We start from the raw sequence: 54806 nt of genomic DNA on the forward strand, positions 1-54806 counted from the left end.
GTTCGCGTCGTATCGACCAAACCGCCCGCATATCTCTTCAGATATCCATCAATTTCAAAGAGCCAGAGGCCAAAAAGAACCGGAAGCGCTTACTCGAAGCGCGCCCCGCTCTCGAACCTCAATGTTTCTTGCCTTCATTTCCAGCGCTGCTGGCCTTTCCGGCGCCGCTGCGGTTCGTTGTGTGCCCCGCTTCGGTGAGGAGGGTTCTACGCATACGACCGGGGGGCCGCAAGAGCTTTTTTCGTGAAACCGTCACTTTTTTCCCGGAGGCCTTATTTCCTTGAGCAAAATTGCGGCAGAAAATGAAAATGGGGGCTCGTGAGCCCCCGTCATCCCCTCTCGATCTGCCGATTTGCGCCGCAAAACCGCGAGTCGCCCCCGCCAGATACCCGATTCAGGCCTCGAGTCAGGCCGAGTCACCCCCGCAAGATCCGCCCCCGCGCTTTCCAGACCGCCGGAATCAGCGCGAGAACATAGAGCACGCACAGAATCACCATCAGAAGCCAGATGCGGGTGAACACCATGCCCACCGCGATGACGGTGCCGATCAGGACGATCCCCACGGCCCGCCGGGGAATCCGCATCGCCTTGGGCGAGAAGGTCTTGATCCGCGAGATCATCAGCAGCCCGACAAGGCCCAGCCAGATCGCGACCGCGGCCGGCGCCTGGCGCGCATCCCCGAGACCGGCGAAGGTGATGAACATCGGCAGCAGCGCGAGCCCCGCCCCCGCGGGCGCAGGCACTCCGGTGAAGTGGCGCATCGAGTCGGGCTCGGCACGCATCACGTTGAACCGCGCGAGACGCAGACAGGCGGCACCGGCGAATACCAGAACGAAGACCCAACCGAAGGCATGGGTCTCCCCGAGCGCGAAGCGATAGAGAAGAAGGCCGGGGGCGACGCCGAAGCAAAGGAAGTCCGACAGGCTGTCGAGCTCGGCCCCGAAATCGGACGTGGCCTCGAGGCGGCGCGCGAGCAGGCCGTCCATCCCGTCGATCAGCCCCGAGAGCAGGATCAGCACGACCGCCGTCTCGAACCGGTCATCCATCGCGAAACGGATCGCGGTGAGCCCGATCCCCATCCCCGCCATGGTGACGAGATTCGGCAGGAGCTGCAAAAACGGCATCCGGTCTTTTTCATGCGGCTCCATCTGCGCCCTCCCTCTCTTAGCGAACGCCGCCCTGACGGGCAGGTTCCGTTCCCGCGAGATCGGCGATCACCGTCTCGCCGGCCACCATGGTCTGGCCGATGCAGACCAGCGGCTCCACCCCCTCGGGCAGGTAGATGTCGAGCCGCGAGCCGAAGCGAATGAGGCCGAAGCGCTCCCCCGTCATCAGGCTCTGCCCTTCCTTCGACCAGCACAGGATGCGCCGCGCCACGAGGCCCGCGATCTGCACGACGCCATATTGGCGTCCGTCGGGAAGGGTCACCGCCAGGCCGTTGCGCTCATTGTCGGAGCTGGCCTTGTCGAGCGAGGCGTTGAGGAACTTGCCCGGCCGATAGGCGATCTTCGCGATGCGGCCCGCCGCGGGCAAGCGGTTCACATGGCAGTTGAAGACCGACATGAAGACCGAGACCCGCACCATCGGCTGGTCCCCAAGCCCCAGCTCGGAGGGCGGCACGGCCGGCTCGAGCAGCGACACGATACCATCGGCCGGCGAGACCATCAGCCCCTCGCGGGTGGGCGTTACCCGCTCGGGATCGCGGAAGAAGTAGTAGCACCAGACCGTCAGACCCAGCCCGAGCCATCCGAGCGGCTCCCAGATCAGGAACAAGACGAAGGCGATCCCCGCGAAGATCGCGACGAATTTGCGCCCTTCCGGGTGCATCGGCTTGACGAAGGTGGAGAGCATGGAAACGGACATCGGAGCCTCGAAGATTGCTTGTCCTCGTGCTTAACGCATGGGAGGGACAATGCAAATCCCGACCATCCGGCCTGCCCTCACGTTGCGCCCGAGTGGCGCCGCCCCCTCGACGCTGACGCGTCTTCCCCCGGGATATTTCGGGCAGGCCCGAGGAGCGGCACCTTTGCGCCTTCGGGCCTGTGCAAATATCCCCGGGGGAGCGGCGCAGCCGCGGGGGCGGAGCCCCCAATGCAAAACGCGGCCCCCGAGGGAGCCGCGTTTCGTGAATTCGTATCGCGAAAGGGATCAGCGTTTCGAGAACTGGAAGCTCCGGCGTGCTTTCGCCTTACCGTATTTCTTCCGCTCGACGACGCGCGAGTCACGGGTCAGGAAGCCCGCAGCCTTGAGCGCCGAACGCAGCGAGGGATCGTAAAGCTGGAGCGCTTTCGAGATGCCGTGCTTCACAGCACCGGCCTGGCCCGAAAGGCCGCCGCCCGCCACGGTGGCGTAGACGTCGAACTGACCTTCCACATTGGCCACGCCGAAGGGCTGGTTCACGATCAGCTGGAGCACGGGACGCGCGAAATACTTGTCCATCTCCTTGCCGTTCACTTCCACCTTGCCGGTGCCGGGCTTGACCCAGACGCGGGCGACAGCGTCTTTACGCTTGCCGGTCGCGTAGGCACGGCCCTGCGCATCGCGCACGGGCTCGCGGGGCGCGGCGGTTTCGGTCTCGGTCGCGGCAACGGCGCTCGAGCCGGACACGACCGATTTCAGATCGTCGAGAGTCTTGATATCGTCGGCCATGATCAGCTCCGGGTGTTCTTCTTGTTCATCGACTTGACGTCGAGAACTTCAGGCTGTTGCGCTTCGTGCGGATGCTCGGCGCCGGCATAGACGCGCAGGTTCGACATCTGTGCACGGCCAAGGCGGTTGCGCGCGATCATGCGCTCGACGGCCTTGATCACCACGCGCTCGGGATGCGCGCCCTCGAGGATCTGGCGCGCGGTGCGCGACTTGATCCCGCCGGGGTGGTTGGTGTGCCAGAAGTAGGTCTTGTCGTCACGCTTCTTGCCGGTCATCTGCACCTTGTCGGCGTTGATGACGATGACGTTGTCGCCCATGTCCATATGGGGCGTGAAGGTGGCCTTGTGCTTGCCACGCAGACGCATCGCGACGATCGAGGCGAGACGGCCCAGCACGACGCCCTCGGCGTCGATGATGACCCATTTCTTTTCGATCTCCGCGGGTTTCGCGGTGTAGGTTTTCATTGTCTTTCGGCCCTTTTGGAGGGTTGCGGAATTCGATGCGGGCTTTTCGTCGATTCCGGATGCGTTTTCAAGTGGCGACTTCGTAATTTTTCCTTGTTAAATCAATGTCTTGAAAAATAGGTATTAAAATACCCCAGATCTTCCGGGCGCAGCGGGCGGTTTCGGCGCAACCCAACGGGTGCGATCCTTCTGACACTCCGAAATTACAGCCCTCCCCTCGCCCCGGATCGCAGGGGGGCATCACTTGGGCGGAATCGAATAGGTCATACTTGCGCGTGCGACAGGGCGCTCGTCCCCGTCCGAGAAGATCAGTGCCTCGCCCACCGCCAGCACCCGCCCGAGCTTGAGCAGACGGATCTTCGCGATCAGGTCCGCCCCCGACGCGGGCTTGCGCATGAAGTCGATCGAGGCGTTCGTCGTGACCGCCAGTGCCACCTTCCCGATCCGCGCGAGGATCGCCATGTAGATCCCGACATCGGCCAGCGCGAACATGTTGGGCCCCGAGACGGTGCCGCCGGGGCGCAGATGCCGCTCGGCCACCTTGAGCCGCACGATCAGTTCGTCGTCGTTGAGGCTGTCGATCGCGAACTCGCCCTTCACCTGCGGAAATGTCTCGTCGAGAAATGCCGCAAGCTCCCCCGTCTCCATCACAAGCGCCATGCGCCCTCCCCTTTTCTCTCTCCCGGACCCGGCCTAGAGTTTCTCCAAAGAGGAGGAGTTTCAATGACCGATCTTGTGATCCGCGAGGACCGGGGCGCGGTGGCGCATCTGACGATGAATTCCCCAGGCTCGCTCAATGCGCTCTCGGATGCGATGCTGGCCGCGCTCAAGGCGCGGTTTTCCGAACTGGCCGAGGATACCGCGATCAAGGTCATCGTGCTCAAGGGCGCGGGCAAGGCCTTCTGCGCCGGCCATGACCTGAAGGAGATGCAACGCGGCCGCGAGGCCCCCGACAACGGGCGCGCCTATTTTGCGGATCTCTTCTTCCGCTGCGCCGAGGTGATGCAGATGATCCCCGCCCTGCCCCAGCCGGTGATCGCCGAGGCCCATGGCATCGCCACCGCCGCGGGCTGCCAGCTCGTCGCCTCCTGCGACCTGGCAGTGGCCGCCGAAGATACCCGGTTCGGCGTGAACGGCGTCAATATCGGGCTGTTCTGCTCGACACCGATGGTGGCATTGTCGCGCAACGTGCCGCGAAAGGTGGCCTTCGAGATGCTGACCACGGGCGAGTTCATCAGCGCGGCTCGCGCCGTCGAAGTGGGGCTCGTGAACCGGGTCGCCCCCCATGAGGAACTTGCCGCCGAGACCGAAGCGCTCGCCACCACGATCGAGGGCAAGCTCGGCGCGGCGGTGAAGATCGGCAAGCGCGCCTTCTACGATCAGGCGAACATGGATCTGGCGGCGGCCTATGAACACACCGCGGCGGTGATGGTCGAGAACATGCTCTGGCGCGACACCGCCGAAGGCGTTCAGGCCTTCATCGAAAAACGGAAACCGGACTGGGCCGAGTAACCGGGCCTCGGCGAACCGGCCCGGCGTTCAGCCCAGCACCATGTCGTCGCGATGGATCAGCGCCGCGCGGCCGGGATAGCCGAGGATCTCCTCGATCTCGCCCGAGCGGTGCCCGGCGATCTGGCGCGCCTCCTCGGCGGTATAGCGCACGAGCCCCTTGCCCAGCACCGCGCGGTCCGGCCCCGCTATGGTCACGGGTTCCCCGCGACCGAAACGGCCGACGATCTTCGTCACCCCCGCCGGCAGCAGCGACTTGCCCGATTGCAGCGCCGCCACCGCGCCCGCATCGACGAACAGCTCGCCCCGCGGTTTCATCGCGGCGATCCAGCGCTTGCGTGCGACATGCGGGTCGCCTTCGGGCAGGAACCAGCTGCAGCGCCCGCCATTTTCGAGCGCGGCCACCGGATGGTCCACCGACCCCTCCGCGATCGCCATCGCACAGCCCCCCGCCACCGCGACCTTCGCGGCAAGCAGCTTGGTCTTCATGCCCCCCTTCGAGAGGCCCGAAACCGGATCGCCCGCCATCGCCTCGATCTCGGGCGTGATATGGTCGATCACCGGAAGGTGGCGCGCGTCCGCGTCGGTCTTCGGGTTCGCGGTATAAAGCCCGTCCACGTCAGACAGCAGGATCAGCTGATCGGCCCCGATCGTCACCGCGATCTGCGCGGCGAGCCGGTCATTGTCGCCAAAGCGGATCTCGTCGGTCGCGACCGTGTCATTCTCGTTCACGATCGGCACCGTGCCGAGGCTCAACAGCGTCTCGAGCGTCGCGCGCGAGTTCAGATAGCGCCGGCGATCCGCCGTATCCTCGAGCGTCACCAGCACCTGAGCCGTCGTCACACCGTGGGGACCGAGCGCCGCCTCATAGGCCCGCGCGAGCCGGATCTGCCCCACCGCCGCCGCGGCCTGGCTCTGTTCCAGCGAGAGCGTTCCGGCGGGAAGCCCGAGGACCCGCCGCCCGAGCGCGATCGAGCCGGAAGAGACGATCACCACCCCCGTGCCGCGCGCCCGCAGCCCCGCGACATCGGCGGCAAGCGAACGCAGCCAATCCTCGCGCAAGCCCCCCGCGTCGACGAGAAGCGCCGAGCCGATCTTGATGACCAACCGTTTCGCCTGCGCGAGAACCGGCCCGCTCACGGTTGCCATTCGCTACCCTCGTCTTGCGCGGGCTTGCCCCTGCCGATCTGCGCCCAGAGCGCGCGCAGCACTTCCGGAACACCCTTCTTCGAGACGCCCGACATCAAGTGAACGCGCCCGCCCACGGCCTCTTCGAGCGCCGTCTTGCGCTCCTCGAGCGTCTCGGGATCGATCGCGTCGATCTTGTTGAGCACCGTGACCCGCGGCTTTTCGGCGAGCACCGGCGAATAGGCCTCGAGCTCGTGAATGATGGTCTGCCAATCGGCGACCGGGTCTTCGGCAGTCCCGTCCACGAGATGCAGAAGCACCGAGCAGCGTTCGACATGGCCCAGGAACTGATCGCCCAGCCCCCGCCCTTCGGACGCGCCTTCGATCAGCCCCGGAATGTCGGCCACCACGAATTCGCGCCCGTCAATGCCGACGACGCCCAGGTTGGGCACCAGCGTGGTGAAAGGATAATCGGCGATCTTCGGCCGCGCATTCGAGGTCGCGGCAAGGAAGGTCGACTTGCCCGCATTGGGCAGGCCCAGAAGCCCGGCATCGGCGATCAGTTTCAGACGCAGCCAGATCGTGCGCTCGACGCCCTCCTGCCCCGGATTGGCCCGCTGCGGTGCGCGGTTGGTCGAGCTCTTGAAATGCAGGTTGCCCCAGCCGCCATTGCCGCCCTTCGCGAGCAGCACGCGCTGGCCCACCTCGGTCATGTCGGCGATCAGGGTTTCCTGGTCCTCATCGAGGATCTCGGTGCCCACCGGCACTTTCAGCACGATGTCGTCGCCATCCTTGCCGGTGCGCTGGCTCCCCATCCCGTGCTGGCCGGTCTTCGCGAAGAAATGCTGCTGGTAGCGGAAGTCGATCAAGGTGTTGAGCCCCTCGACCGCCTCGACCCAGACCGAACCGCCCTTGCCGCCGTCACCGCCGTCGGGGCCGCCGAATTCGATATATTTCTCGCGCCGGAACGAGACACAGCCCGCACCCCCGCCACCCGAGCGGATATAGACCTTGGCGAGATCGAGAAATTTCATCGTGCTGCCCCTTGTTTGCAAGGCGCCGGGATACGCTTCTGCGCCGCGCATTTCAAGCGTCGAAACGGGCAGGCCCCGCGCCGCCCGCGCTTTCAGGGCTGAGGCGCAAATTCGGCGCGCGTCAGAACCATGTCGACGTGATCGGCCTCTGCGTCCAGCGCGCGGCAGAATTGGCGCGACCGGCCCGTCTCGCGAAAGCCCAACTTCTCGAGAACCCGGCACGAACGGGCGTTCCCCAAGAAATACCCCGCCCGCAAGGAGGCACGTGCAGGGTCGGCGAAGCAGGCTGCGAGCACAGCGCGACCTGCTTCCGTGGCAAAGCCCTTCCCCCAGAACGGCCGCGCAAGCCAATAGCCGAATTCGCCGACAGTGCCGATCACCCCGGCCAGACCGTCGGAGATTTCGATGATCCAGACCCGTCCCGCATTTTCCAAATTCGCCTGAAGGAACTCTTCCGCATCGGAGCGGCCATAGGGGTGCGGCATCCGTGCGAGCCAGCGCGCGACCTCGAAATCATCCGCCGCCGATGCAATCGCGGCGGCATCCGTCAGCTCGACGGGCCGCAATATCAGACGGTCTGTCGCGATCCGTTCCATCTTCGGCCTTGTTCAAATATCCCGGGTGGGTCCGGGAGGGCAGCGCCCTCCCGCCTGCATGCTTTCGGGACAGGCCTCTCAGTTCATCTTGAGAAGGTAAGTCCAGGTCGGCACATGGCGGCCGCGCGCCAGCGACCAGCTCTCGGCATCGCCGAGATATTCGAAACCGCAATTCGTCAGCACCCGCGCCGAGCCGGGATTGTCCTGGAAGACCTCGGCAAAGAGCGTCCGGCTCTCATGCGGATTGGCGGCGACGAGCGCGGCGACCGCCTCTGAGGCGAAGCCGGTATTCCAGAACCCCGGACCGACCCAGAAACCGATCTCGGACTGGTCGTCTTCAAGACGGGTGAGCGAGACGATGCCAAGCAACTCGGCCAGCCCCTGCCGCGATCCGTCGATCGCCCAGACATCCTCGACGCGGTCCTCGGCCTGCGCGCGGGCGATGAAGTTCTCGGCCGTGCCCGGCGGAAGCGGATGCGGGATCGCGCGCGTGCCCTCGGCGATGCGCTTGTCGGATGTATACATGGTGATCAGACCGGCGTCGGAACGACGCAGCGGGCGCAGAGCGAAACGCTCCGCCTCGATCACGGGCTGGTTGAAAATCGTCTCCTGGTACATCGGCGCTCCTCCTCGAAACGCGGGTGAGCCGACGGCTCCTCCTGCCGCATGGCCCTAATTTAAAAATAGGTCAGGAAGATGACAGTACATCCCCCGCCCCGGCAAATAATCTCGCAGCGTTTGCAAAACCTTAATGCCCGCGCAACGAGAAAGGGGACCGGCCTTTCAGCCGATCCCCCAATCTTTACTGCCTCGGGTTCTCTTCGGCTTACTCGGCGGCCTCCTGAGCCGGGAGGACCGATACGAACGTGCGGCCCTTGAGGCCCTTGCGGAAGGTAACGGCGCCCTCGGCGGTCGCAAAGATGGTGTGATCCTTGCCCATGCCGACGCCTTCACCCGGCCACCACTTGGTGCCGCGCTGACGCACGATGATGTTGCCCGGAATGGCCGACTGGCCACCGTACAGCTTCACGCCAAGACGACGACCCGCGGAGTCGCGGCCGTTACGGGAAGAACCGCCTGCTTTCTTGTGTGCCATGGGTGTCTCTCCTTATTTCGCGAGCTCTTTGGCCTGCTCGACCCAGTCGGGCTTGACCTTGGTGGCTTCGAAGGTTTCGGGATCGACCGACGCGAGCTGGGCGAAGGTGGTGATGCCAGCTTCGTTCAGCTTCTTCTCGGCCGCGGGGCCCAGACCGGTGATCACCTTGAGATCGTCGGCTTCGGCGACGGCGGCTTCGGCAGCCTTCGGCGCGGCTTTCGGAGCAGCGGCTTTCTTCGCCGCCGGCTTGGCCGCAGCCTCGCCCTTGGTGCCATGCGCGGCACGGCGCGCGATCGCGGTGCCCACCGCTTCCTTCACGCCCGACTTCTCGGCGCCCGAAGCGAGCACGTCGGTCACGCGCAGCAGAGTGAGCTGCTGACGGTGGCCACGGGTCCGCTGCGACGAGTGCTTACGACGACGCTTGTGGTAGGTGATGACCTTGTCGGCCTTGATGTTGTCGATGACCTCGGCCTGCACCGCCGCGCCTTCGACGAGGGGCGTGCCGAATTGCGGCTTGTCGCCGCCGACCATCAGAATCTCGTTGAACTGGACTTTTTCGCCAGCTTCGGCTGCGAGCAGTTCGACGCGCAGGATATCGCCCGCCTGAACCTTGTATTGCTTGCCGCCGGTCTTGAGGACCGCAAACATGGGTCTTTCCTTTTCATCCATCCGCGCCCTGTGGCCCCTGTACCGGGTTCGTGGGCCTTCCGGCCCGCCGTCGGACTGCGCGCTCCGTAAGGAGCGGAGTTGCAAAAACGAGGCCCGGCGGAAAGAGGACTCTCCGCCGGGTCGTGCCCATATCGAGGTTCGCACCCCGGCTGTCAAGGAAAATCGGCCCGTTTTCTCAGGCGCTCCAGCGCGCAAGCGCCTCAGCCGGGGCGATGCGGCGCCCCGTCCCGCCGGCCGTTCCGGGCGTGGCCGAGAGGCGCGGCGCGGGCGTGGGCTGGACGAGCCCGTCCCGCTCGAGATAAGCGCCGCGCGCGGCATTCTGCGGATGGGCCCGCGCCTCGGCCAGGGAAAGGACCGGCGTCGCGCAGGCATCCGTCGCGGCGAAGACCGAGGCCCAGTCGTCGCGGCTTCGCGTCGCGAATCGCGCCGCAAGAAGGCGCTTCAATTCGGGCCAGTGCGCCGGATCGCTCCGATCGGGCAGGGCCGCCGCTTCGAGGCCGAGCCCCGCGACCAACTCCGCCCAGAATTGCGGCTCGATCGCCCCCACCGCCAGATGTCCGCCACAGGCACATTCATAGACCGTATAATAGGGGGCCGCGCCATCGAGCAGGTTGGCCTGCCGCCGATCGCTCCAGGCACCCTGCCCCGCCATGCCGGTGATCATCGCCATCAGATGCGCCACGCCGTCGGTGATCGCGCAATCGACGACCTGCCCCTGTCCGGTCGCGCGCGCCCGGAAGATCGCGGCCAGCATCCCGAAGGCGAGGTAGATCCCGCCGCCGCCGAAATCGCCCAGCAGGTTGAGCGGAATGGCCGGCGCCTCCTCCGGGCCGATCGCATGCAGCGCCCCGGTCAGCGAGAGGTAATTGATGTCGTGCCCCGCACGCTGCGCGAGCGGTCCCTCCTGACCCCAGCCGGTCATCCGCCCATAGACCAGCGCCGGGTGGTCGGGAAAATCATCCGGCCCGAGCCCGAGGCGCTCCATCACCCCTGGCCGCATACCCTCGATCAGCCCGTCGGCCCGCGCGATCAGCGCCCGCGCCGCCGCCCGCCCCTCCCCGGATTTCAGATCGAGCTCGACGAAATCCCGGCCCCGGTCGAGCAGATCGACCTCGAGCCCAAGGACGTGATTCTCCGCCCCGGCCGATCCCGGGCGTGCGATCCGGATCACCTCGGCGCCGAAATCGGCCAGACACATCGCGGCAAACGGCGTCGGGCCAAGGCCCGAGATCTCGACGATGCGCAACCCGCGAAGCGGTCCGTGACCTTTGTTCATGTGTCTCCCTCCCGCAGCTGGGGGTTTTGCACCCCCAGACCCCCGCAGGATATTTGAGGCATTTGGAAAGGAGAACACCCCCCCTTCCAAATGCTGGAAATATCCCCGCCGGAGGCAACCGACCGAGCCGCGCGCACAGCGTTCAGCCGTTCTGGGCCTTCTCTTCGAGCTCGAGCCATTCCGTCTCGGCCGCCTCGAGCGCACCCTGGCGCTCGGTGAGCATCTCGGTGGCCTTGGCGAATTTCACCGGCTCACGGGTGAAGAGGTCGGGATCGGAAAGCAGTTCGTTGATCTTTCCGATCTCGTGCTCGAGCTTCTCGATGATGCCGGGCAGCGCCTCGAGCCGGTGCTTCTCGGTGAAGCTCAGGCCCGGTTTCCTCGGCGCGGGCGTGGGCGCCGCGGCTGTCTCGACCGGCTTGGAGGCGGTCTCTTTCCTCGGCGCGGATTTCGCCTCCGGTTCGGCGAGCGCTTTTTGCGCCTGGTAATCGGACCAGCCGCCCGCATAGACGGTGGCGCGCCCGTCGCCCTCCATCGCGATCGTCGTGGTCGCGACACGGTCGATGAAGTCGCGGTCGTGGCTGACGAGCAGCACCGTCCCGTCATAATCGCCCAGGAGATCCTGCAGCAGGTCGAGCGTCTCGACATCGAGATCGTTCGTCGGTTCGTCGAGAATCAGCAGGTTCGAGGGTTTCGCCATCAGCTTCGCGAGCAGAAGCCGCGCCCGCTCGCCGCCCGAGAGCGCGCGGATCGGACCGCGCGCCTGCTGTTCGTCGAAGAGAAAGTCCTTCAGGTAGCCCACGACATGTTTGGCCACGCCGCGCACCATCACCTGATCGGAGCGCCCTTTCACCGACATGTCGGGATCGTTGACCAGCCCGTCCCACAGCGTCTGCTCGGGATCGAGCGTCGCGCGGGCCTGATCGAAGACGGCGATCTCGAGATTGGTGCCGAGCTTGACCGTGCCCGCGTCGGGGGCGGTCTCGCCGGTCAGCATCTTGAGCAGCGTGGTCTTGCCGACGCCGTTTGGCCCGACGAAGGCGACCCGGTCACCGCGCAGCACGCGGAGGTCGAAATCGCACACGATCTGCTTGTCGCCGAAACGTTTGGACAGGCCGGAGGCCTCGATCACCCGCTTGCCCGATTGCGGACCGGTCTCGAGCTCCATCGCGGCAACGCCCTGCCGCTTGATCTGGGAGGCGCGTTCGGCGCGCAATGCCTGGAGCGCGCGTACCCGCCCCTGGTTGCGTTTGCGCCGCGCCGAGATCCCCTCGACCGCCCAACGCGCCTCGGCCTTGATCTTGCGGTCGAGCTTGTGGCGCGCCTCGTCCTCTCCGATCCAGAGCTTCTCGCGCCATTCCTCGAAGCTCTCGAAACCCTGTTCGTTGCGCCGCACCTGGCCGCGGTCGATCCAGAGCGTCGCGCGGGTGAGCGCGCGCAGGAAGGCGCGGTCATGGGAGATCAGCACGAAGGCGCGGCGGGTTTCGCGCAGCTGATTCTCGAGCCAGCCGATCGCCTCGATATCGAGATGGTTGGTCGGCTCGTCGAGCAGCATCAGTTCCGGCCCCTCGGCGAGCAGCTTGGCGAGCGCGGCGCGGCGCCTTTCGCCGCCCGAGGCGGTCTCGACCGGGGTCTCGGGGCGGAATTTCAGACCCTCTGCCACCATCTCGATCCGGTAGGCCTCGGCGGGATCGAGCTCGGAGGCGGCGAAATCGCCCAAGGTCGCGAAGCCCGACAGGTCGGGCTCCTGCTCCATATAGCCCACCGAGACACCCGGCGGCACGACGCGGGAGCCGTGATCGGGCTCGATCAGCCCGGCCATCACCTTCATCAGCGTCGATTTGCCCGAGCCGTTGCGTCCCACCAGCGCGACCCGGTCGCCCTGCTGGATGTTGAGCGAGAGCCCCTCGAAGACGGGGTTGCCGCCGAAGGTGAGCGAGATATCGGAGAGTTGCAAAAGCGGTGCGCGAGCCATGAATGCGAGCTAAGCGGGCGGCGCGGAAAGGTCAATGGCGCAAGCGTGCGACAGCGGGGCCCGGCCGCGATCAGGTCGCGAGCGCGCGCAACGCCTTGAGCCGCGCCGGCGGAATCGCGGCGATCTCGAGCGCCGTGAAGACGTGGCAGGTGTCGAGATCGCGGTCGATCACCGCGTGATCCGAGACCCAGCCCCCCATGCCCAGATAGGACCGCAGCAGCGGCGGCAGCGCGGCGGGATCGCCCGGCTCGCCCGCGAGAACCTCCCCGAATGGCACATGTTCGGGCGCCTTGGGGTGCGGACGCTGGCGCGTAGGGCCGAGCGCATGCGCGGCAAGATGGGCGAGCCCCTTGCGGTGCCTCTGCCAATCCGCCCCCGAAAAGGAGGTGCACCCGATCAGGAGCCCCGCCCCGCCCGCTTCGGCGAGCCGCGTGATCGCCGCCCAGCCCAGGCGCAGCACATCGGGGTCGCGCAGGCCGGGCCGCGTGCAGAAACGGCCCAGCTCGAGGATCGGCCCCGGCCAGTCCGCAAGCGGTGAGAGGTCGTAGAACTGGGCGGAATAGCTGTCGGCAAGCGCCGCGCCGCCGGGGAGCGCGAGGATTCGGAACCCCGCCGCGGCGCCTTCGGCATCCTCGATCACCACATGACGGCAACGTGTATCGAACGCATCGTGATCCGGAGCCCCGCCCCGGAAGGCCCGGGCCCGCAGCGCGAAGAGCGGCGCGCAGGCCTCGAGCCCGCGCAGCTCGCGCACCCGGTAATCCCCTCTGGAAATGCTCAGCACCATCTGCGTCATGCCGGAGCGCGAACCGGAGGCGCGGGGCTTTCCCCCGCGCATGCCGCGATCAGTTGTTTCCGAGAACCTGCCCCGCGCTCACCCGGCCGATCGAGCCGAGAAGCTGGCGGATGAAGCCGATTCCCTTGACGTTGCTTTCGGTCACGCGGCGCGAGAGCGGCACGACATGCCCCTTCTCGAGCCCGAAACGCTCCACATTGCTCACGACACCGTTGTTGGTGAAGGAGACCGCGACGACCTCGCGCTTGATCTCCTGCGGCGCATGCCAGGTCACGGTTTTCCAGCGCGAGCCGACATAGTACCAGCCCGAGCCTTCGAGCAGCCCGGTCGAGCTGGGCCGTCCGATCGCCGCGGCGACATCGTCGCGCGTCGATTTGCCGACCTCGATCTTCGCGAGATCCTCGTCGAGCGGAACGTAACCGTGATTGCGGTAGATCGGCGAGCAGGCCCCGATCAGCATCACCACGCCGAAAACGATCATCAGCGTGGCCTTGCGCATCATCGAACCGATCCCCACCTGCACCCCCTCTTGCCTCTGCGTCTTCGGGCTTTTATCGACGCTTACATCATGACCGCGCTGCCCTCAAGCGCTACCGACCGCAACCGGCCCGTACTTGCCCGGCGCGCCGGCGGACAACCTCGCGAAAGGAGCCAAGATGACCACGCGCCCCGTCGACCCGAACCTGCCGCCCGCCCCGGAGGAAATCTGGAGCAAGCCGCTTCGCCTCGCCGATCTCCCGCCGCGCAAGCCGACCCGGTTCGACATCAAGCCCGACGCGTCCACGCGGGCCGCGATCGCCGACTGGGCGGGGATTCGCGGCGTCGAAGCGCTGCGGCTGCGCGGAACGCTGTCGCCCACGGGCCGCTCGGACTGGGAGCTTGCCGCGACCCTCGAGGCGGAGGTCGTTCAGAACTGCGTGATCACGCTCGCCCCGGTCACGACCCAGATCCGCGAGGAGGTCACCCGGCGCTATCTGGCGGATATGGAGATGCCGGCCGCCGAAGAGGTCGAGATGCCCGAGGACGATACGGCCGAGCCCCTGCCCGCCGTCGTCGATCTGGCCGGGATCGCGCTGGAGGCGCTCGAACTGTCGCTCCCGCTTTATCCGCGCGCGGAGGGGGCCGAACTGGGCGAGGCGCGCGCCGCCGAACCCGGCACGGAGCCGCTGACCGACGAACAGCTCAAGCCCTTCGCCGGCCTGCGCGACCTTCTGGACAAGCGCGGCGGGGGAGAAGAGGACCGCTGAGAGGCCTCTCGCGAAGCCCCGGAATCGGTCTGAAAAAAGAGCGGAAAAAGGGCTTGCACGCGAAAAGAATCCGAGTATGTTCCCGGCCTCATTCGACGTTTGGCTTTCGCACCCGAGCGCCTTCCGGGCCAAGTGACGAAACCATAAGGAAAATCAGGGCTATAACGCCGCAAACACGGGCTCTATGGCCCCCGAAACCCCGAGGTTGAGACATGGCTGTCCCTCAGAATAAAGTCACGCGTTCCCGTCGCAACATGCGTCGTGCGCATGACTCGCTCGTCGCCGCGAACCCGGCCGAGTGCCCGAACTGCGGCGAACTCAAGCGCCCGCATCACGTCTGCGCCTCCTGCGGCCATTACGACGATCGCGAGATCGTTGCGATGACCGAGGAAGTCGATCTCGACGACGACGCAGCGTAATCCAGGCTGCCCGCGCCGCACGTCATGCCCAACACGCAGGACCAGCAGCCGACGGGTGCCGAGATGACGGCCGCAGAAATGCAGGCCAGCCCTCAGGGCAAGGCGCCGGCAACAGCCGGCGCTATCGTCATTTCCATCGACGCGATGGGCGGCGATCTCGGCCCCGAGGCGACGGTGGGGGGCGTGGCGAAGGCCGCGCGCGCCCATCCCGATCTTCATTTCCTCCTCCACGGCGCACGCGACCAGCTCGAACCCCTGATCGCGCAGCACGACCTGCGCGGCCGGGTCGATCTGCGCCATGCCGAGCGCATCGTGACGATGGAGGACAAACCCGCGCAGGTCATGCGCTCGGGCAAGGACACCTCGATGTGGTCCGCCATCGAATCGGTACGCGACCGCGAAGCCGACGTGGCGGTGTCCTGCGGCAATACCGGCGCGCTGATGGCGGTCTCGATGATCCGCCTGCGCAAGATCCCCGGCGTGAACCGCCCCGCCATCGCCTCCTTCTGGCCCTCCCGCGGGCCGGCGGGATGGAACGTGATGCTCGACATGGGCGCGGATGTGAAAGCGGATGCCGAGGACCTGCTGACCTATGCGCTGATGGGCTCGTCCTATGCGCGCAATGCGCTCGGGCTCGACCGGCCGCGCGTCGGTCTGCTCAATGTCGGCACCGAGGAACACAAGGGCCGGGCCGAACTCAAGGAAGCCTATGAGCTGATCGAACAGGCGCAGGAAGCCGGCGCGTTCGATTTCATCGGCTTCGTCGAGGGCAATGACCTGCCCGCCGATCGCGCCGATGTCATCGTCACCGACGGCTTCACCGGCAATGTCGCCCTCAAGACCGGCGAGGGCACGGCGAAATTCATCTCGGCCCTGATGCGCGAGGCGCTGACCTCGTCGCTGTTGTCGAAGCTCGGCGCCCTGCTGGCGATGGGGGCGCTGAAGAAGCTCCAGGCCAAGGTCGATCCGCGTCGTGCCAATGGCGGGGTCTTCCTCGGTCTCAACGGCACGGTGGTGAAATCGCACGGCGCCGCCGACGCGACCGGGTTCGCCGCGGCGATCGAGATGGCGGCGCGTCTGGCCAAATCCGGGTTCGGCGCGAAACTGGCCGCCCGGGTTGCCTCCGCCCTGCCCAGCGGGCAGGATGTCGCGACCGGCGCAGACCCGGCACCCGAGAAAAGCGAGAGCAGTACATGACGATCAGATCCGTGGTGCGCGGCGTGGGGCATTATCTGCCCGAACGCGTCGTCGAGAACACCGAATTCGAGAAGACCCTCGACACCACGGACGAATGGATCCGGACGCGAACCGGGATCGAGCGGCGCCACTTCGCGGCGGAGGGCGAGACGACCTCGCAGCTCGCCATCAAGGCGGCGCAGGCGGCGCTGGAAGACGCGGGGATGACGGTCGACCAGATCGACGCGATCGTCGTCGCGACCTCGACGCCCGACCAGACCTTTCCCTCCGTCGCGACCATGGTGCAGGCCGGGCTCGGCTCGACCACCGGCTTCGCCTATGACGTGCAGGCGGTCTGCGCGGGCTTCATCTTCGCGCTGAGCAATGCCAACGGGATGATCCTCTCGGGTCAGGCCGAACGCGTTCTGGTGATCGGCGCCGAGACCTTCTCGCGGATCATGGACTGGACCGACCGGGGCACCTGCGTGCTCTTCGGCGATGGCGCGGGCGCGCTCGTTCTCGAAGCCGCCGAGGGTACCGGCAGCCCCAGCGATCGCGGCATCCTCGCCTCCGACCTGCATTCCGACGGGCGCTACAAGGATCTGCTCTATGTCGATGGCGGCGTCTCGACCACCGGCAGCGCGGGTCATCTGCGCATGCAGGGCAACGCGGTCTTCAAGCATGCGGTCACCAAGCTCTCCGAAACCGCCCATGCCGCACTCGAAAAGGTCGGCATGAGCGGCGAGAATGTCGACTGGATCGTGCCCCACCAGGCGAACCTGCGGATCATCTCGGCCACGGCCGAACGGATGCAGGTGCCGATGGATCGCGTCGTGGTCACGGTGCAGGATCACGGCAACACTTCGGCGGCCTCGATTCCCCTCGCCCTCTCGGTCGGCAAGCAGCGCGGCCAGATCAAGGAAGGCCAGATCGTCGTCACCGAGGCGATTGGCGGCGGGCTCGCCTGGGGTGCCGTCGTCCTGCGCTGGTAACACCCGCGGCGCTCCGCGCATCAAACCTTCCGCGCAAGTGCTTGATATTGACTCGGGATTTACGGTCGGTCACTGTGGCGAAAACCCAGTTGTCCCGGGGGGATACGATGTCGAACACCCTTACGCGCATGGATCTGAGCGAAGCCGTCTTCCGTGAGGTCGGGCTGTCGCGCAATGAATCCGCCCAGCTCGTCGAGAGCGTCCTTCAGCACATGTCCGACGCACTGGTCCGCGGAGAGACGGTCAAGATCAGCTCCTTCGGCACGTTTTCGGTCCGCGAGAAGGCCTCGCGGATGGGCCGCAATCCGAAGACCGGGGAAGAGGTTCCGATCTCGCCCCGCCGGGTTCTGTCCTTCCGCCCCTCGCATCTGATGAAGGACCGCGTCGCGGCTGGCAACGCGAAGTAACGGGGCGCAGCAATGGGCAAATCCGCAGAAGCGTTCAGGACGATCTCGGAGGTCGCCGACCTGCTCGACACCCCGAGCCATGTGCTGCGTTTCTGGGAAAGCAAATTCTCGCAGATCAAGCCCGTGAAACGGGCGGGCGGGCGGCGCTACTACCGCCCCAGCGATGTCGCGCTTCTCGGCGGCATCAAGCATTTGCTGCATGAACAGGGTCTTACGATCCGGGGCGTCCAGAAGGTCCTGCGCGAAGACGGTATCCGCAGCGTGAGCGCGCTCTCCACGGTCACGCTCACCGACGAGACTGCCGAGACGCCCGCGAGCCAGCCTGCTCCCGCACCCGAGCCAACCGAGCGACAGGGCAGCGCCGCGCCGCATGCAGAGCTTGAAACCGAGAGCCGTTCCCCGGCTGAGGCGGCGGAGCCCGAACCCGAGGAGACGACGAGCGCGGAAGAAGCAGCGGCCCCTGACACCACGCCGACCCCGGACGAGCCGGAGCCGGTTCCCAGCTCGGTCACCCCCTTCCCGCGCAAGCCCGACCCTGCCCCGCAGCCGTCCTTCTTCGACGCACCGGAGGAGGAGGCCCCGATCGCGCTCGATGTCGAGCCTGAACCGGAACCCGCCTCGCAGGTCTACGCGATGACGATCGAGCGCAAGGACGAGGCGCCGGCCGCAACGGCGACGCCCTCGCTTGCGCGCTTGCTGCACGGGCTGCGCGTGCTCGACGCCTCGCGTCTGAGCCCGGCCGATCGTGGCGATCTGCGGATGCTCCGGCTGCGCGCCCAGGCGCTGCAACTGCGCCTTGCGAAGCCCGCCGAGATCGGCGCGGAATGACGCCATCGGATCTGGATCGCGCGCGGATGAAATTTCTTCGACTAACCGCTTGCACCCGCCACCCGGTTCGCTCTATATCCGCCTCGTCGGGCTGTGGCGCAGCCTGGTTAGCGCGTCCGTCTGGGGGACGGAAGGTCGTGAGTTCGAATCTCGCCAGCCCGACCATCATGAGAAACGCCCACCCCTTCGCGGGGGTGGGCGTTCGCATATCGCGAGGAGGGATCGGATGACGATTGGCGTGCTGCCCGACACGATGATTCAGGCGATGATCGCGCGCGGCGAGATCAGCGCCGAACCCGCGATCATTCCCGAACAGATCCAGCCCGCGAGCCTCGATCTGAGGCTGGGCCGCGTCGCCTACCGGGTGCGCGCCTCGTTCCTCGCGGGCAAGGGCCAGCGCGTCGAGACGCGGCTCGAGGATTTCGAGATGCACCGGATGGACCTCGCCGATGGCGCGGTGCTCGAGAAGGGCTGCGTCTATCTCGTGCCGCTGATGGAAAGCCTGTCGCTGGCCGAGGGCGTCACCGCCGTCGCCAATGCCAAGAGCTCGACCGGCCGGCTCGATCTTCTGACCCGCCTCATCACCGATGCCGGGACCGAATTCGACCGAATCCCCGAAGGCTATCAGGGGCCGCTCTATGCCGAGATCTGCCCGCGCTCCTTCTCGGTCCTCGTGCGGCCCGGAATGCGACTCAACCAGATTCGCTTCCGCGCCGGGCAGGCCGTGCTCTCGGATGCAGAGCTGAAGATCCTCCACCAGCAGGAGCCGCTCGTGGACGGCCCCGCGGTGATCGACGAGGGGCTCGGCTTCTCGGTCGATCTGCGGCCCGAGAGCGGCGATCTGGTGGGCTACCGCGCCAAACCTCATAGCGGGGTGATCGATCTCGACCGGATCGCGCATTACCCGGCCTCCGATTTCTGGGAAGAGGTGCGCTCGGATGACGGCCGGATCATTCTCGATCCCGGCGCCTTCTACATTCTCGTCAGCCGCGAAGCCGTGACGATCCCGCCCGATCACGCCGCCGAAATGGCCCCCTATCTCGCGATGGTGGGCGAGTTCCGCGTCCATTACGCGGGCTTCTTCGATCCGGGCTTCGGCCATGGGGCGGCAGGCGGTGCGGGCTCGCGCGGGGTGCTCGAGGTGCGGTGCCACGAGGCCCCCTTCGCGCTCGAACACGGACAGATCGTCGGCCGCCTCGTCTACGAGCGCATGGCCGAGGAGCCGCGCCAGCTTTACGGCGCGGGGATCGCCTCGAACTACCAGGGCCAGGGCCTCAAGCTCGCCAAGCATTTCCGGATGGGCTGAGCGGCGGCGCAAACCTCCGCCGCCCGGAGGACCCCCCCCCCTCGCGCCGCCAGGAGCGCGCTCACGCCCCTTTGGTGACGTCGTGCTGGTAGATCCAGTCGAACCGCCCCAGAAGCCGCTCCGGGGCGAGGCGTGAAGCGGTGCGCAGCGCGAGATACCCGACAAAGCGTGGCGCGCCCGACAGGTGGTAGTTGCGCGCGTTGCGCGTCGCCGCATTGACGATCTTCTCGCAGCGGGCGCGCCGGGTCTGCTGAAAGGACTCCAAGGCGTCGGTATAGTGGTGATGGGTCGCCAGCGCTTCGGCCAGCACCCAGGCATCCTCCATCGCCATCACGGCACCTTGCGCGAGGAAAGGCAGCGTCGGATGGGCCGCATCACCCAGAATCGCCGCCCCCGGCCCGTACCACCGGTCCGCCACGGGGTGGCGGAACAGCCCCCAGAGATGCACCTGCTCCACCTGCGCGAGCCAGTTCCGCACGGTAGGGCAGAACGTGTCGAACGCCATGCGCAGGTTCATCGGATCATCCTGCAGCGTCCAGCTTTCCTCGACCCAGCGGTGACGTTCCTCGACAGCCACGATGTTGCGCAGACCGTTCCCGAGCGGATAGCTGACCAGATGCCGCCCCGCCCCGAGGAAAACCTGCGCGACATTGGGCTCGTCGGCGCCACAGGGCACGAGCGCCCGCCAGGCGACCTGATGGGTGAAGAAGGGTGCGACCCTGCCATTGAGCGCCTCGCGGACCTTCGAATGGATCCCGTCCGCGCCGATCAGCATATCGAGATCGCGCACCCCGCCCTGCCCGTCGCGCAGATGCGGGCGGTCCTGGCTCAGATCGACGCGTTCGATCCGCTGCCCGAGATGGATATCGACGCCCGCCTCCCGCGCGCCTTCCGCCAGAAGCTCGATCAGCCGCGCGCGGTGGACGAAGTGATAGGGCTCGCCGGGCCGCAGCCCCGCCAGATCCAGCCGGGCGACCTGCGAGCCGGTCTCGCCATCCACGAGCTGGAGCGCCGTGGCGCGCGGTCCGGCCACATCCAGCGCATCGCCGAGCCCCATCGCACGCAGCACGCGCGCGCCGTTGGGCGAGACCTGCAAGCCCGCGCCGACCTCGCGGATCGCATCCGCCTGTTCGAGCACTTCCACCTCGGCCCCGCGCATCGCCAGCGCCCGCGCGACCGTCAGCCCCGCGATGCCCGCGCCCAGAACCGTAATCTTGCGCCCGATCAGCATATGTCCTCCTTCGGAACGAAAACACCGGCACCATCGCGGCGCCGGTGAGATCCGTCTTTGAGCGATATCAATCCCGCGCGGGCGGGCCGCCCTTAATCGTCGCGATGCACGCGTTCGCGGCGCTCGTGCTTTTCCTGGGCCTCGAGCGTCATGGTCGCGATCGGGCGGGCATCGAGGCGCTTGAGCGAGATCGGCTCACCGGTCACTTCGCAATAGCCATAATCACCATTGTCGATCCGGCGCAGCGCCGAGTCGATCTTGGAGACGAGCTTGCGCTGACGGTCGCGGGTACGCAGCTCCAGCGCCCGGTCGGTCTCTTCGCTGGCGCGATCCGCGATATCGGGCACGTTGCGCGCCGATTCGGCGAGACCTTCGATCGTTTCGGCGGATTGTTCGAGCAGCTCCGCCTTCCAGGTCAGCAGCTTGCGGCGGAAATATTCCAGCTGCCGATCGTTCATGAAGGGTTCGTCTTCGGCCGGACGGTAATCATCCGGAAGGAAAACCTCTGCTTTCATCGCTGCCCTCTCTTCCGTGCCGGGCGAGTCACTATGATCAAATTTCGCCATCTGGCACTACTCCTCGGGCGCTCACTTACCCCATGAAGGTAGGGTTGTCACGCCTCGTTTCACACCCCGCCCCGGATTGAGGTACAATTTCTACGCTGCACTTGCGGCGAAAATTCGACGCAGCTAGGTTGCCTTGAATTTACGCAATTTCCTTGCGCAGGATCTTTCCAGCGGAGCGTGACGCCGTGCAATTCCGATCGACCGAAACCTATGTTGCCCCGCCCGACCTCACGGTCGCCGTGAACGCTGCGGTGGCGCTCGAGCGCCCGCTTCTGGTGAAGGGCGAGCCGGGCACCGGCAAGACCGAACTGGCGCGGCAGGTCGCGGCGAGCCTCGGGCTCGAGATGGTCGAATGGAACATCAAGTCGACGACCAAGGCGCAGCAGGGGCTTTACGAATACGACGCCGTTTCGCGCCTGCGGGACAGCCAGCTTGGCGACGAACGCGTCAATGACGTGAAGAACTACATCCGCAAGGGCAAGCTCTGGCAGGCCTTCGAGGCGGATCGCAAGATCGTGCTGCTGATCGACGAGATCGACAAGGCCGATATCGAATTCCCCAACGACCTGCTGCAGGAACTCGACAAGATGGAGTTCCATGTCTACGAGACCGGCGAGACGATCCGCGCGGCCCACCGCCCCGTCGTCATCATCACCTCGAACAACGAGAAGGAACTGCCCGACGCCTTCCTGCGCCGATGCTTCTTCCATTACATCCGCTTCCCCGACGCGGAGGTGATGAAGCAGATCGTCTCGGTGCATTTCCCGGATATCAAGGACCGGCTTCTGGCCGAAGCGCTGACCCAGTTCTACGAGATCCGCGAGACGCCGGGCCTGAAGAAGAAGCCCTCGACGAGCGAGGTGCTCGACTGGCTGAAACTCCTGCTGGCCGAGGATCTCGACCCCGAGGATCTGCGGCGCGAGGGCGCGAACCTGCTGCCCAAGCTGCACGGGGCGCTCCTGAAGAACGAGCAGGATGTGCATCTGTTCGAGCGTCTGGCCTTCATGGCGCGGCGGCAGGGGCGGTGAGGAGAGGAAAGGACGCTCAGCTTAACAGGTCTATTTTCCCGATCTTCTCAACCTCGCGCGAGAACCAAACTCGATAGTCCTCTGAAGCCTCTCTCAATAATTTCGGCACTTCTATTTCACTGAGGTCAAAATCATTTGGCATCGTGAACCTAATTTCGCCAGCTATTAATGCGCCGACGACGTAGTCGTAACCTACACTAGGGTCTTCATGATATTCAATCGTGTAGACACCGAAACAGTCCGCCAGCAATGGGTCAATGATAGTGTAGAGAAACTCAAGGGATAGCGCGCGAAGATCATCGTCATCTGGTGCGCAAAAATGCTGAATAGAATTTCGAGCTTTACGCAACCGATCAAAGCACTCTAAATTTGGAGTCCGAATTCCGGTAACAGCCCAAAGAACTTTTGGAAGCTGCTCGAAGCTGTGCGTCTTGCCTTTTCGAATAAGTTTCTCGAGATCAAGACCGTCCGATCTCTCATCGTCCAATTTGAATATATCGTTAAAAATAAGAAGTGGGTGCTCCCGAGCAATGATTGCTTTAAGGACGAGCTCGCCAGCATGAGCTGCATTGAGAACCGACATATACTCCCAGTGTTCGTTTCCAGGGTCAAAATAAACGGCATGTGTATTTGCTTGCGCCAGAGCACCAAGAGCAAGTTTGAGTATTCGATCAGGAATTTTTTCTAAAACCGGGTTCACTTTCGTTCTCTTTTCGCTCTTCTTCTCCCCCTCACAACCGCCGCGTAATCCGTGCCGCCTTCCGCGCCCGCTTCACCGCCTCGCGGGTGGTCTGCTGGGCCTTGCGTTCCTCGGGGGACATCTCTTGCGAGGACTTGCCCCGGTTTGACGCCATGCCGACGCCCTTGTTGATCCCCCAATTCACCCCGTGCCGGATCAGCCTGCGGAGGATCATGTTGACGATCTGGTTGAGGGTCATGGGCTATCCCCTTTCAGTCCTCGAACAATTCGGACTGCCCGACCTGCGGTTCGTCCTCGTCCTCGTCGCCCTCTTCGGAGGCCCCCGGGAGGGGACGGCTGTCGAGCAGGCCGGCGGCGCGCAATTCCTTGAGGCCCGGCAGATCGCGCGCGCTCTCGAGGCTGAAATGGTCGAGGAAGCCCTGCGTGACGACGAAGGTCACGGGCCGTCCCGGGGTCATCCGGCGGCGGCCGAAGCGGATCCATTCCATCTCGAGGAGCTGGTCGATCGTGCCGCGCGAGACGGCGACGCCGCGGATCTCCTCGATCTCGGCGCGGGTGACGGGCTGGTGATAGGCGATGATCGCGAGCGTCTCGATCGCGGCGCGCGAGAGCTTGCGCTCCTCCACCGTCTCCTTCTGCATCAGGAAGCCCAGATCGGGCGCGGTGCGGATCGCCCAGGCATCGCCCACCTTCACCACGCGCACGCCCCGGCCCTCGTAGCGCTTGCGCAGATGCACCAGCGCCTCGGCGGGGTCGCAGCCATGCGGCATGCGCTCTTCCATCTCGCGCAGGCTCACCGGCTCGCTCGAGGCGAAGAGGATCGCCTCGACCATCCGTTCCTGCTCCGCGATCGGCGGGGCGGCGAACAGGGTTTCTTCTTTTTCCTCGGCGGGTTCCGGGGCGTCGTTCATGTCTTCTTCCGGATCGAAATGGGTTGGAACGTGTCGGATTGGCGGATCTCGATCTGACCCTGCTTGGCCATTTCCAGAGAGGCCGCGAAGGTCGCGGCGGTGGCCGAGCGGCGGCGCTTGGGATCGGAACTCCAGCCCTCGGGAAGGAAGGTCGTGAGCTCCGACCAGTCGCCCGCAAAACCGATCAGCCCGCGCATCCGGTCGAGCGCTTCCTCGAGCGTGAAGACATTGGTGCGATCGAAGGCATAGGGGCGGAACTCGTCGCGGGTGCGGATGCGCGCATAGGCCTGCATCAGCTCCATCAGCGAGGCGCTATAGGTGACCTTGCGCACCCGCGCGACCTCCTCGGAGATCCCGCGCGCGAAGGTGTCGCGCCCGAGCCGGTCGCGCGCCATCAGCTGCGCGGCCGCCTCCCGCATCGCCTGCAGCCGCTCGAGCTGGAAGGCCAGATGCGCGGCCATGTCCTCGGCCGACGGCCCCTCGGCCTCCGGATCGGGCGGCAGGAGCAGGCGCGATTTCAGGAAGGCGAGCCAGGCCGCCATCACCAGGTAATCAGCAGCCAGTTCGATGCGCAGCAACTTGGCGCGCTCGACGAAGGCCAGGTATTGCTCGGCCAGTTGCAGCACCGAGATCTTGCGCAGGTCGACCTTCTGGGTCCGCGAAAGCGTCAGCAGCAGGTCGAGCGGCCCCTCGAACCCCTCGACATCGACGATCAGCGACTCGGCCTGAAGCCGGTCCGCCACGCTCTGCGCCTCGAAAAGGTTTTCCGGTTCAGCCATCCGCGCCGCCGCTCAACAATGCCTCAAGTTCGGCATCGAGCGCATCCGTGTCAACAGGCTCGGAAGGGGAGCGCAGATCGAGCGCAGCCTGGGCGCGCGCCTCGGCCGCGGCGCTCATCGCGGGGATGGCCAGCGCCACCTCCTCCATCTCCGCCAACTCTCCATTGCAGTGCAAAACGAGATCGCAGCCCGCGCCGATCACCGCCGCCGCGCGCGTTCCGGGGCCGCCGGACAACGCCTCCATCCCGATATCGTCGCTCATCAGCAGGCCCGAAAAGCCGATCTCCTCGCGGATCAGCCGCACGATGCGCGGGCTCTGCGTCGCCGGGTGATCAGGGTCGAGCGCGGTGAAGCGGATATGCGCGGTCATCCCGAGCGGCAGATCCGCGAGCGCCGCGAAGGGCACGAAATCCTGCGCCCGCAGATCCTCGGCGGAGGCCTCTACCACCGGAAGGCCCTTGTGACTGTCGGCAATCGCGCGGCCATGGCCCGGCATATGCTTAATGACCGGAAGAACGCCTCCCGCCAGCAGCCCTTCCGCCGTCGCGCGGGCATTCGCGATCACGCTTTGCGGATCGCTCCCGAGGCAGCGGTTCTGAAGGAAGGGATGGGTCATCAGGCCCGCCACGTCGCAGGTCGGCGCGCAGTTCACGTCGATCCCGAGCCCACGCAGTTCCTCGGCCATGATCCGCGAGCGCAACCAGAACGAGCGGGGCGCGTCCTCCCCTGCCCGTTCGGCCTGTTCGAGCGGCGGCAGCCATTCGCGCCAATGCGGCGCGCGCAGGCGTTGCACGCGCCCGCCCTCCTGATCGACGAGCACCGGCGCGTCGCGTCCGACCGCGCCCCGGAGCGCATCGGTCAGCTCGGCGACCTGCGCAGGGGTGTCGATATTGCGGGAAAAGAGGATGAAACCCCAGGGATCGGCTTCGCGGAAGAAATCGCGTTCGCGCGCCGAGAGCACCGTGCCCTCGCAACCGAAGATCGCCGCCGCGCCCATCAGCGGGCCTGTGTCGGGATGCAGTTCTGCCGCTCGGCCTGAAGCGCGGCGCAGAACTGGCGCGCCTCGGCGACATCACTGAACCCCGCGACGCGCAGTCGGTAGAAATCCCGCCCGCCCGAAGACGCCTTCTGGATCACGCGCTTCTTGCCCGCCATCAAGGCGTCGAAGCGCTGCGCGATCCGGTCCCATTCGGCCTTCGCGGTCTCGGCCGTGTCGAAGGCGCCGAGCTGCGCGAGCCGGGTGCCCGCAGACAGGCTCGCCGGGTCGATATCGACGGTCTTCGCCGCGAGCGACGCGCCCGACATCTGTTTCGTCACCGCCTGTTCGAGCGCCGCGGCCAGAAGCTGGTCATCATGCATCGGCTTCGCCTGCGGGCGCGGCGAATGCGAGACGCCGGGCACCGAGGCCGGGATCACATCCGGCGACTGGGCGCCGGGATCGGTTGCCTCGCCGGCGATCGCGTCGGGCCGGAGCTCGGGTTCGGCCGGGCTCAGCGCGCCCGGCTCCACGACCGGCGCCGGCGCGGCATCGAGCTGGTCGGGATTTGCCTCGAGCGCGGCAGGGGCAAGGGCCGCCACGGCCTTCGCCACGGCATCGGGGTCGGCGGGCGCGCTTGCGTCGGAGGCGGCCGGTTGCGGCGCCTCGGCCTCCGGCCCCTGCGCCACCGCTTCCTCAGTCGGTTTGAGCTCGCCCATCGGGATATCTTCGGGCGCGAACCCCTCGGGCGGCGGCGCGAGGGTCACGGCCTCGGGCGGCGGGGCCACCTGCCCCGTCCCTGCGACATCATTGACCGAAAGCCCGGTATGGCGCGCAAGCTCTCCGCCCGGATCGGCGGGCGCGATCCGCGCGGGACCGTCGAGCGCCCGGATCACCGGCACCCCGTTGAGATCGCGCATCGCGAGCTTGTAGCCCCAGACGACGAGCCCGCCGATCATCGCGACCGAGGTCAGCGCGCCCGCGAGGTTCACCCAACGCGATGCTGCGCGTCCGGAGGGTTCCGGCGCGCCTTGTGCGGGGTGCTGCGCATGATGGACCTGCGGCTGCTCATAGCCATAGGCTCCACCATCGCGGTAGTCGTAGCTTGCCATGCTCGTCGCCTCGCCGCCGGTCTCCCGGCCATGTCGGGTTGCCCGATTTCGCCTGTTCCCGGCGGCGTGCAGCTCAGCGCATCTCTTCAGCCGGGGTTACGCCAAGAATACCAAGACCGGCGGAAATGACAACGGCGCACGCCCGGGCAAGGGCGATTTTCGCCGCCGAGGCCGCCTCGTCCCCTTCCTGCAGGAAGCGCAGCGCAGGTTCGTCATTGCCGCGGTTCCACAGCGCGTGGAGCTCCGAGGCGAGGTCGTAGAGATAAAAGGCGATCCGGTGCGGCTCGTTCGCGCGGGCGGCGATCTCGACGAGACGCGGCCACTCTGCGATCTTCTTCACGAGCGAGAGCTCCGCCTCGTGCCAGTCGCCCGACAGATCGACCTGCGCCAGGCGCGCATCCGACATGTCCCAGCCCGCCTCGGCCGCCTTGCGCAGCACCGAGCAGACCCGGGCATGGGCGTATTGCACGTAGAAGACCGGGTTGTCCTTGGACTGCTCGAGCACCTTGTCGAAATCGAAATCCAGGGGCGCGTCGTTCTTGCGCGTGAGCATGTGGAACCGGGTCACATCCGCGCCCGCCTGCTCGACCACGTCGCGCAGCGTCACGAAGGTGCCTGCGCGCTTCGACATCTTGAAGGGCTCCCCGTTCTTGAAGAGCTTCACCAGCTGGATCAGCTTGATATCGAGCGGGACGCGGTTCTCGCTCAGCGCAGCGACAGCCGCCTTCATTCGCTTCACATAGCCGCCGTGATCGGCGCCGAACACGTCGATCAGAAGGTCGAAACCGCGCTCGATCTTGGTCCAGTGATAGGCGATATCGGGCGCGAAATAGGTCCAGGCGCCATCCGACTTCTTCACCGGACGATCCACGTCGTCCCCGTAATCGGTCGAGCGGAACAGCGTCTGCTCGCGCTCCTCCCAATCCTCGGGCAGCTTGCCTTTCGGCGGCTCCAGCACGCCTTCATAGATCAGGCCCAGATCCTCGAGCCGCTTGAGCGCCGCCTCGATCTGGCCCGTACCGTAGAGCGATTTCTCGGAATAGAAGACATCCATCTTCACGCCCAGAAGCGCCAGATCCTCGCGGATCATGTCCATCATCTTCTCGGTCGCGAATTCGCGGATCTCGGCCAGCCAATCCTCTTCGGGCTTGTCGAGCAGCGCGTCGCCATACTTGGCCTTGATCGCCTCGCCCACCGGGATCAGGTAGTCGCCCGGATAAAGCCCCTCGCGGATCTCCGGCTCGAGCCCGCAGGCCTCGCGGTAGCGCTCATAGGCCGAGCGGGCGAGCACATCGACCTGCGCGCCGCCGTCATTGATGTAATATTCCCGCGTGACGTCATAGCCCGCGAAATCCAGCAGGCTCGCCAGCGCATCGCCGAAGACCGCGCCGCGGGTATGGCCCACATGCATCGGCCCGGTCGGGTTGGCCGAGACATATTCGACATTGACCTTCACCCCGGCCCCGAGATCCGAGCGCCCGTAGCCGACGCCCTCCCCGAGGACCGCGCCGGTCACTTCGCCCCAGACCGAGGGCTCGAGACGCAGGTTGATGAAGCCGGGACCTGCGACATCCGCGCTCGCGATGCGCGCGTCACCGGCGAGTTTCGCGGCCAGCGCCTCGGCGATGTCGCGCGGCTTCGACTGCGCGGGCTTCGCGAGCACCATCGCGGCATTCGTCGCCATGTCGCCATGCAGCGGGTCGCGCGGCGGCTCGACCGCGACATTGGAGAAATCGAGCCCGTCCGGCAGCGCGCCCTCGGAAACCATCTCGTTCAGCGCCGCGATCACGGCGGCCCGGATATCGGAAAACAGGTTCATTGTCGTGGGTCCTTATTTGCGCCCTCACCTGCCAGAGCCCGCCCGCGTCGTCAATGGGATGTGGAAAGGGGCGGCCCGGCAGAGATCGCCGGACCGCCCCTCGAACCGTTGCCGGAAGCCTCAGGCCTCGCCTGCGAAACCCGCCGCCTCGATCCCGGCCAGAGCCGCATCGGCATCGTTGTCGGACGTGTCGCCGGTGACGCCGATCGCACCGATCACCCCGCCTTCCGCGTCGCGGATCAGCACGCCGCCCGGCACCGGGCAGGTCTGCCCGCCATAGATGCCGTTCACCGCGTTCATGAAATAGGCCTGCGCCTCGGCGCGCGCCATCTGCGCCTTGCCGCCCATCCCGAGCATCACCGCGCCATAGGCCTTGGCCCGAGCGATGTCGAACCGGCCCGGCGCCGCGCCGTCGCCACGGGCGAAGGCGATGATATGGCCGCCCGCATCGAGCACCACCGCCGTCAGCGGCTTCCAGCTTTCCTCGGCGCCCTTGGCAAGCGCCACCTCGATCATCTTCTGCGCGCGCTCGAGCGTGATCATGCGCGTTCCTCCTTCACTTGGGCACGGCGCTGATGCAGCACCGGCTCGGTATAGCCCGAGGGCTGGACAGTTCCGAGGAAGCACAGGTCGCAGGCCGCCTGGAAGGCGAAGCCGTCGTAACCCGGCGCCATCGGGGTGTAACTCGGGTCGCCCTCGTTCTGACGGTCGACCACCTTGGCCATCTTGCGCAGCGCCTCCATGACCTGACCTTCCGAGACCACGCCATGCTCGAGCCAGTTCGCGATGGCCTGGCTCGAGATCCGGCAGGTCGCGCGGTCCTCCATCAGGCCCACATCATGGATGTCGGGCACCTTCGAGCAGCCCACGCCCTGATCGACCCAGCGGACGACATAGCCGAGGATGCCCTGCGCGTTGTTCTCGATCTCGGCGCGGATCTCCTCGTCGGAGTAGTTCTTGCCCGCCGCAAGCGGAATGGTGAGCAGATCGTCGAGCCGCTCGGGACGGTTCATCGCCGCGATCTCCTGCTGACGACGTTTCACATCGACCTTGTGGTAATGCGTGGCGTGCAGCGTGGCGGCGGTGGGCGACGGCACCCAGGCGCAGTTCGCGCCCGAGAGCGGGTGGCCGACCTTCTGCTCGAGCATGTCGGCCATCCGGTCGGGCATCGCCCACATCCCCTTGCCGATCTGAGCCTTGCCCGCGAGCCCGCATTTCAGGCCGATATCGACATTGCGGTCCTCGTAGGCCGAGATCCAGGGCGTGTTCTTCATCTCGCCCTTGCGCAGCATCGGCCCCGCCTGCATCGAGGTGTGGATCTCGTCGCCGGTGCGATCGAGGAAGCCCGTATTGATGAAGGCGACGCGATGCTTCGCGGCACGGATGCATTCCTTGAGGTTCGCGGAGGTGCGGCGCTCCTCGTCCATGATCCCGAGCTTCACCGTGTGCGGCGGCAGGCCGAGCACCTTCTCGACCCGGTCGAAGATCTCGTTGGCGAAGGCCACTTCCTCGGGCCCGTGCATCTTCGGCTTCACCACATAGACCGAGCCGGTGACCGAGTTGCGCGCCCCTTCGGTCTTCTTCAGGTCGTGCATCGCGCAAAGCGTGGTCACCATCGCGTCCATCAGCCCCTCATAGGCCTCCTGGCCGTCGCGGGTGAGGATCGCCGGGGTAGTCATCAGGTGGCCCACATTGCGCACCAGCATCAGCGCGCGGCCCTTGAGCAGGATCTCCTCGCCACCCGCGCCGGTGAAGCGCAGATCGCCTTGCAGCTTGCGGGTGAAGGTCTCGCCGCCCTTGGCGACCTCCTCGGCCAGATCGCCCCTCATCAGGCCCAGCCAGTTGCCATAGGCGAGCGCCTTGTCCTCGGCGTCGACGCAGGCGACCGAGTCCTCGCAATCCATGATCGAGCTCAGCGCGGCTTCGAGGAGCACATCCGCGATCCCCGCCGGATCGGCCTGCCCCACCTCGGTGGAGGGATCGATCACGATCACCACATGCAGACCGTTATGGGTCAGAAGCACCTGCGACAGCGCGCCTTCCGCGTCGGTGTTGAAGCCCTTGAACTGGTCGGGATCGGCGAGCCCGGTCTCACCCACCGCATTCTCGACGAAGAACACGCCATTCTCGACGCGCAGCGCGGTCACGCCGGCCCAGGAGCCGCCCGCGAGCGGAGCCGCCTCGTCGAGGAATTCCTTGGCGCGCGCCACGACGCGGGCGCCGCGCTCGGGATCGTAGCCCTTGCCCTTCGGCAGATCGCCCAGCGCATCGGTGCCGTAAAGCGCATCATACAGGCTGCCCCAGCGCGCATTCGCCGCGTTGAGCGCGTAGCGCGCATTGGTGATCGGCACCACGAGTTGCGGGCCGCAGACGGATGCGAATTCGGGATCGGTCTCGGGGGTCTCGATCTCGAAATCGGGACCTTCGGGCAGCAGATAGCCGATCTCGGTCAGGAAGGCCTTGTAGGCGTCGAAATCGAACCCGCCCGCGCGATGATGCGAATGCCAGTCATCGAGCTTGGCCTGGAACTCCTCGCGCTTCGCGAGAAGCGCGCGGTTCTTCGGTCCGAGATCGTGCAGGAGCCCGGAAAGACCCGTCCAGAACGCATCGGGAGCGACCCCGGTGCCGGGAAGCGCCTGTTCCTCGATAAACTCCGCCAGTTCGGCGGCAACCTGCAATCCGTCACGCTCGACCCGTTGCGCCATATCATCCTCCCGTTTTGAGACGCGCCAATAGTTGTGGTCAATTTCAGCGGATGTCCAGCGACTTGCGCCATTTTTTGCGCAAACCGGTAAAAAAAAGTGACCAAAAGAGCCTCCGCCACCGCAACCCGTTCCGGCGAGTTCATTCGATCCGCCAGCCCCTGGGCGCGGGACGACTCTGCATGGCGCGGAATCGGCGCCGGGGTTCGTAATCACATTGAGTTGCACCCGCGCTCTGTTGCATACCCTCGTCACCGGGCCAGCTATTGAGCCAAAACGCAAACAAAAGGGAACGTCACAGGAATGTCGGCCGATCTGATGGCACAGGAAACCGCTTCGAAGAGACTCAGCGACTATCAGCCCTACCCGTTCGCGCTGGAAACGGTGCGGCTCGATTTCCGGCTCGATCCGCAGGAGACCGAAGTGCGGGCGCGGCTGGCGCTCTCGCCGCGCCGTGCGGCCTCGGCGTTGCGGCTCGACGGCGAAGAACTCGAGCTTCTGTCCCTCGCGATCGACGGGCGCAGCCTGACGCGCGACGAGTACACTGTCGACAAAACCGGGCTGACCGTGCATGCCGCAGCACTCCCGGCCCAGCCCTTCACGCTCGATACACGGGTGAAGATCGCGCCCGAGGCCAATACGGCGCTCGAAGGGCTCTACATGTCGAACGGCATGTATTGCACCCAGTGCGAAGCCGAGGGTTTCCGCAAGATCACCTACTTTCCCGACCGGCCCGACGTGATGGCGAAATTCCATGTCACGATCCGGGGCGAGGCGCCGGTGCTGCTGTCCAACGGCGATCTCGTGGCGCAGGAGGATGGCTTTGCCGAGTGGGTCGACCCCTGGCCGAAGCCCGCCTATCTCTTCGCGCTGGTCGCGGGCGATCTCGTGGCCCATTCGGGGAGCTTCACCACGAAATCGGGCCGCGAGGTCGCGCTCAATATCTGGGTGCGCAAGGGCGACGAGGATCGCTGCGCCTTCGCCCTCGAAGCCCTGAAGCGGTCGATGAAATGGGACGAGGATGTCTATGGGCGCGAATATGACCTCGACATCTTCAATATCGTCGCCGTCGATGACTTCAACATGGGCGCGATGGAGAACAAGGGCCTCAACATCTTCAACTCGAAATGGGTTCTGGCCTCGCCCGAGACCGCGACCGATGCCGATTACGAACGCATCGAGGGGATCATCGCCCACGAGTATTTCCACAACTGGACCGGCAACCGCATCACCTGCCGAGACTGGTTCCAGCTCTGCCTCAAGGAAGGGCTGACCGTCTATCGCGACCGGAGCTTCACCGCCGATCTGCGCCTCGGTCCGGTCAAGCGGATCGAGGACGTGATCGCCCTGCGCGCGCGCCAGTTCCGCGAGGATCAGGGCCCGCTCGCCCATCCGCCGCGCCCCGACCATTACCGCGAGATCAACAATTTCTACACAGCCACCGTCTACGAGAAGGGCGCCGAACTCGTCGGTATGCTGCACACCCTTCTGGGTGATGCGGGCTACCGCGCCGCGCTCGATCTCTATTTCGACCGTCATGACGGGCAGGCATGTACGATCGAGGACTGGCTGACGGTCTTCGAAGACGCCTCGGGCCGTGACCTGAGCCAATTCAAGCGCTGGTATACCGATGCCGGAACGCCGGTGCTGCGCGTGCGCGAGCAGTTCGAGGACGGGACCTATCGGCTCGATTTCGAGCAGGACACCAAGCCCACCCCGGGTCAGCCCGGCAAGCCGCCGCGCCACATCCCGATCACCGTGGGCCTGCTCGGGCCGAACGGACAGGAGCTCGTCCCCTCGACCGTGCTCGAGATGACCGAGGCGCGGCAGAGCTTCACCTTCGAGGGGCTGGGCGCGCGTCCGGTGCCCTCGATCCTGCGCGGCTTCTCCGCCCCGGTCCGCCTCGAACGGGACGTGAGCGCACGCGAGCTTGCCTTCCTGCTCGCCCATGACACCGATCCGTTCAACCGCTGGGAAGCGGGACGGCAACTGGCGCAGGACGCGCTGGTCGCGCTCGCGCAGGGCGAGGATGCGGACCCGGCCTATATCGACGCGCTCGGCGCGCTGATCGCCGACGAGAGCGCGGATCCCGCCTTCCGCGCCCTCTGCCTGCGCCTGCCTGCCGAGGACGAGATCGCGCAAAGCCTGCATGACCGTGGCGTGACGCCGGACCCCGAAGCGATCCACGCCGCGCGCGAGGCGCTCGCCCGCGATCTCGCCCACACCCATGAGGACGCCCTGACTGCGCTCTACGAGGCGATGGCGGTGCCCGGCCCCTACACGCCCGACCCCGGCCCGGCCGGCAAGCGCGCGCTGCGTCTTGCAGCGCTCGGCCTGCTCAACCGCCTCGATGGCGGCGCCCGCGCGACTGCGCTGTTCGAAAACGCCACCAACATGACCGAAAGCCTCGCCGCGCTCGGGTTTCTGGTGCAGACCGGTGCGGATGAGAAGGCGCTGGCAAGCTTCCGCTCCCGCTGGGAGGGCGACCGGCTGGTGATGGACAAATGGTTCATAGTGCAGCTTGCGGCCTGCCCGCCCGAGCGCGCCGCCGCCCGCGCCGCCGCGCTCACCGAAGATCCGCTCTTCACCTGGAAGACCCCGAACCGCTTCCGCGCGCTGATGGCGGGGCTCGCGGGCAACCATGCGGGCTTCCACGCGAAGGACGGCGCGGCCTATCGCTTCTACGCGGATTGGCTGCTGCGGCTCGATCCGGTCAACCCTCAGGTGGCCGCCCGGATGTCCACCGCCTTCGAGACCTGGACGCGCTACGACGCCGATCGCCGCGCGCAGATGCAGGCCGAGCTCGAACGCATCGCCCGGACCGAAGGGTTGAGCCGCGATCTGTCGGAAATGGCGACCCGCCTCCTCGGCTGAGATGGATTCGCCCCAAAGACGGTGGCGGCCTGACGCCGCCGCCATCTTTGGACGCTAACACCGCGACAATTCCTCCCCTTCGCGTCGATTATTCCGCGCGCGGCAACATGCCTCCGATTTGCCCCGATTTTGTCCTGTCTCCGCTAAAGCCGCGCCCCGATCACAGGTGATGAAGGCCGCATGGATGACATGGCTTATGAGTATCGCAAACAGGCACGCCGGGCACGGGGCTATATCGCGCTCGCCCTGAGCATGCTGCTGCTGGAAGTGACCGCGAAAACCCCCGTGCAGATGTGGGTTCAGATCGCGATCTGGGTGTTCCTCGCGATGACGCTCTGGCGTCTGGTGCAGAACCGCTCCGGGCATCTGCTGATCACCAATTCACGGATGGAGGTGTTTCGCAACGGGCGCAAGCTGGGCACCTTCCCCTTGGCGCGGATCACCGCCGCGCGGGTCCGCCGGCGCGTATTCGGCAATGACGAATGCATGCTCGTGCTCGCCGATGGCCGCCGCGCCTTCCTTCCGCCCGAGGCGATCCCCCCGGCCGAGCGCCTGTGCGAAGAGCTTCACGCCCGCGGCGTCCCGCTCGCCTGACCCGGCAGCGCGCGCCTGACGCGCTCTCGCCCCCCCTCTTGCTCCCGGCCCGCCCCTGTCCTAGAAGCCTTCCAAGCCTTTCAGACAGGATGCGGACATGCTCGACCATCTCGAATTCAAAGCCCCCGAACCCAAGGTGATCGCCGGCGCCAAGTCCGATTGGGAACTGGTGATCGGGCTCGAGGTGCATGCGCAGGTCGCCTCGAAGGCCAAGCTGTTCTCGGGCGCCTCCACCACTTTCGGGGCCGAGCCGAACTCCAACGTCGCCTTCGTCGATGCTGCCATGCCCGGCATGCTGCCCGTCATCAACGAATTCTGCGTCGCGCAGGCGGTGCGCACCGGGCTCGGGCTCAAGGCCGAGATCAACCTGACCTCCGCCTTCGACCGGAAGAACTATTTCTATCCCGACCTGCCGCAAGGCTACCAGATCTCGCAGCTTTACCACCCCATCGTGGGCGAGGGTGAGATCATCGTGGACATGGGCCCGGGCGTCGCGCGCCGCGTCCGCATCGAACGGATCCACCTCGAACAGGATGCCGGCAAGTCGATCCACGACATGGACCCGCATATGTCCTTCGTCGATCTCAACCGTACCGGCGTCGCGCTGATGGAAATCGTCTCGCGCCCCGACATTCGCGGCCCCGAGGAAGCGGCTGCCTATGTCGGCAAGCTGCGCCAGATCCTGCGTTACCTCGGCACCTGCGACGGCAACATGCAGAACGGCAACCTGCGCGCCGATGTGAACGTCTCGATCTGCCAGCCGGGCGCTTACGAGAAATACCAGGAAACCGGTGATTTCTCGCATCTGGGCACGCGCTGCGAGATCAAGAACATGAACTCGATGCGCTTCATCCAGCAAGCGATCGAATACGAGGCCCGTCGCCAGATCGCCATTGTCGAGGATGGCGGCGAGGTGGTGCAGGAAACCCGCCTCTACGATCCCGACAAGGGCGAGACGCGGTCGATGCGCTCGAAGGAAGAGGCGCATGATTACCGCTACTTCCCCTGCCCCGACCTGCTGCCGCTCGAAATCGAGCAGGCCTGGGTCGACGACATCGCCGCGACCATGCCGGAGCTGCCCGACGAGAAGAAGGCGCGCTTCGTGAAGGAGCTGGGCCTGTCGGAATATGACGCCTCGGTCCTGACGGCAGAGGTCGAGAATGCCGACTATTTCGAAGCCGTTGTCGCAGAGGCCGGGGACGGCAAACTGGCCGCGAACTGGGTCATCAACGAACTGTTCGGCCGCCTGAAGAAGGACGACCGCGCGATCACCGACAGCCCCGTGAACCCCGCGCAGCTCGGCGCGATCATCAAGCTGATCAAATCCGACAAGATCTCGGGCAAGATCGGCAAGGACCTCTTCGAGATCGTCTATACCGAGGGCGGCGACCCGGAGAAGATCGTGGAAGAGCGCGGCATGATCCAGGTCACCGATACCGGCGCGATCGAGGCCGCGGTGGACGAGGTGATCGCCGCCAATCCCGAGCAGGTCGAGAAGGCCAAGGCCAACCCGAAACTCGCGGGCTGGTTCGTGGGTCAGGTCATCAAGGCCTCGGGCGGCAAGGCCAACCCCAAGGCGGTCAACGAGATCGTCGCGCAGAAACTGGGGCTCTGAACCGAGCCCGCAGGGCGAGAGCAAACGGATGCGAGGGGCGCCTGCGGGCGCCCTTTTTCTTTGCCCGGAAACCCGACGGACGCGGTGGCCTTCGAGAAATCGAGACAGCCTTCGTCTTTCACGATCCATTGCAGGATGGCCGAAAAAAGGCCCGACAGGCGGCCGAACCCCGCTGCGCTGCCTCCTCCGAAATCGTACCGCCGCCCCCCGAGCGACGGTTGCGCGAAGGTCACGCAGAACCGGACGGGCCCGATGCCCCGCACGCAGACGCGCTGCCGCTTCGGGCCACATCGCCCCCGCGCGCCCTATGAGCGCCCCACCTTCTCCTGCGAAATTCCCGTCGATCCGGAACCGCAATCCCCGCTTGCCGCTTGTCCCCCTGCAATCTAGGGTCGCAAAAAGTTGAACAGGGACGAGGGATAACATGAGTGGCTTGCTGGCATTGCTCGATGACGTGGCGGGGATCGCGAAGATCGCGGCGACCTCGATCGACGATGCGGCGGGGCAAGCCGCCAAGGCCGGCTCGAAGGCTGCGGGCGCGTTGATCGACGACGCCGCCGTCACCCCGAAATATGTCCACGGCTTCTCGCCTGCCCGCGAATTGCCGATCGTGGGCAAGATCGCGCTCGGCTCGATCCGCAACAAGATGGTCTTCCTGCTGCCCGCGGCGCTCCTGCTCTCGGCTTTCGCCCCCTGGGCGATCACCCCATTGCTGATGCTCGGCGGGTCCTATCTGTGCTTCGAGGGGGCGGAGAAGGTCTATCACCTCTTCAAGCCCCACGAGCCCGATGCCGAAGGCCATGTCGCGGCCGAAACCGCCGACCATCTCGAGGAAAAGCGGGTCAAGGCCGCGGTGAAGACCGATTTCATCCTCTCCGCCGAGATCATGACGATCGGCCTTGCCGCGCTGCCGCCCGAGCAGTCGGTCTGGATGGAGGCCCTGGCGCTGGCGATCATCGGGCTCGGGATCACGGTTCTCGTCTATGGCGGGGTCGCGCTGATCGTGAAGGCAGACGATCTGGGGCTCTGGCTGTGCCGGAACGGCAAGCTCGGCGCGACGCGCGCGCTCGGGCGCGGGATCGTGCGGGTGATGCCCTGGCTGATGAAGGCGCTGATGACGGTGGGCACGGCGGCGATGATCTGGGTGGGGGGCAATATCGTGCTGCACGGGCTGGCGGAGCTCGGGCTGCACGCGCCCTATGACTGGATCCACCACCAGGCCGAGGCGGCGGCCCACGCCGTCCAGACGGCTTCGGGCTTCGTCGGATGGGCGGTCACGGCCTTCTTCGACGGGATCTTCGGACTGGCCTACGGGATGGTCCTGATCCCGGCGGTCACGCGGCTCATCCAGCCACTTTACCGCGCGCTCACCGGCAAGCGGAAGGCGGCCCACTGAGCCCGGAGAGCGCGATCCCTCTTCGCTGACGCAGCCATCCCCGCGGGGCCTGCGAGGGAGGCGGGGGCAGCAGCCCCCTGCCCGGCCGACAATTGCCGCCCTCCGGTGGCGAGGACGGCACCGCCCCCTCTCCTTCAAATCACTTGAAGTTGCGGCTTTCCTTGAGCTGATCCCAGGCCCAGACGACCTCCTGCAGCATCTCTTCCTGGCTGCGGTCGCCGCCGTTCATGTCCGGATGCAGCACCTTGATCAGCGCCTTGTAGCATTTCCGGATCTCGGCCTTGGACATGCTGTCCTTGGCCTCGAGAATCTCGAGCGCCCGGCGTTCGGTCGGCGGCAGTTTGCGCCCGAGGGAACGGCCCGGGTTCTTCGTCGCGTTGTCGCCCAGGATCTCATGCGGGTCGGAGATCCCGTGGCGCGCCCAGCCCGCCGCTTCCTTCGATTTGCTGAAGGGCTTGGTGGGACGCTCCCACACGGTCGCATTGTCGAGGAACGCCTGGAACTCTTCCTCCGACTGACCCTGGAAATAGTTCCAGTTCAGATTGTACTCGCGCACGTGGTCCTTGCAGAACCAGTAGTAATCGTCGAGCACCTTGGGGCTTTTCGGCGCGCGGTACTTGCCGGGCTCCTCGCAGCCTTCCTTGTCGCAGATCCGGGTCGATGTCTCGAAAGCCCCCGACATGCCGCGCTTGCCACGCGAGCGGCGCTTCTTGTCGGCGGCAGCCGAAATGTTGAACCCGAAAGGATCGCTCTTGCTCATACTTGCCTCATTCGTGCTGCCCGATCGACCGCGCGGCGGGGTGTTCGGCATCCGGCCGCGAGTCGGGCGCCACAGTCTAGTCGAAATGACGGATCATGGAAGAGGCAGCGGCCCCTGATGGAGCAAAACCGCCATCGGGCGTGAATACCGCGTCGTTCCGTGACCGGTTGCGCCTGCGGAGCTGGGAGCCGGGGGCGACACGCCCCGCGCCCCCGGTCCGGCTCGAGTTCAGGTCTCCGGCTCGCCCGAGGCGCGGCTCGCACGCAGGCTCGGCGCGCGGCCCTGGGGCGTGTCGACGGAGAGTGCCTTGCGCGACGGCTCGCTGCTCGGCGCGGCCTCGTCATTGGCGGCGCTCTCGGACTCGCTCTCGGGCCGCTTGATGCCTTGTGCAGGATCGGTCGCCATCACGCGGCGGAAGACCAGCAGGTTGTGATAGACGGTGGACTTGCCGGTGAGCCCGGCGCGCTCCTCTGCGGGCAGCGTCTCGGCGCGCAGATATTCCCAACCCTTGGCAGCCATGTCGTTCATCACCCGCGACAAGGTGAGGGCGAAACGATCCACACCGGTCTTGAGCCCGCGCTCCTTGTCACCGCGCGCCGGTGCCGGCACGACCTTGTATTCGTAATGCTGCATCGGAAGATCCCATTTGGCCTGGGCGTCTTTCTAGCGCATCGCGGAGTTGGGTCAACCATGGCAGGCCCGGGGCGGCAGAAACGGGCCGAGGGGCGAGCCGGAAACTCCGGCGGTGTCCCCCCGGAGCGGATCTGCGCCCGGACCGCCCCCTCTTGCACGCCCCCGCGCGATGGTTCACAAATCGAGCCAACAAGGAAAGGACGTCCGCGATGCTCGATCAGAACGCTAAACCCACCGAAGAAATCGACGTGCGCGAGGTCTTCGGCATCGAGTCCGACATGAAGGTGAGGGCCTTCGCCGAGAAGTCCGAGCGCGTCCCGGAAGTCGACAGCACCTACAAGTTCGACCCCGACACCACGATGGCGATCCTCGCGGGCTTCGCCTACAACCGCCGAGTGATGATCCAGGGCTATCACGGCACCGGGAAATCGACCCATATCGAACAGGTCGCCGCCCGTCTCAACTGGCCCTGCGTGCGCGTCAACCTCGACAGCCACGTGTCGCGGATCGACCTGATCGGCAAGGATGCGATCAAACTGGTCGACGGCAAGCAGGTCACCGTCTTCCACGAGGGCATCCTGCCCTGGGCCCTGCGCAACCCGACCGCGATCGTGTTCGACGAATACGATGCGGGCCGCGCCGACGTGATGTTCGTGATCCAGCGGGTGCTGGAAGCCGACGGCAAGCTGACGCTTCTGGACCAGAACGAGGTGATCACGCCGAACCCGTATTTCCGCCTCTTCGCGACCTCGAACACGGTCGGTCTGGGCGACACGACGGGCCTCTATCACGGCACCCAGCAGATCAACCAGGGCCAGATGGACCGCTGGTCGCTGGTCGCCACGCTGAACTATCTCAGCCACGACGCGGAAGCCGCGATCGTGCTCTCGAAGAACCCGCAATACAATACCGAGGCCGGCCGCAAGACGATCTCGCAGATGGTCTATGTCGCCGACCTGACGCGGACCGCCTTCATGAATGGCGATCTCTCGACCGTGATGTCGCCCCGGACCGTCATCGCCTGGGCGCAGAACGCGCGGATCTTCGGCAATATCGGCTATGCGTTCCGCCTGACCTTCCTCAACAAATGCGACGAGCTCGAGCGCCAGACCGTGGCCGAGTTCTATCAGCGTCTCTTCGACGAGGAACTGCCCGAAAGCGCCGCGGCGATCGCGAAGTAAGATGCGCGTAGCCCGAAAGGGCGCGTGAGCCATGAGAAAAGGCGCGGAGGGCACACCCCCGCGCCTTTTGCTTTGCCCTGCCCGGCTCGCGTCAGCGCGCGGCGGGACGATGCTGCTCGCGCGCGGCCTCGGCCTTCGCCTGTTTCGCGGCCCGGCCCCAGAACACCATGTCGTCGAGCAGTTCCCTGGCGGGGGCGTCGAGGTGATCGCCCAGTTCCGCGATCGGGGTGCCCTGCGAGGCTTTCACGAAATCCGCGCCCCCGATCGAGACCGCGCCGCGCACCGGCACCATGCCGAAATTGACCGCGATCAGGCGCAGATGCTCGACCGCGCGGGCAGCACCGACGCCGCCATAGCCCACCGTGCCGATCGGCTTGCGATGCCAGCCCTTGAAGGCGTAGTCGAAGGCGTTCTTGATCGTGGCCGGGATCGAGTGGTTGTATTCCGCGGTCAGCACGATGAACCCGTCGCAGGCCTCCAGCTTGCGCTCCCATTCCTGCGCTTCGGGGCTGGTCACGGGTTTCGCGGCAGGCGGCGCGGCCTCGTCGAAGAAGGGCAGCTTCGCCTCGCGCAGGTCGAGCACCTCGTAGTCCAGATCCTCGCGCGCCGCGATCTTTCCTTCGAACCAGTCGAGCGCGCGATCCGCGAAACGCCCGTCGCGGGTCGTCCCGACGATGAGACCGATCTTGAGCTTCTCAGCCATGACATGTCCTTTCTGCTCTCATTCTCATGTTTCGCGCCACGTCCATGGGGGGAGGCACGGGCGCCCTCCCCTTATGAGGTAGGGCACGCTCTTCCGGGTAAAACCCGGACTTATGTGCGCTGGAGAACGCAGAACGCGCGGCCATGCAGGTCCGTTCCGGCGCTCGGGAAACGGCGGGGCGATGCCGACCCCCCTTGCGGGCGCAGGCGGGCGGTGCTTTATCTTTTGGCATGAGCAAGCCCTCCGACAACCCCGCCGATCCCTTCAAGAAGGCGCTCGCCGAAGCGACCAAGACGCTCGCCGACTCGCCCGACATGACGGTCAGCTATTCGGTCGATCCCGCCGGCATGACCGCCGACACGATGCGGCTGCCGCAGGTGAGCCGCCGAATGACGCGCGACGAGGTGCTGCTCGCGCGCGGCACGGCCGACGCGCTGGCGATGCGCCGCCGCCATCACGATGCGGCGGTCGATGCGCGCTACGCGCCCACGGGCGAGCTTGCCGCCGCGATCTACGAGGCGATGGAGACCGCGCGTTGCGAGGCGCTCGGTGCGCGCGATATGCCCGGAACGCTCTCGAATATCGACGCCAAGATCGCGCATGACGCCACGCGCAAGGGCTATGCCCAGATCCGCTCGACCGAGGAGGCTCCGCTTTCGGTCGCCGCCGGCTATTTCGTGCGCGAACTGGCCACGGGGCGCAAATTGCCGCCGGGCGCCGATAACGTGCTCGATCTGTGGCGCCCCTTCATCGAGCAATCGGCGGGCGACGATCTCGAGGCGGTGGAGCATGTGCTTTCCGATCAGGCGGCCTTCGCGCGCATGGCGCGCAAGGTGATCGCCGATCTCGGCTATGCCGATCAGCTCGGCGACGATCCCGACGAGGACAAGGGCGACGAGGGCGAGGACGAGAACGAGGCCCAGCCCGACGAGGAACAGGGTGACGAGCAGGCCCGGGACGAGGGCGAGCAGGAGGAGGACGCCGAGGCCAGCCCCGAGTCGAGCCAGGAAACCCAGCAGGACCAGAGCCAGACCACGGTCAGCTCGGACGACCTCGCCGACCAGGAGATGGGCGAAGAGGTGGACATGCCCCAGGCCGACGCGCCGATGGAGCCGCCCCCGCCGCCGCCCCATTCGCAGGCCGATCCGAATTACACCGTCTACGCGACCGGGTTCGACGAGGAGATCGCCGCCGAGGATCTCGCCGAACCGGCCGAGCTGGAACGGCTGCGGCTGTATCTCGACCAGCAGCTCGAACCTCTGAAAGGGGCGGTCTCGCGGCTGGCCAACAAGCTGCAGCGCCGCCTTCAGGCCCAGCAGAACCGGGCGTGGGAATTCGACCGCGAGGAAGGGATGCTCGATGCGGGCCGCCTCGCCCGCGTCGTCGCCAACCCCACGACGCCGCTCTCGTTCAAGGTCGAGAAGGATACCGAGTTCCGCGACACGGTGGTGACGCTGCTTCTGGACAATTCCGGCTCGATGCGCGGCCGCCCGATCTCGATCGCGGCGATCTGCGCCGACGTTCTCGCCCGCACGCTCGAGCGCTGCGACGTGAAGGTCGAGATCCTCGGCTTCACCACCCGGGCCTGGAAAGGCGGACAGAGCCGCGAGAAATGGCTCGCCGACGGCCGCCCGCAAAGCCCGGGCCGCCTCAACGACCTGCGCCACATCATCTACAAGCGCGCGGATTCGCCGATGCGCCGGACCCGCGACAATCTGGGCCTGATGATGAAGGAAGGCCTGCTGAAGGAAAACATCGACGGCGAGGCGCTGGAATGGGCGCATCGCCGGATGCTGGTGCGGCCCGAGGCGCGCAAGATCCTGATGGTGATCTCGGATGGCGCGCCGGTCGACGATTCCACGCTCTCGGTCAACCCCGCGATCTATCTGGAAAAACACCTGCGCGACGTGATCGCGATGATCGAGCGCCGCCGCGCGGTGGAACTGATCGCGATCGGGATCGGGCATGACGTGACCCGCTATTACCAGCACGCGGTCACGATCACCGATGTCGAGCAGCTTGCGGGCGCGATGACCGAACAGCTCGCGAGCCTGTTCGACAGCGACCCGCGCGCCAAGGCACGTTTCCTCGGGATCAAGAAGGCGATCTGATGTTTCAGGATTTCTCGGTGCAATCGCGCCCCGAACTGGGCCCGCCCCGGCTCTCGGCCCTGCGCGGCGCGATCAAGGCGGCGGGTCTCGACGGGTTCATCGTGCCCCGCGCCGATGCCCATCAGGGCGAATATGTCGCGCCCTGCGACGCGCGGCTGGGCTGGCTGACGGGGTTCACCGGATCTGCGGGGTTCTGTATCGCCCTGCCCGAGATCGCGGGCGTCTTCGTCGATGGCCGCTACCGGGTGCAGGTCCGCGCCGAGGTCGATCCCGGGGCCTTCACCCCGGTCAACTGGCCCGAGACCAAGCCCGCCGACTGGCTGCGCACGCAGGCGCAACCGGGCGCGCGGATCGGCTTCGACCCGTGGCTGCATACCAAGTCGGAAATCGCGAAGATCCGCGAGGGGCTCGACGGCTCGGGCATCGCCCTGGTCGAGAGCGCGAACCTGATCGACCGGGTCTGGGAGGACCGCCCCGCCCCGCCCGCAGCGCCCGCGCGCATCCATCCGCCCGAATTCGCCGGCGAGAGCGCCGAAGAGAAACGCGCCCGCCTTGCAGAAGACCTGCGCAAACAGGGCGCGGCGGCCGCCGTGCTGACATTGCCGGATTCGATCTGCTGGCTTCTCAACATTCGCGGCAGCGACCTGCCCCGCAACCCGATCCTGCAGGCCTTCGCGGTGCTCTTCGAGGATGCGAGCGTGAAACTCTTCGCCGCCGAGGCCAAGTTCGACGCGACCCTGCGCGCGCATCTGGGATCAGAGGTCTCGATCCTGCCGCCCGAAGGCTTCGGCGCGGCGCTCGAGGCGATCGAGGGACCGGTGCTCGTCGATCCCGACAGCGCGCCGCTCGCGGTCTCGCTGCGGCTGGCCGATCACGACACGAAGGTCCTCGAGGCCCGCGATCCCTGCATTTTGCCGAAAGCCCGCAAGAACCCCGCCGAGATCGCCGGCATGGAAGCCGCCCATCTGCGTGATGCCTCCGCGATGGTCGAGTTCCTGAGCTGGCTCGATGCCGAAGCCCCGAAAGGCCGGCTGAGCGAGATCGACGTGGTCACCGCGCTCGAGGGTTTCCGGCGCGAGACCAATGCGCTTCTCGACATCTCCTTCGACACGATCTGCGGCGCGGGACCCGATGGGGCGATCGTCCATTACCGGGTGAACGAGGCCACCAACCGCCCGGTGAAGCCCGGTGAGCTGCTGCTCGTCGACTCGGGCGGTCAATATGTCGACGGCACGACCGACATCACCCGCACCGTCGCCGTGGGCGACGTGCCCGACGAGGCCCGCCGCCCCTTCACCCGCGTCCTGCAAGGCATGATCGCGATCTCGCGCGCCCGTTTCCCGCGCGGCCTCGCCGGCCGCGATCTCGACGCGCTCGCCCGCGCGCCGCTCTGGGCGGAGGGCTGGGATTACGATCACGGCACCGGGCATGGCGTGGGCGCGGCGCTCTGCGTCCATGAGGGCCCGGCCCGGATCTCGCGGATCTCCGAGATCGCACTCGAACCCGGCATGATCCTGTCGAACGAGCCCGGCTATTACCGCGAGGGCGCCTTCGGGATCCGGATCGAGAACCTGATCCTCACCCAGGCCGCCGAGACCAAGGGCGACGGCCGCGACCAGCTCGCCTTCGCGACCCTGACCTGGGTCCCGATCGACCGACGCCTGATCGACCCCGACCTGCTCGGTCCCGACGAACGCGACTGGCTCGACGCCTATCACGCCGAGGTTCTCCGGCGCGTGGCACCGCTTGTCGGCGAGGGCGCAAAGCGCTGGCTCGAAACCGCCTGCGCGCCGATCTGAGGCACGCCGAGAAACAGGCCGGGGATGCCTCCGGCGGGGATATTTGGAGCATTTGGAAGCGGGCGCGCACTTTGCTTCCAAATGCTCCAAATATCCCCCGCGGAGCGGCCTCGGCCGCCAAAATGATCTGCGCTCAGAGGTCGAGCACGGCACTCGCCCCGCGCGCGATGACGATTTCCTCATTGGTGGGGAGCACCAGAACCCGGACCCGTCCGGATCCGATATCGCGCGCATTCGCCGCGTTGGCCGCCGCGTCGATTTCGAGCCCCAGGAACTCGAGCCCTTCGCAGGCCTGGGCGCGCACGCGGCCCGAATTCTCGCCGATCCCGCCGCAGAAGACCACGCCGTCGAGCCCGCCCATCGCCGCTGCCATCGCGCCGACCTGGCGCCGGATCCGGAAGCAGAAATAGTCGATCGCCTCTTGCGCACGGGGCGCGTCCGACGCCTCGAGCACGCGCATGTCATTCGAGAGACCCGACATGCCCAGAAGCCCGGATTCCTTGTAGAGGAGCGTCGCGATCTCATGCGAGGTGAGCCCCTCCTCGTCGAGCATGTAGAGCAGGATGCCCGGGTCGAGCTCTCCGGGGCGGGTGCCCATCGGAAGCCCTTCGAGCGCCGAGAACCCCATCGTCGAGGCGACCGAGCGCCCCTGCGCGATCGCGCACATCGACGCACCCGATCCCAGATGCGCCACCGCCACACGTCCGGCATGGAGCGCGGGCTCGCTGCGCGCCAGTTCGCTCGTGATGTAATCGTAGCTCAGGCCGTGAAAGCCATAGCGTCGCACACCCTTCTCGTAATAGCGCCGCGGCAGGGCGAATGTGTCGCTCACGAAAGGGTGGCCGCGATGGAAGGCGGTGTCGTAACAGGCGATCTGCGGGGTGCCCGGGAAGGCCTCGAGCGCCGCGCGCACCCCCGCCAGATTGTGCGGCTGATGAAGCGGCGCGAAGGGGGCGAGCCGCGCCAGATCGGCCATCAGGGGTTCGGTGATCCGCTCGGGGGCGGCATGATCGGTCCCGCCATGCACGATCCGATGGCCGACCGCGATCACGTCGAGCCCGTCGAACTGCGCCTCGAAGGTGGCCAGAGCGGTGCGCAAGGCGGCCGCGTTGGTGGCGAAGGCGTCGGGCGCGGCCGCGGGCAGCGGCAGGCGCGCGCCCGCGGCGTCGCGGATCACCATCGCCGCCTCGCGCCGGCCGATCCGGTCGACATGGGCGAGCGCGAGCGTCTCGAGCGTTTCGGTGAACAGCCCCAGCTTGAGCGACGAGGAGCCCGAATTGAGCGTCAGGATCGCGCGGGTCACGGGCATTCTCCCAGCAGACGATGGTAGTGAATCGACGCCACCGCGCAGGAAGCGAGCCGCGCCATCGGGCTGTCGGAGCGCGAATTGAGGATCACCGGCACCTTGGCGCCGAGCATCAGCCCCGCCCCTTCGGCATGGCTGATATAGGCGAGCTGCTTGGCGAGCATGTTGGCCGAGTCGATGCCCGGCGCGACCAACACCTCGGCCCGGCCCGCGACATTCGAGCGGATGCCCTTGGTGCGCGCGGCGGCGAGATCGACCGCATTGTCCATCGCGAGCGGACCGTCGACCTCGCCGCCCCGGATCTGCCCGCGCTCGGCCATCTTCGACAAAAGCGCCGCATCGAGCGAGGAGGGTATCGCCGGGGTCACCGTCTCGACTGCGGAGAGCACGCCGACCTTCGGCACCTCGATCCCGATCGAGATCGCCACGTCGATCGCGTTCTGCACGATATGGACCTTGGTCTCGAGATCGGGCGCGATGTTGATCGCGGCATCGGTGACGATCAGCGGATGCACGACGCCTGGCACATCCATCACGAAGACATGGGTGAAGCGCTTGCCGATCCGGAGCCCGGTATTCTTGTCGAGCATCGGCTTGAGCAGCGTATCGGTATGAAGATGGCCCTTCATCACGGCGCCCGCACGGCCTTCGTTCACCAGCTGCACCGCCATGCGCGCGGCGTCGCGGGCGGTCTCGGCGGGCAGGATCTCGAAGCGGGTCACGTCGCGGCCCAACTCCCGTGCGGCGGCCATGATCCTGTCGGGCTGGCCGATCAGGAGCGGTTCGATCAGCCTGTGCTCGGCGGCGAGGATCGCCCCGTCGAGCGAGACCGGCTCCTCGGGACAGACCACGGCGGTGACGAGATCGGGGAGCGGTTCGGCCGCCTCGAGCAGTTTCTCGAAATGGCGATGGCGCTGCGAGATCAGCCCCGGCACCTCGAGCGCATCGAATTTCAGGTGTCTCTTGGGGGCGAAGACCTCGGCCTCGCCCTCGACGATCAGCGCGCCATCGGAAATCCGGGTCACTTCGGTCTTCAGCCGAAGCTTCCCGCCTTCGAGCTTCTCGATCACCTCGACCCGCGCACAGAGCTCCTCGCCGGCCGAGGCCCGGTCGTGAAAGCGCAGACTTTGCGAGCGGTAGAGCGTGCCCGGGCCGGGCAGCAGGTTGCCGAGGACCGCGGTGATCAGCGAGGCCACGAACATGCCCGGCGCATAGGCCTCCTTCTGGCCGTCGCCATCGCCATCCTCGGCCTCGAGATGGACCGGGTTGAGATTGCCCGAGGCGGCGGCGAAGACGTAGAAATCATCCGCGGTGCACAGTCGTTTCAGCTCGGCCGACTGCCCGACCTCGACCTCGTCCCATATCCGGCTTTCCAATATCATTCCCGTCTCCTTCGAAGGCCCCTCGGGGCCGATCATGTCCGCTTCGCGCCCCAGTCTCTAGGGGGCATCGCGGGACAAGACTTTGATCCGGGACAAAAACCGCCGACGAATTTCGCCGACCCTTTTCCTTGCGGGCGCATCCGCCTAATGCTTGGGCGCGTAACGGTGAGGAGGGCGTGGAATGGCACTGGCGGAAGCGATCGCGGAGCTTGAGGGAGTGCTGGGCGCGCGGCTGTCGACCGCGCGGGCCGAACGCGACCAGCACGGGCGCAGCGAAACCTGGTTTCCCGATGCGCCCCCCGATGCGGTGGCCTTTCCCGAAAGCGCCCAAGAGGTCTCGGAGATCGTGAAGATCTGCGCGCGCCATGACGTGCCGGTCACCGCCTGGGGCACGGGCACTTCGCTCGAAGGCCATGCGTTGCCGATCCGGGGCGGGATCAGCCTCGATCTGACGAGGATGGACCGGGTGCTCGAAATCCTGGCGGAGGACATGCAGGTGCGCGTCCAGCCCGGGATCACCCGCGAAGCCCTCAATACCGATCTGCGCGCGACGGGGCTGTTCTTCCCGGTCGATCCGGGCGCGAATGCGTCGATCGGCGGGATGGCGGCGACGCGGGCCTCGGGCACGACGACGGTGCGCTATGGCTCGATGCGCGACAATGTGATGGCGCTCGAGGTGGTGATGGCCGACGGGCGGATCATCCGCACCGGCAGCCGCGCGAAGAAGACCGCCGCCGGTTACGACCTGACCGCGCTGATGCTGGGCTCGGAAGGCACGCTCGGGGTCATCACCGAACTGACGCTCAAGCTGCATGGCCAGCCCGAGGCGATCTCTTCGGCGGTCTGCGCCTTCGACACGCTGGAAGCGGCGGTCGAGACGGTGCAGTTGACGATCCAGATGGGCATCCCGATGGCGCGGATCGAATTCGTCGACGATCTGACCGCGCAGATCTTCAACGAGGCCAACGGCACGAATTTCCCCGCCAAACCGCATCTGCTGATCGAGTTCCACGGCTCGGAACAGGCGGTGGCCGAGGCCTCCGAACGCTTCGGCGAGGTGGTCGCCGACATGGGCGGGGCCGATTTCCAATGGGCCACGACCACCGAGGAGCGCAACCGGCTCTGGCGGATGCGGCACGGCGCCTACCCCGCCACGATCGCGCACCGTCCGGGCTGCATGGGGCTGGTGACCGATATCTGCGTGCCGATCTCGCGGCTGGCCGAGGCGGTGAGCGCAACCAAGCGCGATATCGAGGCGGCGGGGCTGATCGGCCCGGTCGTGGGGCATGTGGGCGACGGGAATTTCCATTCGGTCCTGCTGCTCGACCCCGAGGATGCGGATGAATTCAAACGCGCCAAGGAGGTCGCCGGCAAGATGGCCGAGCGCGCTCTCGCGATGGGCGGGACGGTCACCGGCGAGCACGGCATCGGCATGGGCAAGATCGGCTACATGCGCGCCGAGCATGGCGCGGGCTGGGACGCGATGGCCCAGATCAAGCGCGCCCTCGATCCGCAGAACATTCTCAATCCCGGCAAAGTGGTGGAGCAGAACTGATGGCCCTCGAATCTCCCGACGACCTGCCGCGCGCCTTCGCGAAGGCCTGGAGCGCACGCGACGCCCAGATGCTGGCTGGCTATTTCGCGCCCGATGCCGATTTCCTCTCGCTCACCGGCGGGGCCGCGACCGGACGCGATCACATCGCCGAATTGCTTGCGGGCGAACTGGCCGGGGCGTTCTCGCGCGCCCGGCTCGTGACCGGCCGCACCAAGACGCGTCCGGTCGGCCCCGAGGCGGCCGTCCTGCTGCAGCGCTTCGTGATGTCGGGCATCCTCAATGCCGATGGTTCGGATGCGGGCCGGGTCGGTTGCACGCTCGCCGCGACACTGGGCCTCGCGGAGGAGGGCTGGCAGATCGTGGCCGCGCAATTCGTGGTGGAGGCCGGCTGAGCCCCCTCCCCCGGCTCAGCCCTGGTGGATCAGCGTCCCGAAGAGCTTGGGATCGAGGCTCGCCGCCGTAAAGGTCGGACCTTCGGTGAGCACCGCCACCGCGTCATGGCTGTGCAGGCTCTCCTGATGGCTCGCGACGATGCGGAAATCGCCCACCCGCGGCTCGGCCAGAAGACGTTCGGCAAAGGCCCGCACCGCGTCCTCGACGAAGATCGGGTTCGAGGCGTTGAGCTCGGCGAAGGCCTGTTCGTCCTCGCGCTTGACCATCACCTGGGTCTCGGTCGGCACAGCGAGCCGGGCAAGGTCGATCAGATCCTCGAACCAGAGGCACTCGCCCGGCTCGACCACCGTCGAGATCCGCGCGACCGAGCGCTGCGAATGCGGCGTGGCAAGGCGGCCCCGCGCCGAGCGCGCGTGCTCGGACAGCTCCAGCGAGCAGGGGCAGGTCGAGGAATAGACGTAGTCGAGATGGATGACCTTGGTGCGCTCGCCCGCCACATCGGCCAGCTCCAGCGCGATGTCGTAATATTGCCAGCCCTCGAGCCCCGAACGCAGCGATTGCCGCTTCACCGGGAAGGAGAAGCGCATCATCAGCCGCGCGTCGAAGCTCTCGAGATCGTCCTTGTAGTCGTCGAGGGCGGCTTCCATCACCTCGAAGGAGAAGCTCTTCTCGGCATGGGTGTAGAAGGACCGCATCACGCGGCTCATGTTGATGCCCTTCTTGTCCGCCTCGAGGCTCACCGTTCCGGTGATCGACGCCTCCAGCGTCAGGTCCCCGTTATCGCGGGTGCGGAACCGCACCGGCAGGCGGAAATTCGAGATCCCGACATGTTCGATCCGGGTCCGGGCGCCAACGATCAGCGAGGCCGGGCCGTTCTGAAGATCGGGCATCGAAGCCTTGTAGGTCTCGTCGACCGTGAACGCGGCATCGTAGTCGCGGCTCAGATCGGGATAGTTGGACAGCGCATGGTCCGGAAGGAGCCGCGCGATCGCCGGATCGAGCCGCGCGACCTCGACCGGATCGGCTTTCGCCGCCCAGGCGCGCAGCGTCTCGAGCGCCTCCTTGGCCTCGTCGCTGTCGGGAGTCTCGATCCTGCCTTGCACGTTCATGTCCTGTCCTCCGGTGGCCCGGTCCCGCCAGATATGGGGAGTCTCGGGCGATTTGTCCAAGACTTTACGGATCAGGACCCGGATCGGTTCACCGATCAGGCCGCCTCGAGCGCGCCCCGGATATCGGCGACCAGATCACCGCCGTCCTCGATCCCCAGGGAGATCCGCACGAGGCCGGGGGTAATCCCGATCTGCGCGCGTTCCTCTTCGGAGAGGTTCTTGTGGGTCGTGGTCGCGGGATGGGTCGCGATGGATTTCGCATCGCCCAGGTTGTTCGAGATCGACACGATCTCGAGCGCGTTGAGGAAACGGAACGCCGCCTCCTTGCCGCCCGCGAGGTCGAGCGCGATCATCGTGCCGCCCGAGCCGAGCTGCTCCATCGCCAGCGCGTGCTGCGGGTGATCCATCAGCCCCGGATAGACGGTGCGGGCGAGCTTTTCATGCCCCGCCACGGCCGCCGCCACCGCAGCCGCGTTCGCTGCCTGCGCGCGCACCCGCAGATCGAGCGTCTGCAACCCGTTGAGCAACACCCAGGCATGGAACGGGCTCATTGCGCCGCCGGTATGCTTGAGATAGGTTTCCAGCGGCCCGCGGATGAATTCCTTCGTGCCGCAGACCACGCCGCCCAGAACCCGGCCGCCGCCGTCGATATGCTTGGTCGCGGAATAGACGACCACGTCGGCGCCCAGTTCGATCGCGCGTGAGAAGATCGGCGAGGCGAAGGCATTGTCCACCAGCACGCTCGCCCCGCCCGCATGGGCGATCTCGGCCACGCCGGCGATGTCGATCACCTCGAGGCCGGGGTTCGACACGCTCTCGAAGAAACAGACCTTGGTCTCGGGGCGCATCGCGGCGCGCCATTCGTCGAGCTTGGTGCCATCGACCAGCGTCACGCCGACGCCGAAGCCCTGCAGCACCTTGAGCACATGCAGGCAGGAGCCGAACATCTGCCGCGCCGCGACGATGTGATCGCCCGCCTTCACCTGGCTGGTGAGCGCGCCGTTGATCGCGGCCATCCCGCTCGCGCAGGCGAAAGCGTCCTCGGCGCCCTCGATCGCGGCCATCCGGTCCTCGAACATCCGCGTCGTTGGGTTGCCGTAGCGGGCATAGATGAACTCGTCGTCGTTCGACGTCAGGAACCGCGCCTCTGCCGCCTCGGCGGAAGGATAGACGAAGCCCTGCGTGAGAAACATCGCCTCCGCCATCTCGCCATACTGGCTGCGGCGGATACCTTCATGGACGAGTTTCGTGCGGATCTTGCGCTCGGTCATCATTGCCTCCTGCGGCCTGCGGCGGGCTGTCGCGGCTCGGCCTGCGATAGCGCGCGCGCGACCGAGGGTCAACGCATCGCCGGTGGCGCCTGATGTCTCTGTCGGCACGTTCACATCGGTGTGGCTACCAGAGCCCGAGGGAACCCGGGCGCTCAGGGCCGCGTTTCCGTTACGCTTCCAGAGTCCAACCGCGCCCATCCGCGCCCAGCACGAGACAAATCCGATGCCCCTGATCGAGGCCCCCGCCAGCACCGAGATCCCCGCCGAGGTGATCGAACGTGCCAAGGCCCTCCCCGAAGGGGCCCCGATCGTCGTGATGATCCACGGCTACGGCTACGCGGCGGGGGTCGAGAAGCGCTGCCCCCACCAGCATATCCTCAGCCTCGAGCCGAGCTATCACCTGCACAATGCGATCAGCTGGCCGCGCGCGCTCGGTTTTGCGGGCAGCAATCCCGCCGACGGGCTGGGGATCGCCTTCTCCTGGTATTCGACGGGCAGGCTCACCCGGATCTACGACATGGCCGAGATCGCCGCGCAACGGCTGGCGCGCCTCGTCGCGGCGATCCACGCAGCGTCGGGGCGCCCCGTCGCGATCATCGCCCATTCGATGGGCTGCCGGGTGGCGCTCCGGGCGCTGCGCCATTCCCATGCCGGGCAGATCTCGCGCATGGTGCTGCTGGCCGCGGCCGAATTCCAGAGCCGCGCCGAAGAGGCGATGGCGAGCTCGGCGGGCCGCAGCTGCGAGGTGATCAACGTCACCAGCCGCGAGAACGACCTGTTCGATTTCCTCTTCGAACTCGGCGTCTCACGCGGGCGCGAGCGCAGCCTCGGAAACGGCCTCTCGCGCCCGATGCGCAACTGGCTCGACCTGCAGATCGACTCGCCCGAGGTGCTGAACGCGCTCGCCGATCTCGGCTACCCGATCGCGCGGCCCGAGCGGCGGGTGTGCCATTTCTCCTGCTACATGCGCGAGGGGCTTTTCGATCTCTACCGCATGGCCCTGCGCCAGCCCGAGCGCCTTCCCCTGCCCTTCCTCGCCGAGGCCCTGCCCAAGGCGCAGGCTCCGCGCTGGTCGCGCCTGCTTGCGCGCCCGCGCACACAGGCTTTCGCCTTGCCTTTGTTCCACCGAGGCGCAGATTGATCCGCGAAACCGATTGCGGAGGATCTGATGATCGAGCTCTATTACTGGCCGACCCCGAACGGATGGAAGATCTCCATCGCGCTCGAGGAGATGGAACTGCCCTACGAGACCCGCCTGGTGAATATCGGCGCAGGCGACCAGTTCAAACCCGACTTCCTCAAGATCTCGCCCAACAACAAGATGCCCGCGATCGTCGATCCTGACGGTCCCGACGGCGCGCCGATCTCGATCTTCGAATCCGGGGCGATCCTGCAATATCTCGCCCGCAAGACCGGCAAGTTCTACGGCTCGACCGAGCGCGAGCGGATCGCGGTCGAGGAATGGCTGTTCTGGCAGGTGGGCGGGCTCGGCCCGATGGCCGGTCAGGCGCATCACTTCCTGAAATACGCCCCGCAGCTCGACCCGCCGCAGGACCTGCCCTATGCGAAGGACCGCTACCGCACCGAGACCGCGCGGCTCTACGGGGTGATGGACCGGCGGCTGGCCGAGACGCGCTACCTCGCGGGCGATTTCTACTCGATCGCGGATATGGCGTGCTGGGGCTGGGCCTCGCTCTGGGAAGGGCAGGAACAGACGCTCGAGGACAAGCCCAATCTCACGCGCTGGCTCGACGAATTGTCGGCCCGCCCCGCTGTGCAGAAGGGCCGCGCCCTCTCCGCCGACCAGCGCACGGGCACGCAGAGCCGCGAGGCGCAGAAGGTGCTGTTCAAGCGCTGATCACGGACGAGGCGGGTCGGCGAGACCCGCCCTACTCCGCCGGATCCTCGCCGGGCTTCTCGATCCCGTAGCGCTCGAAGAGCTTCGTCTGCGCCATGATGAAGCCGACCAGGATGATCGGCAGACCGAAGGTCTTGAAATCGACCCAGACCGTATCCGACATGGTGCGCCAGACGATCTCGTTGGCGACCGCGAGCGCAAGGAAGAGGCCCACGAAGCGCTTGGTGAGGATCATCCAGCCCTCATGCTGCATCGGCAGTGCCTCCTCCATCACCAGCTGCAGCCACGCCTTGCCGCGCACCAGCCCCGCCCCGAGGATCCCCGCGAACAGCAGATAGATGATCGTCGGCTTCATCTTGAAGAAGGTCGGATCGTTGAGCCAGACCGAGAGCCCGCCGAAGATCAGCACCAGCACCAGCGTCGCGACCTGCATCGCCGAGAGCTTTCCGGTGAGCCGCCACAACACCAGCGTCGAGGCCGCGATCATCGGGATGAAGAGCGCGGTCGCCACCACGAAGCCCGAATAATCGGTCCCCGCGATGTGATAGGTCCCGTCCTTGAGCCGGTTGAAGGCAATGAAGAACACGACCAGTGGGCCCCAGTCGAGCGCCGCCTTGATCCAGGGTGAGATTTTCCGTTTCGCCATCAGCCTCTACCTGCCTGCCATTTCCACGATCACGGCGCCTGCCGCGATCAGCCCCATCAGCGCGGTGCGCCGCGGGCCCACCTTGTCGCCCAGCACCAGCCAGCCGATCAGCGCGGCGAAGACCGTCGAGGTCTCGCGCAGCACCGCCGCCTCCCCCACCTTGTCGAGCCGGGTGGCCAGCATGATCGACCCAAAGGAGAAATAGGCGACGATCGCGCCGATTACACCCCGC

56 protein-coding genes and 1 tRNA gene (1 of these 57 running past the window's edge) are annotated in these 54806 nt (G+C 66.4%); 22 read left to right on the top strand and 35 right to left on the bottom strand.

Annotation, left to right across the window (positions count from 1 at the left end; translation table 11 throughout):
• On the top strand, positions 1-284 hold a 284-nt coding region (locus DW2_RS20225; RefSeq protein ID WP_238321349.1), incomplete at its 5' end, for a hypothetical protein.
• 132 nt (positions 285-416) lie between these two features.
• Here the strand turns inward: DW2_RS20225 and pssA are convergent.
• From pssA to DW2_RS15825, 5 genes are all read right to left on the bottom strand, one after another.
• Positions 417-1148, bottom strand: a complete 732-nt coding sequence (gene pssA, locus DW2_RS15805) for a CDP-diacylglycerol--serine O-phosphatidyltransferase (RefSeq protein ID WP_038148078.1) — start codon at positions 1146-1148, stop codon at positions 417-419.
• Positions 1149-1164: 16 nt separating this feature from the next.
• Positions 1165-1863 carry a phosphatidylserine decarboxylase gene (locus tag DW2_RS15810; protein WP_038148079.1) on the bottom strand — a complete coding sequence of 233 codons (699 nt, stop codon included), beginning with the start codon at positions 1861-1863 and terminating at the stop codon, positions 1165-1167.
• 285 nt (positions 1864-2148) lie between these two features.
• Positions 2149-2649 carry a 30S ribosomal protein S9 gene (gene rpsI, locus DW2_RS15815; protein WP_038148080.1) on the bottom strand — a complete coding sequence of 167 codons (501 nt, stop codon included), beginning with the start codon at positions 2647-2649 and terminating at the stop codon, positions 2149-2151.
• A gap of 2 nt (positions 2650-2651) precedes the next feature.
• Positions 2652-3113, bottom strand: coding sequence for a 50S ribosomal protein L13 (gene rplM / locus DW2_RS15820; protein ID WP_038148082.1), 462 nt, complete (start codon positions 3111-3113; stop codon positions 2652-2654).
• Positions 3114-3353: 240 nt separating this feature from the next.
• On the bottom strand, positions 3354-3773 hold the full coding sequence (locus DW2_RS15825; RefSeq protein WP_038148084.1) for a PaaI family thioesterase: 420 nt from the start codon (positions 3771-3773) through the stop codon (positions 3354-3356).
• A gap of 63 nt (positions 3774-3836) precedes the next feature.
• Between DW2_RS15825 and DW2_RS15830 the strand changes: the two genes are divergently transcribed.
• Entirely contained in the window at positions 3837-4625 is a 789-nt protein-coding gene (locus DW2_RS15830; protein WP_038148085.1) for an enoyl-CoA hydratase, read from the top strand.
• 27 nt (positions 4626-4652) lie between these two features.
• Here the strand turns inward: DW2_RS15830 and proB are convergent, their stop codons facing one another.
• From proB to DW2_RS15880, 10 genes are all read right to left on the bottom strand, one after another.
• A complete protein-coding gene (proB, locus tag DW2_RS15835) occupies positions 4653-5771 on the bottom strand; it encodes a glutamate 5-kinase (protein ID WP_038148086.1) in 1119 nt (372 codons plus the stop codon).
• On the bottom strand, positions 5759-6784 hold the full coding sequence (obgE, locus tag DW2_RS15840; protein WP_038148087.1) for a GTPase ObgE: 1026 nt from the start codon (positions 6782-6784) through the stop codon (positions 5759-5761). The genes proB and obgE overlap by 13 nt, the downstream gene beginning before the upstream one ends.
• A gap of 92 nt (positions 6785-6876) precedes the next feature.
• On the bottom strand, positions 6877-7380 hold the full coding sequence (locus tag DW2_RS15845) for a GNAT family N-acetyltransferase (protein ID WP_038148088.1): 504 nt from the start codon (positions 7378-7380) through the stop codon (positions 6877-6879).
• Positions 7381-7458: 78 nt separating this feature from the next.
• The gene (locus DW2_RS15850) at positions 7459-7998 is read right to left on the bottom strand and encodes a GNAT family N-acetyltransferase (protein ID WP_038148089.1); all 540 of its coding nucleotides are present in this window, start codon (positions 7996-7998) and stop codon (positions 7459-7461) included.
• Between the two features lie 208 nt (positions 7999-8206).
• Entirely contained in the window at positions 8207-8476 is a 270-nt protein-coding gene (gene rpmA, locus DW2_RS15855; protein WP_038148091.1) for a 50S ribosomal protein L27, read from the bottom strand.
• A 12-nt stretch (positions 8477-8488) separates the two neighbouring features.
• Entirely contained in the window at positions 8489-9124 is a 636-nt protein-coding gene (locus DW2_RS15860; protein ID WP_038148092.1) for a 50S ribosomal protein L21, read from the bottom strand.
• A 196-nt stretch (positions 9125-9320) separates the two neighbouring features.
• A complete protein-coding gene (locus tag DW2_RS15865; protein WP_038148093.1) occupies positions 9321-10421 on the bottom strand; it encodes a CaiB/BaiF CoA transferase family protein in 1101 nt (366 codons plus the stop codon).
• A 142-nt stretch (positions 10422-10563) separates the two neighbouring features.
• Positions 10564-12393 carry an ABC-F family ATP-binding cassette domain-containing protein gene (locus DW2_RS15870; protein WP_038148094.1) on the bottom strand — a complete coding sequence of 610 codons (1830 nt, stop codon included), beginning with the start codon at positions 12391-12393 and terminating at the stop codon, positions 10564-10566.
• A 70-nt stretch (positions 12394-12463) separates the two neighbouring features.
• A complete protein-coding gene (locus DW2_RS15875) occupies positions 12464-13231 on the bottom strand; it encodes a GNAT family N-acetyltransferase (RefSeq protein ID WP_238321350.1) in 768 nt (255 codons plus the stop codon).
• 7 nt (positions 13232-13238) lie between these two features.
• Positions 13239-13691, bottom strand: coding sequence for an outer membrane protein assembly factor BamE (locus tag DW2_RS15880; protein ID WP_051856297.1), 453 nt, complete (start codon positions 13689-13691; stop codon positions 13239-13241).
• Positions 13692-13845: 154 nt separating this feature from the next.
• Between DW2_RS15880 and DW2_RS15885 the strand changes: the two genes are divergently transcribed.
• From DW2_RS15885 to DW2_RS15920, 8 genes are all read left to right on the top strand, one after another.
• Positions 13846-14436 (top strand): YceD family protein, encoded by a 591-nt coding sequence (locus DW2_RS15885; RefSeq protein WP_063137152.1) that lies wholly within the window; start codon positions 13846-13848, stop codon positions 14434-14436.
• Positions 14437-14648: 212 nt separating this feature from the next.
• Positions 14649-14855 (top strand): 50S ribosomal protein L32, encoded by a 207-nt coding sequence (rpmF, locus tag DW2_RS15890; RefSeq protein ID WP_038148096.1) that lies wholly within the window; start codon positions 14649-14651, stop codon positions 14853-14855.
• Positions 14856-14918: 63 nt separating this feature from the next.
• Positions 14919-16052 (top strand): phosphate acyltransferase PlsX, encoded by a 1134-nt coding sequence (plsX, locus tag DW2_RS15895; protein WP_038148241.1) that lies wholly within the window; start codon positions 14919-14921, stop codon positions 16050-16052.
• Positions 16049-17023 carry a beta-ketoacyl-ACP synthase III gene (locus DW2_RS15900; protein ID WP_038148097.1) on the top strand — a complete coding sequence of 325 codons (975 nt, stop codon included), beginning with the start codon at positions 16049-16051 and terminating at the stop codon, positions 17021-17023. The genes plsX and DW2_RS15900 overlap by 4 nt, the downstream gene beginning before the upstream one ends.
• Positions 17024-17130: 107 nt before the next feature.
• Positions 17131-17430 (top strand): integration host factor subunit alpha, encoded by a 300-nt coding sequence (gene ihfA, locus DW2_RS15905; protein ID WP_038148099.1) that lies wholly within the window; start codon positions 17131-17133, stop codon positions 17428-17430.
• Positions 17431-17442: 12 nt separating this feature from the next.
• Positions 17443-18258 carry a MerR family transcriptional regulator gene (locus DW2_RS19855; RefSeq protein WP_038148101.1) on the top strand — a complete coding sequence of 272 codons (816 nt, stop codon included), beginning with the start codon at positions 17443-17445 and terminating at the stop codon, positions 18256-18258.
• An 87-nt stretch (positions 18259-18345) separates the two neighbouring features.
• A tRNA-Pro gene (locus tag DW2_RS15915) sits at positions 18346-18423 on the top strand.
• Between the two features lie 61 nt (positions 18424-18484).
• Positions 18485-19564 carry a 2'-deoxycytidine 5'-triphosphate deaminase gene (locus tag DW2_RS15920; protein ID WP_038148102.1) on the top strand — a complete coding sequence of 360 codons (1080 nt, stop codon included), beginning with the start codon at positions 18485-18487 and terminating at the stop codon, positions 19562-19564.
• 61 nt (positions 19565-19625) lie between these two features.
• On the opposite strand, the gene DW2_RS15925 is transcribed toward DW2_RS15920, so the two are convergent.
• The gene (locus tag DW2_RS15925; protein ID WP_038148103.1) at positions 19626-20795 is read right to left on the bottom strand and encodes an FAD-dependent monooxygenase; all 1170 of its coding nucleotides are present in this window, start codon (positions 20793-20795) and stop codon (positions 19626-19628) included.
• Between the two features lie 92 nt (positions 20796-20887).
• The gene (dksA, locus tag DW2_RS15930; RefSeq protein ID WP_038148104.1) at positions 20888-21310 is read right to left on the bottom strand and encodes an RNA polymerase-binding protein DksA; all 423 of its coding nucleotides are present in this window, start codon (positions 21308-21310) and stop codon (positions 20888-20890) included.
• Between the two features lie 236 nt (positions 21311-21546).
• Between dksA and DW2_RS15935 the strand changes: the two genes are divergently transcribed.
• Entirely contained in the window at positions 21547-22389 is an 843-nt protein-coding gene (locus tag DW2_RS15935; protein WP_038148106.1) for an AAA family ATPase, read from the top strand.
• Between the two features lie 16 nt (positions 22390-22405).
• Here the strand turns inward: DW2_RS15935 and DW2_RS19505 are convergent, their stop codons facing one another.
• The 9 genes from DW2_RS19505 to DW2_RS15980 all read right to left on the bottom strand — a co-directional run bounded on the left by DW2_RS19505 (position 22406) and on the right by DW2_RS15980 (position 31391).
• The gene (locus DW2_RS19505) at positions 22406-23089 is read right to left on the bottom strand and encodes a hypothetical protein (protein ID WP_081875032.1); all 684 of its coding nucleotides are present in this window, start codon (positions 23087-23089) and stop codon (positions 22406-22408) included.
• A 31-nt stretch (positions 23090-23120) separates the two neighbouring features.
• Positions 23121-23327: a hypothetical protein gene (locus DW2_RS15945; RefSeq protein WP_038148109.1), complete on the bottom strand. Its 207-nt coding sequence runs from the start codon at positions 23325-23327 to the stop codon at positions 23121-23123.
• A 13-nt stretch (positions 23328-23340) separates the two neighbouring features.
• Positions 23341-24000 carry an SMC-Scp complex subunit ScpB gene (scpB, locus tag DW2_RS15950; protein WP_038148110.1) on the bottom strand — a complete coding sequence of 220 codons (660 nt, stop codon included), beginning with the start codon at positions 23998-24000 and terminating at the stop codon, positions 23341-23343.
• Positions 23997-24779, bottom strand: coding sequence for a segregation and condensation protein A (locus tag DW2_RS15955; RefSeq protein ID WP_038148111.1), 783 nt, complete (start codon positions 24777-24779; stop codon positions 23997-23999). Before DW2_RS15955 ends, scpB begins: the two co-directional genes overlap by 4 nt.
• Positions 24772-25776: a glycoside hydrolase family 3 N-terminal domain-containing protein gene (locus DW2_RS15960; protein WP_038148112.1), complete on the bottom strand. Its 1005-nt coding sequence runs from the start codon at positions 25774-25776 to the stop codon at positions 24772-24774. The genes DW2_RS15955 and DW2_RS15960 overlap by 8 nt, the downstream gene beginning before the upstream one ends.
• Entirely contained in the window at positions 25776-26867 is a 1092-nt protein-coding gene (locus DW2_RS15965; RefSeq protein ID WP_051856262.1) for an SPOR domain-containing protein, read from the bottom strand. Before DW2_RS15965 ends, DW2_RS15960 begins: the two co-directional genes overlap by 1 nt.
• 73 nt (positions 26868-26940) lie before the next feature.
• Entirely contained in the window at positions 26941-28686 is a 1746-nt protein-coding gene (gene argS / locus DW2_RS15970; RefSeq protein WP_038148113.1) for an arginine--tRNA ligase, read from the bottom strand.
• A gap of 120 nt (positions 28687-28806) precedes the next feature.
• Entirely contained in the window at positions 28807-29229 is a 423-nt protein-coding gene (locus DW2_RS15975; RefSeq protein WP_038148114.1) for a GlcG/HbpS family heme-binding protein, read from the bottom strand.
• Positions 29226-31391: a malate synthase G gene (locus DW2_RS15980; RefSeq protein ID WP_038148115.1), complete on the bottom strand. Its 2166-nt coding sequence runs from the start codon at positions 31389-31391 to the stop codon at positions 29226-29228. The genes DW2_RS15975 and DW2_RS15980 overlap by 4 nt, the downstream gene beginning before the upstream one ends.
• Positions 31392-31691: 300 nt before the next feature.
• Here DW2_RS15980 and pepN point away from each other — a divergent pair, with 300 nt between their 5' ends.
• The 4 genes from pepN (at position 31692) to DW2_RS16000 (ending at position 37867) form a co-directional block, all read left to right on the top strand.
• Positions 31692-34262 carry an aminopeptidase N gene (pepN, locus tag DW2_RS15985; protein WP_238321351.1) on the top strand — a complete coding sequence of 857 codons (2571 nt, stop codon included), beginning with the start codon at positions 31692-31694 and terminating at the stop codon, positions 34260-34262.
• Positions 34263-34442: 180 nt separating this feature from the next.
• Positions 34443-34856 carry a hypothetical protein gene (locus DW2_RS15990; RefSeq protein WP_038148116.1) on the top strand — a complete coding sequence of 138 codons (414 nt, stop codon included), beginning with the start codon at positions 34443-34445 and terminating at the stop codon, positions 34854-34856.
• A gap of 97 nt (positions 34857-34953) precedes the next feature.
• On the top strand, positions 34954-36471 hold the full coding sequence (gatB, locus tag DW2_RS15995) for an Asp-tRNA(Asn)/Glu-tRNA(Gln) amidotransferase subunit GatB (RefSeq protein ID WP_038148117.1): 1518 nt from the start codon (positions 34954-34956) through the stop codon (positions 36469-36471).
• A gap of 424 nt (positions 36472-36895) precedes the next feature.
• Entirely contained in the window at positions 36896-37867 is a 972-nt protein-coding gene (locus tag DW2_RS16000; RefSeq protein ID WP_038148118.1) for a DUF808 domain-containing protein, read from the top strand.
• A gap of 139 nt (positions 37868-38006) precedes the next feature.
• Here DW2_RS16000 and DW2_RS16005 read toward each other — a convergent pair whose 3' ends face one another.
• Both DW2_RS16005 and DW2_RS16010 read right to left on the bottom strand, forming a co-directional pair.
• Positions 38007-38627, bottom strand: coding sequence for a DnaJ domain-containing protein (locus tag DW2_RS16005; RefSeq protein ID WP_038148120.1), 621 nt, complete (start codon positions 38625-38627; stop codon positions 38007-38009).
• Positions 38628-38855: 228 nt separating this feature from the next.
• Positions 38856-39260: a DUF4177 domain-containing protein gene (locus tag DW2_RS16010; protein ID WP_038148121.1), complete on the bottom strand. Its 405-nt coding sequence runs from the start codon at positions 39258-39260 to the stop codon at positions 38856-38858.
• Between the two features lie 209 nt (positions 39261-39469).
• On the opposite strand from DW2_RS16010, the gene cobS reads away from it, so the two are divergent.
• Positions 39470-40441: a cobaltochelatase subunit CobS gene (gene cobS / locus DW2_RS16015; protein ID WP_038148123.1), complete on the top strand. Its 972-nt coding sequence runs from the start codon at positions 39470-39472 to the stop codon at positions 40439-40441.
• A 91-nt stretch (positions 40442-40532) separates the two neighbouring features.
• On the opposite strand, the gene DW2_RS16020 is transcribed toward cobS, so the two are convergent.
• Complete coding sequence (locus DW2_RS16020; protein WP_038148125.1) at positions 40533-41144, bottom strand: NADPH-dependent FMN reductase; 612 nt, start codon at positions 41142-41144, stop codon at positions 40533-40535.
• A 230-nt stretch (positions 41145-41374) separates the two neighbouring features.
• Here DW2_RS16020 and cobT point away from each other — a divergent pair, with 230 nt between their 5' ends.
• Together cobT and DW2_RS16030 are read left to right on the top strand one after the other, a co-directional pair.
• Complete coding sequence (gene cobT / locus DW2_RS16025; RefSeq protein ID WP_038148126.1) at positions 41375-43255, top strand: cobaltochelatase subunit CobT; 1881 nt, start codon at positions 41375-41377, stop codon at positions 43253-43255.
• On the top strand, positions 43255-45054 hold the full coding sequence (locus DW2_RS16030) for an aminopeptidase P family protein (RefSeq protein WP_038148128.1): 1800 nt from the start codon (positions 43255-43257) through the stop codon (positions 45052-45054). Before cobT ends, DW2_RS16030 begins: the two co-directional genes overlap by 1 nt.
• A gap of 133 nt (positions 45055-45187) precedes the next feature.
• Here the strand turns inward: DW2_RS16030 and DW2_RS16035 are convergent, their stop codons facing one another.
• The gene (locus DW2_RS16035) at positions 45188-46363 is read right to left on the bottom strand and encodes an acetate/propionate family kinase (protein ID WP_038148129.1); all 1176 of its coding nucleotides are present in this window, start codon (positions 46361-46363) and stop codon (positions 45188-45190) included.
• Complete coding sequence (locus DW2_RS16040) at positions 46354-47742, bottom strand: bifunctional enoyl-CoA hydratase/phosphate acetyltransferase (RefSeq protein ID WP_038148247.1); 1389 nt, start codon at positions 47740-47742, stop codon at positions 46354-46356. The genes DW2_RS16035 and DW2_RS16040 overlap by 10 nt, the downstream gene beginning before the upstream one ends.
• A 181-nt stretch (positions 47743-47923) precedes the next feature.
• On the opposite strand from DW2_RS16040, the gene DW2_RS16045 reads away from it, so the two are divergent.
• Entirely contained in the window at positions 47924-49297 is a 1374-nt protein-coding gene (locus tag DW2_RS16045; protein ID WP_038148130.1) for an FAD-binding oxidoreductase, read from the top strand.
• Positions 49297-49689 (top strand): SgcJ/EcaC family oxidoreductase, encoded by a 393-nt coding sequence (locus DW2_RS16050; protein WP_038148131.1) that lies wholly within the window; start codon positions 49297-49299, stop codon positions 49687-49689. Before DW2_RS16045 ends, DW2_RS16050 begins: the two co-directional genes overlap by 1 nt.
• Before the next feature lie 15 nt (positions 49690-49704).
• On the opposite strand, the gene folE2 is transcribed toward DW2_RS16050, so the two are convergent.
• Both folE2 and metZ read right to left on the bottom strand, forming a co-directional pair.
• Positions 49705-50799, bottom strand: coding sequence for a GTP cyclohydrolase FolE2 (folE2, locus tag DW2_RS16055; RefSeq protein WP_038148132.1), 1095 nt, complete (start codon positions 50797-50799; stop codon positions 49705-49707).
• A 95-nt stretch (positions 50800-50894) separates the two neighbouring features.
• Entirely contained in the window at positions 50895-52070 is a 1176-nt protein-coding gene (metZ, locus tag DW2_RS16060; protein ID WP_063137154.1) for an O-succinylhomoserine sulfhydrylase, read from the bottom strand.
• Positions 52071-52293: 223 nt separating this feature from the next.
• On the opposite strand from metZ, the gene DW2_RS16065 reads away from it, so the two are divergent.
• Positions 52294-53211, top strand: a complete 918-nt coding sequence (locus DW2_RS16065) for an alpha/beta fold hydrolase (RefSeq protein ID WP_038148134.1) — start codon at positions 52294-52296, stop codon at positions 53209-53211.
• 27 nt (positions 53212-53238) lie between these two features.
• Positions 53239-53928 (top strand): glutathione S-transferase N-terminal domain-containing protein, encoded by a 690-nt coding sequence (locus DW2_RS16070; RefSeq protein ID WP_038148135.1) that lies wholly within the window; start codon positions 53239-53241, stop codon positions 53926-53928.
• A 31-nt stretch (positions 53929-53959) separates the two neighbouring features.
• Here the strand turns inward: DW2_RS16070 and DW2_RS16075 are convergent, their stop codons facing one another.
• Together DW2_RS16075 and DW2_RS16080 are read right to left on the bottom strand one after the other, a co-directional pair.
• The gene (locus tag DW2_RS16075) at positions 53960-54574 is read right to left on the bottom strand and encodes an inner membrane-spanning protein YciB (RefSeq protein ID WP_038148136.1); all 615 of its coding nucleotides are present in this window, start codon (positions 54572-54574) and stop codon (positions 53960-53962) included.
• A 6-nt stretch (positions 54575-54580) separates the two neighbouring features.
• Positions 54581-54806: the final stretch of an EamA family transporter gene (locus DW2_RS16080; RefSeq protein ID WP_038148138.1), read on the bottom strand. 677 nt of this gene lie beyond the right edge of the window; the window shows 226 of its 903 coding nt (coding positions 678-903); the start codon falls outside the window, past its right edge; the stop codon is at positions 54581-54583.

Source organism: Thioclava atlantica, assembly GCF_000737065.1.
GTDB lineage: Bacteria > Pseudomonadota > Alphaproteobacteria > Rhodobacterales > Rhodobacteraceae > Thioclava > Thioclava atlantica.

Excerpts from the sequence above, each read along its gene's own strand:
- pepN (WP_238321351.1), top strand. The coding sequence starts at position 31,692 with ATGTCGGCCGATCTGATGGCACAGGAAACCGCTTCGAAGAGACTCAGC.
- DW2_RS15810 (WP_038148079.1), bottom strand. The coding sequence starts at position 1,863 with ATGTCCGTTTCCATGCTCTCCACCTTCGTCAAGCCGATGCACCCGGAA.
- DW2_RS16075 (WP_038148136.1), bottom strand. The coding sequence starts at position 54,574 with ATGGCGAAACGGAAAATCTCACCCTGGATCAAGGCGGCGCTCGACTGG.
- rpsI (WP_038148080.1), bottom strand. The coding sequence starts at position 2,649 with ATGGCCGACGATATCAAGACTCTCGACGATCTGAAATCGGTCGTGTCC.
- DW2_RS15945 (WP_038148109.1), bottom strand. The coding sequence starts at position 23,327 with ATGACCCTCAACCAGATCGTCAACATGATCCTCCGCAGGCTGATCCGG.
- DW2_RS16000 (WP_038148118.1), top strand. The coding sequence starts at position 36,896 with ATGAGTGGCTTGCTGGCATTGCTCGATGACGTGGCGGGGATCGCGAAG.
- obgE (WP_038148087.1), bottom strand. The coding sequence starts at position 6,784 with ATGAAATTTCTCGATCTCGCCAAGGTCTATATCCGCTCGGGTGGCGGG.
- folE2 (WP_038148132.1), bottom strand. The coding sequence starts at position 50,799 with ATGAACGTGCAAGGCAGGATCGAGACTCCCGACAGCGACGAGGCCAAG.
- DW2_RS15980 (WP_038148115.1), bottom strand. The coding sequence starts at position 31,391 with ATGGCGCAACGGGTCGAGCGTGACGGATTGCAGGTTGCCGCCGAACTG.
- DW2_RS16050 (WP_038148131.1), top strand. The coding sequence starts at position 49,297 with ATGGCCCTCGAATCTCCCGACGACCTGCCGCGCGCCTTCGCGAAGGCC.
- DW2_RS15880 (WP_051856297.1), bottom strand. The coding sequence starts at position 13,691 with ATGATGCGCAAGGCCACGCTGATGATCGTTTTCGGCGTGGTGATGCTG.
- DW2_RS16030 (WP_038148128.1), top strand. The coding sequence starts at position 43,255 with ATGTTTCAGGATTTCTCGGTGCAATCGCGCCCCGAACTGGGCCCGCCC.
- scpB (WP_038148110.1), bottom strand. The coding sequence starts at position 24,000 with ATGAACGACGCCCCGGAACCCGCCGAGGAAAAAGAAGAAACCCTGTTC.
- DW2_RS15920 (WP_038148102.1), top strand. The coding sequence starts at position 18,485 with ATGACGATTGGCGTGCTGCCCGACACGATGATTCAGGCGATGATCGCG.
- pssA (WP_038148078.1), bottom strand. The coding sequence starts at position 1,148 with ATGGAGCCGCATGAAAAAGACCGGATGCCGTTTTTGCAGCTCCTGCCG.
- plsX (WP_038148241.1), top strand. The coding sequence starts at position 14,919 with ATGACGGCCGCAGAAATGCAGGCCAGCCCTCAGGGCAAGGCGCCGGCA.
- DW2_RS15845 (WP_038148088.1), bottom strand. The coding sequence starts at position 7,380 with ATGGAACGGATCGCGACAGACCGTCTGATATTGCGGCCCGTCGAGCTG.
- DW2_RS15825 (WP_038148084.1), bottom strand. The coding sequence starts at position 3,773 with ATGGCGCTTGTGATGGAGACGGGGGAGCTTGCGGCATTTCTCGACGAG.
- argS (WP_038148113.1), bottom strand. The coding sequence starts at position 28,686 with ATGAACCTGTTTTCCGATATCCGGGCCGCCGTGATCGCGGCGCTGAAC.
- DW2_RS15965 (WP_051856262.1), bottom strand. The coding sequence starts at position 26,867 with ATGGCAAGCTACGACTACCGCGATGGTGGAGCCTATGGCTATGAGCAG.
- DW2_RS15955 (WP_038148111.1), bottom strand. The coding sequence starts at position 24,779 with ATGGCTGAACCGGAAAACCTTTTCGAGGCGCAGAGCGTGGCGGACCGG.
- DW2_RS15870 (WP_038148094.1), bottom strand. The coding sequence starts at position 12,393 with ATGGCTCGCGCACCGCTTTTGCAACTCTCCGATATCTCGCTCACCTTC.
- rpmA (WP_038148091.1), bottom strand. The coding sequence starts at position 8,476 with ATGGCACACAAGAAAGCAGGCGGTTCTTCCCGTAACGGCCGCGACTCC.
- DW2_RS16070 (WP_038148135.1), top strand. The coding sequence starts at position 53,239 with ATGATCGAGCTCTATTACTGGCCGACCCCGAACGGATGGAAGATCTCC.
- DW2_RS15990 (WP_038148116.1), top strand. The coding sequence starts at position 34,443 with ATGGATGACATGGCTTATGAGTATCGCAAACAGGCACGCCGGGCACGG.
- DW2_RS15885 (WP_063137152.1), top strand. The coding sequence starts at position 13,846 with ATGACCACGCGCCCCGTCGACCCGAACCTGCCGCCCGCCCCGGAGGAA.
- DW2_RS16065 (WP_038148134.1), top strand. The coding sequence starts at position 52,294 with ATGCCCCTGATCGAGGCCCCCGCCAGCACCGAGATCCCCGCCGAGGTG.
- DW2_RS15865 (WP_038148093.1), bottom strand. The coding sequence starts at position 10,421 with ATGAACAAAGGTCACGGACCGCTTCGCGGGTTGCGCATCGTCGAGATC.
- rplM (WP_038148082.1), bottom strand. The coding sequence starts at position 3,113 with ATGAAAACCTACACCGCGAAACCCGCGGAGATCGAAAAGAAATGGGTC.
- DW2_RS16035 (WP_038148129.1), bottom strand. The coding sequence starts at position 46,363 with ATGCCCGTGACCCGCGCGATCCTGACGCTCAATTCGGGCTCCTCGTCG.
- cobT (WP_038148126.1), top strand. The coding sequence starts at position 41,375 with ATGAGCAAGCCCTCCGACAACCCCGCCGATCCCTTCAAGAAGGCGCTC.
- cobS (WP_038148123.1), top strand. The coding sequence starts at position 39,470 with ATGCTCGATCAGAACGCTAAACCCACCGAAGAAATCGACGTGCGCGAG.
- DW2_RS16010 (WP_038148121.1), bottom strand. The coding sequence starts at position 39,260 with ATGCAGCATTACGAATACAAGGTCGTGCCGGCACCGGCGCGCGGTGAC.
- ihfA (WP_038148099.1), top strand. The coding sequence starts at position 17,131 with ATGTCGAACACCCTTACGCGCATGGATCTGAGCGAAGCCGTCTTCCGT.
- DW2_RS15860 (WP_038148092.1), bottom strand. The coding sequence starts at position 9,124 with ATGTTTGCGGTCCTCAAGACCGGCGGCAAGCAATACAAGGTTCAGGCG.
- DW2_RS16020 (WP_038148125.1), bottom strand. The coding sequence starts at position 41,144 with ATGGCTGAGAAGCTCAAGATCGGTCTCATCGTCGGGACGACCCGCGAC.
- gatB (WP_038148117.1), top strand. The coding sequence starts at position 34,954 with ATGCTCGACCATCTCGAATTCAAAGCCCCCGAACCCAAGGTGATCGCC.
- DW2_RS15925 (WP_038148103.1), bottom strand. The coding sequence starts at position 20,795 with ATGCTGATCGGGCGCAAGATTACGGTTCTGGGCGCGGGCATCGCGGGG.
- rpmF (WP_038148096.1), top strand. The coding sequence starts at position 14,649 with ATGGCTGTCCCTCAGAATAAAGTCACGCGTTCCCGTCGCAACATGCGT.
- DW2_RS16005 (WP_038148120.1), bottom strand. The coding sequence starts at position 38,627 with ATGAGCAAGAGCGATCCTTTCGGGTTCAACATTTCGGCTGCCGCCGAC.
- DW2_RS16045 (WP_038148130.1), top strand. The coding sequence starts at position 47,924 with ATGGCACTGGCGGAAGCGATCGCGGAGCTTGAGGGAGTGCTGGGCGCG.
- DW2_RS15900 (WP_038148097.1), top strand. The coding sequence starts at position 16,049 with ATGACGATCAGATCCGTGGTGCGCGGCGTGGGGCATTATCTGCCCGAA.
- metZ (WP_063137154.1), bottom strand. The coding sequence starts at position 52,070 with ATGACCGAGCGCAAGATCCGCACGAAACTCGTCCATGAAGGTATCCGC.
- DW2_RS15875 (WP_238321350.1), bottom strand. The coding sequence starts at position 13,231 with ATGCGCGGGGGAAAGCCCCGCGCCTCCGGTTCGCGCTCCGGCATGACG.
- DW2_RS16040 (WP_038148247.1), bottom strand. The coding sequence starts at position 47,742 with ATGATATTGGAAAGCCGGATATGGGACGAGGTCGAGGTCGGGCAGTCG.
- dksA (WP_038148104.1), bottom strand. The coding sequence starts at position 21,310 with ATGAAAGCAGAGGTTTTCCTTCCGGATGATTACCGTCCGGCCGAAGAC.
- DW2_RS15960 (WP_038148112.1), bottom strand. The coding sequence starts at position 25,776 with ATGGGCGCGGCGGCGATCTTCGGTTGCGAGGGCACGGTGCTCTCGGCG.
- DW2_RS19855 (WP_038148101.1), top strand. The coding sequence starts at position 17,443 with ATGGGCAAATCCGCAGAAGCGTTCAGGACGATCTCGGAGGTCGCCGAC.
- proB (WP_038148086.1), bottom strand. The coding sequence starts at position 5,771 with ATGGCAACCGTGAGCGGGCCGGTTCTCGCGCAGGCGAAACGGTTGGTC.
- DW2_RS15830 (WP_038148085.1), top strand. The coding sequence starts at position 3,837 with ATGACCGATCTTGTGATCCGCGAGGACCGGGGCGCGGTGGCGCATCTG.
- DW2_RS15975 (WP_038148114.1), bottom strand. The coding sequence starts at position 29,229 with ATGATCACGCTCGAGCGCGCGCAGAAGATGATCGAGGTGGCGCTTGCC.
- DW2_RS15850 (WP_038148089.1), bottom strand. The coding sequence starts at position 7,998 with ATGTACCAGGAGACGATTTTCAACCAGCCCGTGATCGAGGCGGAGCGT.